Origin of the sequence: Candidatus Villigracilis proximus (genome assembly GCF_016717045.1) — a bacterium.
GTDB classification, from domain to species: domain Bacteria; phylum Chloroflexota; class Anaerolineae; order Anaerolineales; family Villigracilaceae; genus Villigracilis; species Villigracilis proximus.
In genome coordinates this window covers 57,672-115,342 of the sequence record NZ_JADJUO010000009.1, presented here as the reverse complement: position 1 = coordinate 115,342, position 57,671 = coordinate 57,672, and the positions used below count along the sequence as shown (strand labels likewise).

Genomic DNA, 57,671 nt, shown 5'->3' with positions numbered 1-57,671 from the left:
TGGTGATTATGCCCAGGCGATCGCTTTGGCAACAGAAAGCCTGAGCATCTCTGAAAAAACGGAGAATGTAGATGGAGCCGCCTTCTCTCTTAATTTTTTGGGAAGCTGCACCAAAGCGCAGGGCAATTACGAGCAATCACGCAGTTATTTTGAACGATCTGTTGCCGTATATCGCTCGATCCAAAGTGAGCTCGGCGCAGCCATGGCGCTCAACAATCTCGGCAACCTGCTGCAAGCACAAGGTGACTTTCATACCGCACAGCAATATTACGTCGAAAGCAGCGGGATATTAAAAAAACAGGATCATATACATGGAGCCGCCACCACCCTCGGCAATGCAGGAAAACTCGCGGCCAAACAAGGCGAGTATGAAACAGCGCGCCAACTGCTTGGCGAAAGCCTGGAAATGAAACGCAAAATTAATGATCAACGCGGAGAAGCCGTTGCGCTGACTGGTCTGGCAGATGTTTCTCTGGCAACCGATGCACATGCTGAAGCCAGAGAGCAATTGATACAAGCGTTGAAATTGGCGTTTCAAGTCGCGGACGTTCAACTGATGCTTGATATTCTAGGGGCAGTAGCTGCCCTGACGGTTAAACAAGAGCGCCGGGAAATATCCCATCACTTGCTGTCTTTTCTTATTAATCATTCTGGGATTGCAGAAGAAACACGCCAGCGGGCGATCCTTTTGCTAAAAGAGATGGATAGCCAGCCGCTCCCTGAGCAAGACACATGGAATCAGGAATCTGTTGAGGACGTGGTCTCTGCCATATTACGCGATCTATAAGTTAATCACTGATTGAAATCATAACCATGACACGCCCCGAATTTAATTAACTCAAGTTGCCACCATACCCAAAATCCTAAAATCTTTGCCATGAATTTCGCGAATTGGCACGGATTTTTTTCTCAGATTCGCGGAAATTCGTGCAATTCGCGGCCAAAGGGCTTTCATGGAGTGGCTACAGTTCAAGGTCGCAATCTGGATTAATTAATGGGATGCGGAACAGGACAAAAAATCCACGTCACATTTTCTCTTAAAAAACGACTCACCCACGAAACCTTAATTTCGGGGTGAGTCGTTTTATATATTAGACGTTATCGAAAATAAAACTTTGACCGCGATGAATATAATTAATTCGTGTTCCTTCATGAACTTCGTGAATGGAGAATTAATTCCAATAAAAATCCATTCATTACGGCAGATTAAATGTCCTCACCAAAAAGATTGCCATTTGTGCGCGGGTGACTGAGTCATCGGGGCAGTAGTTGCCTGCGCCGCAACCGCTGGTGATGCCGTCGGTGACAAGTTGCTTGATGAACGGAGCTGCCCAATAATTGACTGCCACATCGTTGAAGCCGGTGCTGCTCCCCACAACGGGCGGACTATAACTGGAGCCGTTCTTGGCTTTCAGCAAAAACACTGCCATCTGCGCGCGGGTAACGGTGCTATCGGGACAGTAATTGCCGCCGCCGCATCCGCTGGTGATGCCTTCGGCGGCCAGTTGTTTGATCCACGCGGCGGCCCAGTAATCGGCGGCCACGTCACCGAAGCCGGTATTGCCATTCACAGCAGGCGGCGCATAGCTTGAACCGTGAATCCCTTTCAATAAGAAGATCGCCATTTGTGCGCGAGTGACGGTATTGTCAGGACAGTAGATGCCCGTACCGCAGCCACCAGTGATGCCGGCGTTGAACAGGCGTTCAATATAACCGCTGGCCCAGTAGGTTAATGGCAGATCTGCAAACGTGGCTGATCTGAGAACCGTATAGGCTTCGCCGCTCGTGAAATCAGCTGCCAACGGATTCCCGCCCCATCTTTGATGCTTGCCGTCACTAACCACATCCATGCGGGATCGTGCCATTGCTGCGCTGCCGGTGTTGATACTGACAGTGTAACTACTGCCTGAGCCGCTGACTCCGCTGACAGCGGCGCCTGATACGCCGCTTGTCCGTAAGTCAAAATCGCCGATGCTGACTCCTGTCACAACTTCAGAGAAGTTAACAGTGAAAGATACAGTTGCCACATTGGTTGGATTCGGATTGACGCGCATAATGGATAAAACAGTAGGCGGGACGTTCCCATTAAATTCATAAGCGCCAATATCACAGCGAACGCCGGCCCGGCCATAACCGCGCTGATCGGCAGGGAGCACAACGCCGGAAGAGTTTACGCAACCAAAAATTGAATCTGCAGTGTCGATTGCGTTGCTGCCGGCGAGGAGCGCAACGGTCTTTGTTGGGCCGCCATTATTCTGCAAAATGCCGAGCAGGTTGAGGTCATTGAGTTGTGTCCAACTGCCGTTTTTTGTGCAACTGCCGCTCGTGGTTAGTCCAAGCGCTCCAATCAGATTTTGCCCATACGAGTTAACGGTCCCATGGCAATCGTCATAGACCGGAGCGCCGCTGACACTGTTCCCCGCCAAGATCGTATTGCGCTGATTGAAGACTCCGCCGCTCATGACGTACACGCCGCCGGCCAGACCGTCTGCATCTGCATCCCCGTTCGCGCCGTTGTAAACAATGCTTGAATTGTAAACATTGGCAGTGCCATCCTGGAAATTAAAGATAGCGCCGCCGTTGTTTTCCGCATTATTGCCGCTGATCGTACTGTTGATAATGATCAGGCTGTTATTCTGGTTAAAGATGCCGCCGCCAGATCCGCCTCCTTCATTGACTTCATCTCCAATGGCAGAATTACCAGAGATCGTACTATTTGTGATCGTAAGTGTGCCGTTGTAGCTGAAGATACCTCCACCACCGGTTTCGCTTTTGTTGCCAGATATTGTGCTATTTTTTATTATGGTCTCTTGCCCACCAGGGCCGCTGAGAAAAATACCGCCGCCTTCGTAAATAGAAGAGTTGCCAGTGATAATACTGTTCGTGATCGTTAACAACGGGCCGTAGTTACGAATACCACCGCCAGAGGTGGTATAGCCTTTTGTAATGATCAGACTATTCAGTCCAACAATAACGTCAAAAGTGATGTAGATCACACCCACATTGCCGACGCCATTGCCATCTGTATCGCCGCTGAGGGTGATCTTTGAGGCCAGCGCAGAGCCGTCAATATTCACATTTTTGGAAAGAGTCAATTCAGAAGCGAGGCGAATGGTTGCGCCGGAGAGTGAGGGATCGAAGGTGATGGTACTGCCGCTGGATGCGTCTGCAATTGTCTGGCGCAAAGAACCGGCTCCGCTGTCATTAGTATTGGTCACAATAAGCGGGGCCGCGTAGACAGGTGTGACTCCAACTGTGCTGAAGGTCAATATCAACAGGGTCAGAAAGATCATGATCGATTGAAATTTGAAAATAATTTTTTTGGTAAACATGGATATCCTTTTTATGCTCATTTTTAAATAGATGTCAATCGAGTTTGGTCTTATAAATTTATTCCAAACGGCAGATTGAATATCTTCACCAGAAAGACTGCCATTTGCGCGCGTGTCACTGCGGCATCGGGGCAGTAGAGTCCCGCGCTGCAGCCGGAGGTGACGCCTTCGTAGGCTAGTCGTTCGATCCATTTATCAGCCCAGTAGCCGACGGGTACATCGTTAAAGACGCCTGTGGCATTGGGCGGGATATAAGCCACTCCATGTTTGGCTTTCAAAAGGAAGATCGCCATTTGGGCGCGGGTTACGGTGGCATCGGGGCAATAGACATTCGCGCCGCATCCGCTGGTGATGCCTTCTGCTGCGAGTTGTTTGATCCATGCGGCAGCCCAATAATTGGCGGCGACATCACTAAAGCCGGTGCTGGCTCCCACAGCGGGCGGAGCAAAACTGGAGCCGTGCATACTCTTTAATAGAAAGACTGCCATTTGTGCTCGGGTAACCGTGTTATCAGGACAGTAATTCAGCGGGACGGTTGAACAGCCGCCAGTGATGCCGGCGTTATATAAGGTTTCGATATATGTGTTTGCCCAATAATTTAATGGGACATCGCCAAAAGTCACCGTCTTGCTAATTGAGTAGGACTCATTGCCCGCGAAGCCGGCTTCCAATGGATTCCCTCCCCCATCTTTAATACTGCCGTTACTGATCATATCCATGCGGATCGTGCCATTGCCCGTGCCGGTGTTGATACTGACAGTGTAACTACTGCCCGAGCCGCTGACTCCGCTGACAGCGGTGCCTGATACGCCGCTGGTCCATAAGTCAAAATCGCCGATGTTGACTCCTGTTACAGTTTCGGAGAAGTTGACGATGAAAGATATAGTCGCCGCGTTGGTTGGGTTTGCATTGGCACGCACAATGGATGAAACGGTGGGCGGGGTATAGTCATTAAATTCATACGCACCGATGTCACAACGCACACCTGCTCGTGCTTCTCCCCGTTGATCCGTAGAGATGACAACCCCGGAGGAGTCGGTACAACCAAACACAGGGTCAGCGCCATCAAGTGCGTTACTGCCTTTCAGCAATGCAACTGTTTTTGTTGGACCGCCGTTGTCCTGCAAGATGCCAAGCAGGTTAAGATCATTGAGTTGTGTCCAGGTGCCGGTGCCGGTATAGACCGTACAACTGCCACTCGTATCGTCATAAGGAGCCCCGATCAAGTTTCGCCCATATGAACTGATTGTCCCGTTGCAATCATCATAGACTGGAGCGCCGCTGACGCTATTGCCTGCTAACAGCGTATTACGCATGTTGAAAGTGCCAATGTTATACACGCCTCCTGCCTGCCCACCGTTGATGTCTGCATCTGAGTCGGCAATATTTCCGGCGATGGTACTGTTGTAAACATTCATCTGCCCTGTGTTCTTGTTAAAGATCGCGCCGCCATTAAGGAATGCCTGATTTCCGATAAGTGTGCTGTTGATGATGATTAAGTTTTGAGAAGCATTGTAAATCCCGCCGCCGGAACCATACGCGCTATTATTGCTTATCGTACTATTGCTGATCTTTATTTCCGTCCCGCCGCTCAGAATGCCGCCGCCATTGCTGCCGGTGCTGGAATTCCCGGAGATTGTGCTGTTCTCAATACTCAGATAACTGCCGCTTTCGTCAATGCCGCCGCCGCCAAATGATGAGGTATTTAGATTAATCGTGCTGTCACTTATCCCCAACTGATTTAAATTGTATATTCCACCTCCATAGCCAGCGCAATGATTATTCGTAATTACCACATCACTCAAATTTAAAAAACCTTCGTTATAGATTCCGCAACCACTATTGATGCCTGTTAACAGGTAGCCATTCTGAATGGTTACACCCGTAATATCCACGGAACGACCTGAGTGAACATGCAGCACACGGTCATAGGAATTCGCATCGATGATAGTCGTAGCAGCGCCCGCGCCAATAATATGATAAACCGTAGGAGAGATGGTTGGGGTTGTCAGATTCAGGTCGCCGCTTTCGTCACCATCTGCTGGCGAAGCCGGAGGTGTCAGAACATAGTGGCCTGATGGCACGTTGATGGTTACACTACTAACTATAAAACCGGCTCTATTGGCCTGCATGATCGCCGCACGCAAGGTGCATGTATTAGCTGCCGTATGACAGGTGCCGGGCTGGGTCAGGTCATCCGGCAGGTCAAGCGTGCTATTAACCGTAAAGGTATAGTCGATAAAACTAAGCGGAGCAGGTAGTGCGTCGGCTTTGACAGGCGTGACGCCCGTCAGTAAAAGCATGATCATAAATAAAATAAATAATTTTTAAAATTGGTTTTTTAGAAAACATGGGCCGTCCTTTTTTTATTCAATTGATTTAACGAAAGTAAAATGGGGCTGCAATATGTGTAAGTAGGGAGCCTTAATATCTGCATGATATACTCCTGAATATTAATCTGGAATCGGCAATGCATAGTGACACAAGAGTGACACAATTTAGGCTCTTTAGGATTTGCCGTGATTTGTACACGGATTACACGGAAAAGAACGGATTTTTTCAATAAAAAATCCGTGTAAGTCTGTGAAATCCGTCAAATCCGTGTTCGAAAGGTTTTAATCACGGGAATTCCCAGAGACCCACAATTTATAGAGGAGTAGTGTGGCAGACAATTCGTTTGGCGGTTGGCTGAAGCGCCGGCGCATAACTCAGGGATGGACGCAGGAACAGGTCTCACTGCAAGTCAATTGCTCACTGAGCACCCTGCGAAAGATCGAAGCAGACGAACGCCGCCCCTCTGTGCAACTGGCGGAACTGTTCGCTGAAGTCTTCAAAATCCCTGTAAACGAAAAACCTGCTTTTCTAAAATTTGCACGCAGCGAGGGGGTATCTAATTTTGGACTGCCTGATAAAGAATCACCCTGGCGCGTCTCATCCCCACCCCGTTCAAACCTCCCCGCATCCGCCACTTCATTAATTGGAAGAGAGCAGGAAACCGCTGTTGTCTGTGAATATTTATTACAAGCGAAGATTCGCCTCGTCACGTTGATCGGCCCGCCGGGGATAGGCAAGACACGTTTAAGTCTGGAAGCCGCACGCGAAGCATCTCCTAATTTCCCTGATGGAGTTTTCTTTATTGCATTGGCTCCGCTGGAAAACGTAACTCTTGTTGCACCGGCTATCTTGCAAGCGCTTGGTTATGTAGAAGATAAAGATCATTCGGTTCAACAACAGATCATCAACGGCATAGGGGATAAAAAAATATTGCTTGTATTGGATAATTTTGAGCATCTGATGGATGGCGCTGCGCCGCTCGTTTCAAGCCTACTTTCAGCCTGCTCCCGTTTAAAGGTCATGGTCACCAGCCGTGAATCTCTGCGTGTTTCCGGCGAGTGGGTGTATTCCGTACCCACGCTTAACCTCCCCAAAGAAAATGCAACCGTCAGTATGGAAACTGCTCCTGAATTCCCCGCCCTGACTCTCTTTGCAGAGCGCGCCCGTGCTGTGCGTTCTGACTTTGTACTTACCCCTGACAACATCCAAACTGTTTCATCCATCTGCACACGACTGGATGGCCTGCCGCTCGCCATTGAGTTGATCGCGGCCCGCATCCGTTTGATGTCACCACAGGCTTTGCTCGAACGTCTGAACGATCAATTTATATTATCCGCCAATGGTATGCGCGCAGACTCTGCGCGCCAGAAAACATTGGAGAATGCCATCGGCTGGAGCTATGATTTACTCTCTCCCGATGAGCAAAAACTATTGGTCCGTCTTTCCATTTTTAGCGGCGGCTTTACTTTGGAAGCAGTTGAATCAATGTTCTCAGAGCTGTTTATAATTAAACCAATCCGCGACCTTATCGCATCATTGTTAGACAAAAGCCTCATCAGACTCACAGTGAATGATCTTGGCGAAATCCGCTATGACATGCTGGTAACGATTCAACAATTCGCATTAAATTATTTACATCGCATCGGTGGCGAATCAGAAACGCACAACCTTCATCTGGCTTATTTCCTTGCCCTCGCCAAACAAGCCGATAAAGAAGCCCACGGCCCTAATCAAATTGAATGGATGGATCGCCTTACCCTTGAATTAGGAAACTTTCGCGCGGCGCTCAACTGGTGTTTCTCCTCAGGGCAAACCAGTAGCTATTTACAACTATTCAACGCATTGGGTTGGACATGGAACGTACGCTGGTCTAAAAGCGAAGAGCAAGGTTGGTTTAATAAGATACGCGCCATCACGGAAGCGGTCGAACACCCCGCAGAATATGCACAAATGCTAAATAACGCCGGACTGCGTGAGTGGCGTTTAGGAAACTATCGTGAGGCGCGTTCTATTTTAGAAGAAAGTCTGTCTATATGGTTAAAGCTTGGTACGGGTAATGATTTTGGGAAAGCCGAGGCCCTGAACCGATTAGGCATGGCGGCACGCTGGGGGGAAGCAGATATCAACAAAGCAGAATCCTATTTCAATCAAAGCCTGGCGCTCTTTCAAAAAGAGGAGGATGACTGGGGAGTCGCCTGGAATTTTTTCCATTTGGGAGGCGTGGCAAGTGACCGCGATCAGGATCAAATAGCGCTTTCTTTCCTTGAACAAAGCCTGAGTCTCTTCACCGAGTTGGGCGATCCATGGGGAGTGGGCAGAGTATCCCAATTTTTAGGAATGCTTTACTTAAAAAAGGAGACTACAAAAAGCTCATTTTTATTTTGACCAGCACCTGAAAAATGACGAGCGTCTTCGGTTTATGGATGGCGTTTTAGTTGCATTAACCAATTTCGGAAAATTGCATAGTATTCAAGGTGATTATGATCAGGCCGAACAATATTTTTTAAACAGCCTGACGATCAGCCGCTCGTATGGGATGAAAGCCGATATAGGCATTAATTTATATAATTTGGGAGTACTGGCTTTACATCAAAATAATTTTCCACAAGCTTTGCATTATTTTCGTGACTACTTCAGATCAGCCCGGACAACCAATGAGGAAATGGCAGCTCGCAACTTTTTTATTGCATTGGCCGCCGTCGCTGGCGGAACAAATCAACCTGAACAGGCCGCCAGATTATTTGGCGCAGCACAGGAAACTGAAAATCGATTTTCACCATTTAACCGTGCTGTTTTAAACCGGCTTATTCAAATGGCACGGGATCAACTGGGAACGACGCGTTTGAAGCCCTGCAAACTCAAGGCCGCTCAATGACTCTGAAAGAGACCATTTTATTTGCTCTTGAACTTCAGCACAGCTAGATTTTCAATACTCCGCACTTTCCCCATATTAATATTTTTATACAAGAAAGAGCCGCAAGACCATCGTCTCACGGCTCTTTTGATCTTGCGGCACAACTGAATGGCATCCCAGACTATGGCAGATTAAATGTATTCACTAAAAAGACCGCCATCTGCGCGCGAGTTACATCTGAATCGGGGCAATAACCACCATTGCCGCAACCGGCAGTGATGCCCTCTGCAACCAATTGTTTGATAAAAGCTGCCGCCCAGTAATCCGCGGCGACATCGGTGAAGCCAGTGCTGCCACCCACAGCGGGCGGGGCATAACTGGAGCCATTCATGGCTTTCAGCAAAAAGATCGCCATCTGTGCGCGGGTGACAGTGCTATCGGGGCAATAACTCCCGCCGCCACATCCGCTGGTGATGCCTTCAGCCGCCAGTTGTTTGATCCACGCTGCGGCCCAGTAATCGGCGGCCACGTCACCGAAGCCGGTATTGCCATTCACAGCAGGCGGCGCATAGCTTGAACCGTGAATCCCTTTCAATAAGAAGATCGCCATCTGTGCGCGAGTGACGGTACTATCAGGACAGTATTGCAGAGGGCTGAGCACACAGCCGCCAGTAATGCTGGCTGTATATAAACGCTCAACATATTGCCAGGCCCAGTAATCAGAAGGCACATCCTCAAAAGTGGAAGGAAGAAAGGAGGACGAATTCGTTGAATTGAATGAAGCGCCTACATTTCTGCTCGGTTGACCGCTTTGTGTCCACAGGCCGCTGCCATCTATTTGCCAGCCATCTACCGTGACAGGTTTCGTGGGCAAAGTCCAGTGGACATGAGCGCCTGAACCTGATCCACAATATGTTAAAAATTGAATATAGATACAGGAAGGTGAAGAACCTTGAACACAAGCCTCAAAAGGATAAGGAGTGGAAATATCGCGATAGCCGCTGCCTTGCGTGCCATTGTAAAGAAGAGCTAATTTTTGTCCTTGAACGACTTTTTTGCCTTCTAAATTTTGAGCCATCCAGGAATTGTAGTCAACATGTCTGTAAGTCATGACGCCGTTCGGCGTTGTCAGATTAATCGCGACCTGATTTGTGTCAAAGTTAGGACCGCCACAGACCCGGGTAACGGTTCCAGCCGCTGAAGCCAGAATCCACATATCGCCTGGTGCCACATTAGACGGTGCGAAATCAACCGCCAAATTCGTATTACCATGCCAACCATATGTATATCGCCACACCTGAGATTTATCCCAGGGAAATCGAAACGTAGTTGCCGCTTGAATGCTCGCAGCATTTTGGGTTTGAGGATTGATCTCCATCTTAAGTGCCGGCGGTAAATTAGCCAGAAGACTATCAAAAGATGAAGTTCCCTGTAAAGCAACCTGCCAGATAGTCTCGGAATAAACGATAAACCAAACACTGGTTTCCCAGGCGGGGGGCTCAGTTCCGACAGCCGCCGCAAGATGCCCAATTCCCCAGGAACCTTCTGAATCATAATGCCCGACCACAAAATATGTGCCGTTATCCAAAATACCCGACGGGCGAAATTGAATAGCCCGGATCATTGAAGGCCGGGCGTCAACAGGCAGGTCTCCAAACTCATATCCAATGTTTGTCCCTTGCGCATGTGCAAAGGGTATTCCCTGAATTGAAAAAAGCGACAACATCAAAATAGCATAAAAAATGAAAGTAAATATTTTATAAAAATAAAGGTTTTTCAATTTTTCATACATGGTCGACCTCCTGAGTTAAATCGTACTATTTTTAATAAGGCCAATAATTTGACTTGTTACAAACAAGCTTGAATATTTTATTATGAATAAAGTCCGTTTTGGCTTAGACCCCCCTTACAAAATATTGCTGCCAGATGCCCCGTTTTTTCGACAAGAAATGACACTGAAAGGAAATCAATTCAGCTGCCATCATAAAACAAAACTGGACAGGTTCGCACCTGTCCAGTTTTGTTTTGAAAAAACTTATTTCATTACGGCAGATTAAAGGTCCTGACCAGGAAGACCGCCATCTGGGCGCGGGTCACGTCGGAATCGGGGCAGTAGTTACCGCCGCCGCATCCGCTGGTGATGCCGTCGGTGACCAGTTGCTTGATGAAAGGAGCTGCCCAATAGTTAGTAGCCACATCGTTGAAGCCGGTGCTGCCACTCACGGCAGGCGGGACAAAGCCTGAGCCATTCTTGGCTTTCAAAAGGAAAATTGACATCTGAGCGCGAGTTACTGTGGCATCGGGGCAGTAGTTACCATCACCACAGCCGCTGGTGATTCCTTCAGCCGCCAATTGTTTGATCCATGGGGCGGCCCAGTAATCGGTGGCGACATCTGTGAAGCCGGTATTGCCATTCACAGCGGGCGGGACATAACTTGAACCATGAACGCCTTTCAATAAGAAGACCGCCATTTGTGCGCGGGTAACCGAGCTATCAGGACAGTAATTGAGCGGCGAGGTAGTGCAACCACTGGTAATGCCGGCTGCGTAAATCGTCTCAATTTGAAGCCATGCAAAACCTGTCATTGGCACATCTGCAAAAGTAGCCGTGTCGATCACATTATTGACACTGACCGTCAAGGTCTTGGTTATGTTTAGTGTGCCGCTATCAGTTGAACGAACACAAATCGAATAACTATTCTTGACTTCAAAATCAAATACTGCAGCAGATTGCAGGTTGCCGCCATTGATCTGGAAGGAGGCATCGTCGGTTCCAGTTCCACCACAGAAGGTGTAGGTAAAAGTATCGCCAACATCAGGATCAGTTGTAGAGAAAGCGCCGATCACACTACCAACAGGTTGATTCTCATTGATTGCCGCATTGGAAATGGAAATATTCGTCGGCGGGTTGTTGGCCGCATTGACTGTCAGTGTTCCATTAATATAGCCGCTGAAAATATAATCAGTATCTGAACCGCCAGTACAGACAATCGGATAACTACCCGGAAGACTATGAGGGCCGCTGACAGAACAAGTTGGCGCTACATCAATCACTGTGCCGGGGTCGCCATTTACAAGACCATCATAACTGAAAGTAAAGATCGGATCTGACTGACCAACAATAATCGTCTGGTTATTGGCAGTCACAACCAACGGAAACGGAGGAACGAAGAAGGAACAAGCTGCATCTCCACACCAGGGGGTGTAATCTACATCAATGGATACAGAGTCCCCGCTTCCAGTTCCCACGCTTGACGGACCAGTGATATTCCCCCACCAGTTTTTCTCTCCATCCATAAGCGTGCCCGATGTATTATTAATACCTTTGGTAGTGTTGCCAGTGATCTTGTTAAAATTGGCTTTAGCACTCGCGTCACTGCCTGAGACCAAAATACCTGTGACAGAATTGGTGATTGTGCTGTTTTGGATGTTGGCATATACAGTAGAGCCATTCGTATTACCAACGCTGTCTGAAACAAAAACGCCGGCGGTTGCCGCATTATTGATCGTTACCCCGTCAATTTTAATGGAGGTGTTATCAGCGTTGCTGTTGTACCCTTCAAAGTTATTTATCCAAACACCATAGTTACCGCCTGTCACTGTTCCGCCTGAGATGGTAAGGGCAGCAGTTGTGGGTGTATTCCAAATGTTGTATCCAGCAGAAGGATTTTGCGTAATCGTGCCAATATTAATGATGTTATTGGACAGGGTGGCATTAACAGAGCCCTGGAAGGAACTAAGCAAAATACCATTCCATTTGGCTGAGTCTGAACTGGATATTGCGTTGATGGTATTGTTGGACAATGAAATTGTAGAAGCGCTGGAATACCAAAGGTTATTGAAAATACCCAATCGCCAGGCGTTAATGGTATTGTTGCTGATGCTGCCGGTGGGGCCAATATTTGCGCGATAGTAATTTCCGGTTTGAATACCCACACGGACATTGTCAAATACATTGTCTGTAATATCAGCGTAAAAATTATTGTAGATCAATACTCCCAGTCCCCAATTATAGGTCGTTTCGCCGATGTCACTGATCAGGTTGTAGCGGAAATAATTATTCGATGTTGCCGCATCATTGGTATAGTTGTAGAAATCAAGCCCGCTATAAGTGGCATTTTTGAGAATATTATTCTCAATGACGATGCCGCCCACGCCTTCACTGCTGGCGATCAATTCACACGCATCCACATCAGCCGAACCGATTGCAATGCCGCTGGTTGGCGCTGGGTTGTCGCCATCGAATTTGAAACCTTTGATGGTCACATCGCTCACAGCCACATACGCCATGACCGTACAGGAGACATTGGGGTTTGGTAACGAAGTTGCCGGGAGCAAAATCGCTTCTCCAACGCGGGTGCCCGTATTGGGATTAACAGCACTGTTCGGGCCGAGCAATGTCAGTGACTTATCAATTAATAGATCTTCAACATAGGTTCCCGCCGGCACACTGATCGTATGACCGTCAATAGTGGCCGCATCATCAATCGCAGCCTGTATACTGCAAAAATATGCTCCAGTATTATCATTTGTAACAGTGGCAGTACCTACCACGCCCACATTACGGGAATTTACCCCATTGCCTGAATAAATATTGGTACCAGGCACATATGCACAGGCGGTCGGTGAATTTCCGCGGCCAAAATAGGTATCAACCAAATTTGCCTGATCACCATCCCCGGCAGTGTCAGCAATGTAAGGCAGATGACCGGCCTGTACCTGCACACCCACATCATTGTTTGTCAATGTGTTCCCCTCTACCTTCATTTTTGTGCCTTCGACCACTATACCGAAGCCTGTGCTGTTCGAACCCGGATTGGCCTGACGATAATCGCTAACGATATTATTGCGGACAATAACACCAGTGGGAATATCAACATATCCAAACCCAGATTGATATGCACGGCGAATAACAGAAATACCGGCAAAGTCACGCAAGTCAGCGCCGGGTGTTGAAAGAGAAATAGTATTATTCTCAATCACAATGCTACCGTCGCCGGTAGCTGCCCCGGTGCCATTCGGCATTTTGATCTCAATACCGAAACGTCCGTTATTTGTAATTGTGTTGTTTTTAATCACATTCGGACCTGAGCCTGAGGTCAACCCAAGAAAAGCCATTCCGCTATCCGAATTACTGATGACTGTATTCCCCGTAACTGTAACACCTGATGCAGTCCCGTCTTGCAGTTCAATTCCGCAGCAGTTATTACTCTTCACGTAATTGTTGGTAATCGTGATATTTTGTTTGAATCCATTCCAAATCACAATACCACGGGCTTTATTCAACTGTGAGTCTACATTATTGATTAACACAGTGGATACCGGCCCATTCATATAAATACCACCGCCGTTCACTGCATTGTTGGTGTTATTACTATATACATGAACGCTATCAATGGTGAGATTGTTATTCCCACCGACACCATAGATACCGCTGTTGCTTGAAAAATTTTGAACGCGCAGGTTTTTGATCGTAACGCCCGTTACTCCATTGTTTATGGTAATGCCTGCAGAAGTTATCACCGCTGGCGCGCCGCTATCAATAATAGTATGAATTGTGGAATTAGGCACATCATTCGCGTTCATCGCAAGCGCGCCGATAAGACTGATGTTATTCGTGTTAATAATAACGTTTTCGTTATAGGTTCCAGCAACTACATTAATCACATCCCCAGATACAGCAGCATCCACAGCTTCTTGAATGGTAGCAAAGCAAGTAGAGGTGTTGGTTGGGTCTACACACAATGGGCCTGCAGCCCTGGTAGACTGCGGTACGCCAAAGGCAGTTAAAAAAACAAAAATCGCGCTAATAAAAATTGACACGGACTTATTTACAGTATGCATTCTATCTCCTTAGTAGTCTATTTGAAAAAAAGGTTGTGGGTAAAATTAGAATTTTTATTTTGCCTCCTTAAAAACAACAATCCATAGGACATCCTTAGCATCTTTCAGAAATGCAAGGCGCTATAAAACAATAAGCTTTTCTTATGCAAAAGGCATCTGACTATTAGTACCAAAATAAGCGATAAATGTAATGTACAACTCTCTGCAGATGAAGCAATTTATATTTTGCTTTTTAAGCTTTGCGATATAAAAGGCGAAAGTATGAAATTTTCAACAAATATCCTTCGCTACCTCTCCGATTTACATGCCGGCAATCACTTATGCTCACTCGGGCCTTTTTTGAAAACTATTTGTTTCAACCGCAAATCTATTTATTACGTTTTCTGTAAGTCCTTTGTCCAAACAACAACTTGCGCTAGTCTGCACGAGTGTTCAAAAAAACGTGGTGATTAGCGTAAATTTACGGGAAAAATCATTGCAATTGCCTTGCTGCTTTTACAAGAAATGGATTCTAATGATCTCTGCTGAATATTTCGTTGCCATTCCATTACATTTTAATAAAGAGAGCTGCGAGGTTACTCTCGCAGCTCTCTTTATTAAGAAACCTGTTATCTATTATTTTCTACGGCAGATTAAAGGTTCTCACCAGGAAGACCGCCATTTGCGCGCGGGTGACTGAGTCATCGGGACAGTAGTTGCCTGCACCGCAGCCGTTGGTGATGCCGTCGGTGACCAGTTGATTGATGAAAGGAGCTGCCCAATAATCGGTAGCGACATCATTGAAGCCGGTGATGCAACCCACCGCGGGCGGAGCATACCTGGAGCCGTTTTTGGCTTTCAAAAGGAAGATTGCCATCTGGGCGCGGGTGACTTCGCTATCGGGACAGTAGATTCCAGCGCCGCATCCGCTGGTGATGCCTTCGGCGGCCAGTTGCTTGATCCACGCGGCGGCCCAGTAATCCGCAGCGACATCGCTGAAGCCGGTGTTGCCATTCACGGCAGGCGGCGTATAACTTGAACCGTGAATCCCTTTCAATAAGAAGATCGCCATTTGTGCGCGGGTGACGGTGCTGTCTGGACAGTATTGCAAGGAACTGAGCACACAGCCGCCGGTGATGCTCGCTGTATATAAACGCTCAATGTAACTATTTGCCCAATAACTATATGGAACGTCGGTGAAGATCGGTGTCTTGCGGATCGTATAGGTCTCACCTGTTATCAAGCCGGCAGAGAGTGGATTAAGACTTAAGTCTGTGATGCTGTCGTTATCCAGTACGTCTAGACGGAGGATGCCGCTGCCAACGCCGGTGTTGACACTGACAGTGTAGACACTGCCTGAGCCGCTGATTCCGCTAACGGCGGCGGAAGATACGCTGTTTGTCGTCAGGGAGAAATCACCCGGGTCTACTCCGATCACAGATTCAGAGAAGGTGACGGTGAAGTCTACGCTCAAAAGATTAGTCGGGTTTGGATTTACAAGCACGCTGGAAAGCACGTTGGGAGAAGGATCAAATTCAAATGCGCCAATATCACATTGACTCTCCTGCGGACGTGCCACCCCACGTTGGTCTTTGCCGCCCGGGCCAAAGGTTGGTGAGGCGGAAGACAAAGCACAAATTGAATTATCTCCTCCGTTATGGGCTGGAGAATCAAGACCAATTGCGAGGGTTTTTGTGGGACCGCCATTGTCAGCGGGCAAAGCCAGTTTTGGATCAGTTGTGAGACTTGGAGTTCCACATTGATTAGGGGATACAGCATTATTTTCCACCAGGTTATTCGTATTGATTCCAATTGTGCCGCTGTCGTTAAAACAATCTGTGCCGACTGGGGAATTGGCGATGATCGTATTGGCATATATCAGGTTACCCACATTGTATATGCCGCCACCGCTGGTTAATGAGGAGTTCTCTGAAATGGTGACATTCGTTAAAGCCAGGGATCCCAAATTGATAATGCCACCGCCATACTCTGTCGCAGAATTGCCAAAGAGAGTGCTGTTTGTTGCGGTCAGCGTGCCCCAATTGGAGATACCGCCGCCATTCCCAGTAGTAGAGTTCTCTGAAATGGTGCTGCTCAAAATATTAACTACACCGGTAAGAGTTATATTAAAAATACCGCTACCAGCCGGCGCAGAGTTGTTGGAAACGGTGCTATTTACCAAAGTCAATACGCCGTTATTTTCATTAAGCACGCCGCCCCCGCCAGTATTTGCAATGTTTTCGGAAATAGAAGTGTTTGTAATTGTCAGGTTTCCAGAATTAATAAGGCCGCCGCCAAGGAAAAAAGCAGAGTTGGTTGAGAGGACGCTATTGGTCACGGTTAATACACCAAGGTTAGCAATTCCCCCGCCATTAAATGAACTTGTATTTCCGGTAAAAGTGCCTTCTGTAATACTCATTTGATCTTCATTGTAAATAGCACCTCCACTACTCACTCCGCCAAAATCTGAATTTCCGGTAAAGATGCAATTCTCAATCGTCACTTGGCCTTCATAGTTATTGATCGCTCCCCCATTCCCAAAACCAAAGGCCGAGTTATTTGTAAATGAGCTGTTTGTTAAAATTGAATTGCCATTGATGCTGTTGACGATAGCCCCGCCGCCCGCGGTGGCAGAATTATCAAGGAATATACTATCATCTACAGATAATGTGCCGATATTCGCAATTCCGCCTCCATTTCCTTGCAATTGGCTAATCGATTGCGCGACATTATCAGAAAATGTACTTCCTGTAATGGTAAGTGTCTGACCATAGTCATTGAATATTCCCCCGCCATCTTCTGCCATGTTGTCTGTTATGGTGCTATTGATGAGCGTTAGATGCCCTTTATTATAAATACCGCCGCCGCCCAACCCACCAACATAAGAATTACCCGACAGGGTGGAATTTTTAATCGTTAAGGTTCCATAATTTGCAATTCCACCGCCGCCATTTACCCCGCTGGCTTTCCCCTTCACAATATCCAATCCATTTAGCTCAACTGGGAAGGGTCCACCAATTTGAAAAGCAGATACATCCCCTGTGCCATCGCCCTCTGTATCGCCGCTCATCTGGATGTGTGAAGTAAGGCTTGACCCGTCAATCGTGAGGCCTTTGTCAATTAGCAGGGATGAATCCAGACGAATGATGGCGCCTGAAAGAGACAAATCAAATGAGATTATGTCGCCCGAATTACTATCGATAATTGCCTGACGCAACGAACCGCTTCCGCTATCATTTGCATTTGTGACTGTCCAAATCGTATTCGCACGGACGATCTGATTTGGAATTCCACCCAGAATGACAATGATCAGGACAAAAATCAACATAAAATAACTTGGCTTTTTCACGAGATACCCTCCAAAATTTTAAAATTCTCAAAACGCAAGATTCAAGTATAACGCTATGTGCGTACTCTTTACAATCACCGGCTGAAGGCCTTTAAACGAGTTACTGGTGAGATTCAACGAGACATTTCTCCCCTATGCTGAGCCCGTCAAAGTGTTCGCGTATTGGTCTTTTACACAAGTAGAAAATTCTTGCTCAGCAATAAGTTTTGAACATTCTTTACACACGAACCAGAATAAAAATAGTTCTAAAAAGAGCTGCGAGAATTTTCTCTCACAGCTCTTTCGACCTACCTTGTAAATTGACACGACTTTTTCCTACGGCAGACCAAAAGCCTTAACGAGGAACACCGCCATCTGTGCGCGGGTGACTGAGTCATCGGGACAGTAGTTACTATTGCCACAGCCACTGGTGATGCCATATGCCACTAGCTGCTTGATAAAGGCTGCGGCAAAGGCATCGGTGGCGACATCATTGAAGCCAGTGCTGACTCCCACGGCGGGCGGACTGTAACTGGATCCGTTCTTGGCTTTCAGTAAGAAGACCGCCATCTGCGCGCGTGTGACTGTCGCATCGGGACAGTAGATGCCAGCACCACAACCGCTGGTGATGCCTTCGGCGGCCAGTTGTTTGATCCATGCGGCTGCCCAGTAATCCGCAGCGACATCGCTAAAGCCGGTATTGCCATTCACGGCAGGCGGCGCATAGCTTGAACCGTGAATCCCTTTCAATAAGAAGACTGCCATCTGTGCGCGGGTGACAGAATTATCTGGGCAATAAATTCCCGCGCCACAGCCGCCGGTGATACCAGCGTTGTATAGGCGTTCGATGTAGCTGCTAGCCCAGTAGGTTAATGGGACATCGCTGAATGTGGCAACTGTAGCGGCTTTGCTAATCGTGTAGGTTTCGCCGCTAGTGAAGCCGGCGGATAGGGAATTGCCGGCTGTATCTTTGATAGTGTCGTCATCCAATACATTCAGGCGGATGGTGCCGCTGCCACTGCCAGTGTTAACGTTGACTGTGTAACTACTGCCCGTGCCGCTGATTCCGCTGAGGGCGGGGGAAGATACGCCGGTTGTCGTCAAAGTAAAATCGCTGATGTCTACTCCGGTGACGGTTTCAGAGAAGCTGACGGTGAAATCTACGCTGCTTGCGTTGGTTGGATTGGCGCTGGCGCGAACAATGGATGAAACAGCGGGGGCTATATTATCCAATTCATACGCACCAATATCACAATGAACTCCCTGTGGACGGGTCAATCCATTCTGCGATTGGTTATTTACAGGCGTAGCTGTACAGGTAGTATCATCGCCCGCATCAATGGCTGGGGAACCCGTGAGCAGGGCAAAGGTTTTAGTAGGACCGCCATTATCCGCCAGCGGACCCAGAGCCGGGTCGCCGCTTTGTGTTGGGAAACATGAGCCATCTTCCACCAGGTTGTTGGTGTTGGTTCCAATCGCGCCGCCAGAGTTGATACAATCTACACCAGTCGTGGAGTTGGCGATGATCGTATTGGCAAAGTTGAGTGGGCCTTGGTTGTAGATTCCGCCGCCATTGGGTGCGGAGTTGCCGGAGAGAGTGCTGTTCGTCACCGTCAGCCGCGTACCGTAATTGCTAATTCCACCGGCGGTTTGAGTTGCGGAGTTTCCGGAGAGGGTGCTGTTCGTCACCATCAATGTGCCGTCGAAGCCGTTGGTAATCCCGCCGCCGTCGAATGCGGAGGAATTTCCAGAGAGGGTGCTGTTTGTCACCGTCAGTGTACCGCCGTTAAGTATCCCACCGCCGATTCCGCCGCCACTGGTTGCGGAGTTGCCGGAGAGGGTGCTGTTCGTCACCGTCAGCGTGCCATAGTTGCTAATCCCGCCGCCGCCTAACGTGGAGGAGTTGCCGGAAAGGGTGCTGTTTGTCACCGTTAGCGTGCCGTTGTTGAGAATCCCGCCGCCAACATTTTGGTAAAGTGCTGGGCAAGAACCATTACAACGCCCATGCCGTATCGTTAGGCTATCGAGAGTCAGATTTCCGCTGCTAACCTCAAAAACACGGTAGGTGGCAGTGTTCGCCGCGCCATTGGCTTGGATAATCGTATTCGCCGCGCCGTTGCCGGTGATGACGATGGCCGTGGTGACGGGGGGCAGTTGGCTGGAAAGCGTGATGGGGTCCGTAACCAGCGCCGCGTCAAAGGTAATGGTGTCTGTGCCGCTGATCGTGTTCGCCGCGTTGATCGCTTCGCGCAGCGTGCAGTCAGATGCGCCCGCGACGTACGCGTCACACGAGCCATTCGCATCGCCATTCGTGTTGACCACAAAAACGGGTCCTGATTGCTTATTGAATTCATACGCGCCGATATCGCAGTTCGCGCGCGTTACCCCGCGTTGATCTGTAGCCGGACAATACGCATCATTCCCTGTATTGATAGCCGATGAACCGGCTAGAAGAGGAACAGTTTGCGTAAAACCACCATTATCACCAAGTATGCCAAGCAGTGGGTTTGTGAGAATGATATTTGTACAAGTACTTCCCACAGGGCACCCGCCTTGTACAACGCTATCCTCTAATACAGATGAGCCCGCCATGAAGTTAGAAATCTGCGCCCCACTTTGGCTGGCCGTATTTCCCCAGAAAATCGTATTGCAGATCTGCGGATTGCTAAAGTAGTTGCCCATTCCGCCGCCTTGACTTGCCGAATTACCAATGAGGTAACATTTGTCAATATGATTGGATTGTTGCCGGATTCGGAGTTGCTCATCCCACCACTAAAAATTGCCACATTACCGATGAAAGTGACATTTACCAATATTGGACTGCTTAAGTTTTCGTTACTCACCCCGCCGCCTGTACTGGTAGCCAAGTTACTACTGAATGTAACGTTTGTTAATCTAGGACTGCTGGAAAAATTTTCCATCCCTCCACCGAAGTCTGCGGAGTTGCCGCTGAAGGTGGTGTTCGTCACCGTTGGATTGCTAGTGTAGTTGAGCATTCCACCACCGCTATCACTATGATTAGCATAAATACCATTGGCATTGCCTGCTGTAATAGTGAAGCCATCCAAGGTCGCACCAGTTGCACCAGTAACCACATGATAAACATTCTCAGAATTGTTGGTAAACCCTACATCATCGCCATTTGAATCACCGCTCAGGGTAGTGAGATTAATTGTCGGGTTACGCTGGCCGCGTGCGGCCTCTGTTCCGCCAAACCCACCATAGACAACAACTCCATTCTTGGTTGAAAAGTGCCTGTGCGATCCATTCCTGTAGTGGGCTTGTAAGTTCCTGCCATCACCCAAATTTCATCGCCGCCAGCGGCAACAGTCAGCGCGGATTGTAATGTACAAGAAGATGCCCAGCTTACAATCTCCTGTTCCGACTGGTGAGGCATAAAGAATTTCTGCCGCATGTGCAGTGTCAGCGAAACAAAAGCTGAAAGTTAACAATAAAATAGTAATTATTTGAAAAAGCTTTCTTTTGGGAACCATGATTCCTCCTTTAGGTTGGTTATGTTTGAGTATACATCAAAAATATAAGACTTCGGATGTCTGCTTAAAAGCAGACATCCGAAGTCTTATTACTGACTACAAATTCCTTTACGGCACAAAATACTCAACGATCAACTGCGGCGGATTGGATGCATCGTCACCGGCGAAGAAGGAGATGAGGTCGGCGAGTTTGTCGTTGTCATCATCCTTTGTAAATCTTAATGCTTACGGCTTCTCCAGCCCGTGCGCCTTCAAAAATTCTTCGTCATCCAAAATTTCCATTGTCAAACCATCGGCCACAACCCGGCCTTCGTCCATCACGATCGTGCGCGGAAATAATTCCTGCACCAGTTTCATATCATGTGTGGAGACCAGCATGGTAATGGGCAGTTCACGCAATAAATTAATTAATGTTCTGCGCGCGCGCGGATCAAGCCCGGCGGAAGGTTCATCGAGCACCAGAATACTCGGGTTCATCGAAAGCACGGTGGCGATGGCAATACGTTTCTTCTCTCCCACACTGAGATGGTGCGAGAGTCTGTCTTTATAAGAAGACATACGCACCGCTTCGAGCGCGGCATCCACACGGGCAAGCACTTCCGCTTCGGGCAGGCCCATGTGCAGCGGACCAAACGCCACATCTTCGAACACAGTTGGCGAGAAAAGTTGGTCGTCTGGATTCTGGAACACGAGTCCGACCATTGCGCGGATGGCAGGCAAATTGTCACGGGTGAGGCGCTGACCACCAATCTCCACTTCGCCGTGCCCGCCCAAAATCCCATTCAGGTGCAGCATCAAAGTTGATTTGCCCGCGCCGTTCGGCCCCACCAGCACAACCACAAACGCAGTCACAAAATAATCACTCGGCTTCATCTCATGCGCATTCAACGTATAAAGATGACCGGTATACCCGCGCGACAACATCGCATTGTAGATGCGGTCACTGCGTTCATAACTCCGCAAAAAGAGTTGACCTGCCATATTACCGGCGACATTGGCACGCCAGAAAACGCCTCCCCCCGACCGTTTGCCTGTTACGCTCGCCGAACGAGATTCTCTCGCCCTTAGCAGACGGAAGACTTCATCCGTCAGCACAAACAGGTAGCGGTATAAAAATGCAATGATGGTCGTGAGGATGGCAGGCACGCGCAAATGTTCCAAGGCATGGATCAGGTCTGGGAAGCGCGTGGCCGCCACCAACAACAACGCGATCTGCACCGACAGCCACGAGCGAATGAGAATACTCACGAAGCGCAGCAAACCCGCATCGGTGATGACAAAGTCCCACATGGCAATGCTAAAGTTTGCAACAGGCTTCCCCGGAATTGAAAACAAGACCGTGACGGCGATCAGCGCAAAAGGTAATGTGATCAATGAACGCTTAAGTGTATAAGCAATGCCCAGTCCTGAGAGCGCATTCGCCGCAAGTAAAAACAGCCACGCCAATCCAAAGGCCAGCCATGCGCCATCCGGCAAAAGCGCATTGGAGACAATAAAAACGATTGTCACCACCACCTTAACCCGCGGGTCAAGGTGGTGGATGAAACTTTCTTTTTCGTGATAACGATCAAAGGCATCGAAGTGCATAATAGTTTACATCCTGAGCGAAGTGACGAACGCACTCCGAGAAACGCAGTCGAAGGACAAAAGCATAAGTTAATGTGAAGATTACAATTCTTAACATCCACGTCCTTTGGCTCCGCTCAGGATGTGGATATTTCTTTTGTTTACGCTTTGGCTTTCATACCACGGCCAACAAGCATCATGATCGCACCAACAACAAATACACCGATTACTCCGGCCGCAATGGTGGAAAATGCGGTTTCACCGAGGAAGGGCAACGTGTAATCAGGGATGATCGAATACGGAGCAGATAAGCCCGTGTCAATGAATCCCATATTGATCGCCACGCGCTCAAGCCCATCCGGGTCACCGGAAGCGAGCGGAGAGATCAACACAACCGCGAGCGAGATCAACGCGCCAACTACTACCCAGCCGCGGCTGCCCTTTGCAGATTCTGAATCTGCGCCGAGTAAATCAGGACGGGTGCGCAAAATAAAAGCCAAAGCGGAGACAGTGATCAACGCTTCGCCCAAACCGATCAAAGCATGGACGCCCAGCATGGCAGGAATCACCATCTGTAAGTGAGAGGTGCCGCTTAACCAAAGGTCAAGCGAGGTTAACAAAGCGCCGGTCATCACTGAAAGCCAGGCAGCCACACCAGCCACGCCGAGTTTTACAGTTGTAGACTGGGTGGAAGCAGAACGGTAAAGTCCGTACCCAACCGCAGCGGTGACCAATCCCATATTCAAGATATTGGCGCCCATCACGACCAGGCCGCCATCCTGAAAAAGCAAACCCTGCACAGCAATGACCGATGTCATCACCAACATGCCGGCCCAGGGACCCAATACAATTGCGGCCATTGCGCCGCCCAACAAGTGACCAGATGTGCCGCCTGCTACAGGGAAGTTAATCATCTGTGCGGCAAAGATAAAGGCTGCCATCACACCCATTAATGGGATTTGTTTTTCGCCGAGCGATTTATTCGTCTTTGAAATGGCAAGACCGATAATGGCATGGAAGCCAGCCAACAAATGATGGATACGATCAGGCTTAGAAAGCCATCAGGGATGTGCATAAGAACTGGTGAGTAGTGCATGTTATTCTCCTTTTTGACAATCGGGACAAAGACCAAAAAATGTGATGTGGCTGTCGGTTAACCGATAGCCGCTCGCAGACTCTAATTGACGATAAAGTTTGGCAAGTAATGTGTGATCCACCTCCATCTCACTTCCACAATTACGGCATTTTATATGATGATGCTCATGCCGCGCGATCTCATAGACAAGATGACCATTCCCCATGTGCGCGGAGCGAACCAGTCCATTCTCGGCCAAAAACTCCAAAGTGCGATACACAGTGGTTTCTGTAATACCGTGTAATTCCTTCCGCGCCTGTTCATAGATATCAACCGGCGAGAGATGTTTGCCTGAATGATGAAGCACATGCAGGATTGTCATCCTTTGCGGGGTCATACGGTAGCCGCGAGCGCGGAGTTGGGGGGCATAGTCAGCAGCACAGGTCATAAGAATTCCTTATTGCAACTTTTTGCAATAGCATAGATTATAGAGTAACACATCAGGTGGTTTCTTACCTTAGAAATAAAAATTCCTCTTCCATAAATAGAAAGAGGAAAGATATTGAATTATTCACATCTTTGGCAAAAGATGAAGTTTTTTACGGCTCCCACTCGTAATGGATAAGCGCCGCGATATAAGGCCGGCCTGCCAGATTATCCATGCCAACGGCCCAGGTTTGCCAATCTAACCTGCCGTTTACTTCGGTGCCGGGGAAATGTACCGAATAGTAATTCAGATCAGCGTAGGGCCAAAGGGCCTGATAGGTTACTCCGCCAAGTTTGATCTGGTTACATTCAATGATCGCGCCGGGTATAAATACCTGTTGTAAGGCTGGCAGAATGATCTCCTGAAAAGAGCCGAGAGTAGATTCGCCGCTTCCAAAGGAAATTCCCCAAGTCGGCCTGGAAGGTGGTTTCAAAAACAAATTTTGCATGTTCCACATCGTAATTAACCACGTTGCCATCGCGATAGTAGCGCACGTCCATGCCGTAAGATGGGGAACGAGTGAAGCAAGTAATGGCCCATCTTTGGAGGCGATCACGGCGCAAAATGAAGTGAGTAACTCTCGTCCGCGCGGATCATCGCAGAACGGGAGATCTGCCACAGGCGCGAAGACTGTCGGTGTGGAGGTGGCAACTTGTGTCAACGCGGGAATGGGAGTAAATGTTGCAGGGGCGATCAATGTTGGTTGGGGTGTAGCAGGCATCAGGGCGGTGGGAGGCGGAGCCGCATCCACGGGGATCGAACAGGCGGTAAAAGTCAAAATGCTCAGGGTCAATACAAATATTTTGAGTTTCATTTTTCCTCTCAATAAAAAACTGGCGGAGGATTCCGCCAGTTGATTGTACTTGTATTCTATTCTTCAGCCATTTTTTTTGCGATGCGTTTGATGACTTCTGCCACGCCGCTGATCGGATTCTTTAAAGGTTTCAAAAGCCACTTCAACGATATCGGGCGCCATGCGTTTGATGTTGCGAAAACGCCGTGTAATAAACCCTTCATCGGGATTTGGCTCTTCGAGCGCGGTTTTGATCTCGGCGAGTTCGGCCTTTGCATCCTCTTTTTTGCCGGTTTGAAGTTTGGGATGCGCATCGATAAATTTGTAGATGGTTTCAAAGGACTGAGTGATATTGACGCTTTGATTCGAAACGTTGTTATTGTTGCCCATGACGATATTACTGCCATGCACATTGCCGCCGATCACAATGCTGCCGTTGCCTGCGTTTTGACCGGTTTTTTTATTTTCCTCTGCCATGCTTCCTCCAAATTTATATTATGAATCCTTCGGCGCGATCACCACGCGGAAGCCAAGATCATCATTGAACATTAACGGGATCGACCAGTTGCAAAACGATGAACGCGCGAACCATTGATATCCGATCCATGAACCGCCGCGCACGATGCGATATTTTTTATCTTCATCATACCAGGAGCGGGTCCACTCCCAAATATTGCCGCTCATATCCCACGCGCCATCAGGGCTGACGCCCTGCGGAAATGTGCAAACTGCGGTTGTGCCGCCCAGCCCCGAACCGGTCGAGTCACTATCCCATGTATTCGCGGCGGCTTTATCAAACCCTTCGCCCCAGGGATATTCGCGCCCATCTGTGCCGCGCGAGGCACGTTCCCATTCATCGTCGCGAGGCAGACGAATGGTGTATCCCTCAGGCACAGCCACGATCTTTTTGGAAAGCCAGTTGCAATAAGCCTCCACTTCAAACCAGTTCACGCCCACGATCGGCACGATCGGATTGCTCAACTCAATGCTATGCCAGTAATAGGGTGTGTTGCGTTTCGCAAGCGGACGATGTTCCAGCCAATCATGCACCACAGCTTCAAGTGTGCGCGAATCATACTTGCCTGTGCGCCACTCCCAGCCATCATGACTCCAGTATTCCTGTGTTTGATATCCATCTTCTTTAACAAATCGCGCAAACTGGATGTTGGTAACAGGATACTTGCCGATGAAGTACATATACGGGATTTCCTTCGTATCTTTCTTAACTCCGGCCTGATACTCGCCCGCAGGAATTTCCGCAAACCGATCAAGATCTCCCGGGCGCCACCCAAGCCTGCCCAGCAGCAAACTGGCATGACGCCGCAACTCAGGGCGGATCTCGCCATCCTGCATGGTGGTCAACAATGCTTGAATAACATATTCCTTGCTTTGCAGAGAGACGCCGCCAGGCCAGGTGTCGAGCACTGCATCACCAGCCAGTACCACCGCTTCGCCGGGAGGCCCGGGTTGATTATTAACCAGCGCTTCAACGACTTCCCCCGCGACCTTCGGCAACTGTTGACGAATGCCAAGATAGCCAATGGTCAGCAAAGTCACTTCACGCCAGGCCTGCTCCCCCACATGCGCCGATAATGTTTCAATGATCGGCGCGGCGTTGCCCTGTCCCATCAATGCAAGCGCAACGGCTGCCAGATATTCTTCAAAGGTTAAGTGAATAAATCCATACTCACCGGGACCGCGCTCAAGCAGCAGCGCGGCATGTTCACGCACATCTGTTAGAAACTGGCGCGCCGCCTGATGCGGAGAGGCCTCATTGCGCTCCATAAAAAGTTCTTCAAGTTTGCGGCGCATATCTTCACGCCCCACCAATCCTACACCCGGGCTGACTTCATGCATCCACAATGCAAGCGGGGCGAGGATGCGCACAGTTTGCAATTCATCAATATCACGGCCGGGGGCACGTCCGCTTAAACTGCGGGCGCGATTCCAGGTGGAAAGCAAAGTATTTACATATTGATCGTAAAGCTGCACCCGGCGTTCAGGAAGCGAAACGCCCTGCCGCTTCATCAAAGCCAGAATGGTCAACAGCAGGGGCGTGGATGCCAATTGCCGCACACCGGGATTCTGTTGAATCGAATCAAGCAGTTCGCGGCGGTCTGTTTCCGCATCTGCCTGCGCGATGGCAGTGTTGCCCTGCGCCTGTTTTTCCAGCGCGGTGGTCCAGTGTTTAATAAATTCTTCGATCTCATCTTCTTCAAAATCCACGATGGTACATTCGACAAGATCTTCCGCCGAAGGCCGCACCGCGCGATAGCCCACCACACGACTGGTCAACACAAATTTATTACCTTCACGGCGATGGAAGGCAAAAAAGTCAACCACACGCTCCACGACTGTATTCCGCATATTGATGTCGCGCACTTCGTCGAGACCATCAAGCAGAATCAGCGCCCGGCCAACTTTGAGAGCTTCACTTAACATTGCGCCAACAGGCAAGTCCGCGCCGATGCCCGCAAAATATTCGGCGATGAAATCATCAAGGCGAATATCTCTTGTTTGAAGTGCATTCGCAAATGCCGCCAATGGCAATAGAATGGGTAAATAATCGTTAAGACCAATCTTGACGCCTTCGCCGCGCGCAAGGCGTAATGCCAGATATTTTACAAAGGTGGTCTTGCCGGCGCCGGGGTCACCCAACACGATCACACCCGAATGCTGTTGTAAAACTTTCAAAAGCGGAACAGGCTCACCAAAATGTAAAAGCTCCTGTTCATCGTTGGTGATGTCACGGCCTGCCAGACTGATATCACGTTTCCATGTATCGCCTTCGGGTAATTCCATGCGCGCTTTAAGCGGCACATAAAGATCAAGAAGTTTTAGCTTTAACGGGACACGGTCTGAGATGCCCATGCCTTTTAAGCTAAGGTAATAATGGCGGTCGGTCAGGTAGGCGAGATATGCCGCAGTGGCCTCCCGAAGCTTTTCGGCTGGCATGGCAGGTTGCAGGTCACGCCAGAAACGATCGGCGAGGACGATGGTCTGTCCATGAATGATGGCACTGTCTGTCACAGATCCGCCAACAGCAATACTCTGGTCGCCCGTCTGAATTTCCTGATCGGGTTCGGCTTGTTTGGTTGTTTTCTTTGAAGGGGTTTTCTTTTCTGTCATACCCTGCCTCGTTGATTATTCAGGCAGTATACAGTAAATCCAAAAAACTGGTGTTAACCAAATTGCAAGGCAGCTTCTTTTCGACATGAAATCTCGCTAAAAAGCTGAAATAAGTTGTATATATGTAAAAAACGAAGCCCGCTCTTATGAGACGGGCTTCGGGATTGGGTTGTGCCAGCCGGTTTGTAGATCAGGACGGGTTTGGCTCTCCAAATACAATGACAAGAATATGTTGATTTAAGAACTTGGGTATGGAGTCAGTTGTTGGTGCGATCTGCCCCAATGTATACCCACCTGCGATGGGAATTTTTGTTCCCAAAATATCCTGCACAGCGGCGATCTCGATGCCGGGCTGGGCTTTAAGCAGCATTTGCCATGCAATGTCCACCAGGACAAGTGCGAAAGCCGGCTTTGCATCACCAAGTTGTAATAAGGCTTGCTGTGTCGCCTGACGCGCAGCACGTTCACAGGCCACACGGCTGCCCACCAAAAGATAGGCGTCAATACCATCACGGATGTTGGCATTCATGCGAAAACTGCCATCGGCTTCAACACGGCTCGGAGAACGCACGACCAGGTCTTCTCCCTGTTCCACACCAAGCGGATATAAACGCGCAAGGTAATTCAAAGGCGGGAAGGCCCAATCACGTGCAGGGTAACCAAAAAGTCCGGCATAGGTTTCGGATGCAGGACGGCCGTCCAATGTACGCAGCCAGAAGCCGCGAGAACGTGTCACACGAAACTGGCTTCCCACCGGGTCCCAACCGTGATCGTACCCAATTCCTATTTTTATATTCCCACGCAGAAAAGCAGCAACCAAACCACCCGTGCCGGTTTGAGTGCCAGCCATTTGATACGTGTTGCCTGTATGCAGGTCACCACTTGAAAGCCCGCCAGTGATATGCAAACCCGGTGTGACCGCGCTGCAAAACTGCTCGGCATCTCCATTGAATCCATCGGCAAAGAAAAGCAGGGATTGTCGTTCCACCCGCGCTGCGGCATGTTGCGCAACCTTTGTAGCGGTTTCACGTCCAGACTGGGCGTATCCGGGGAACCACATTGTTTCTGCTTGAAAATCGCCGCTTATAAGTGCAACCACAACCGAGTGCGGAGTTTGACCTTCCTGGGTAAATCCGGCGGGAGAGCTAAAGCCAAGCATGGGAATTTCACCCAACAAACTGCTTACACCGCTCAACACTTCACGCGCCTGATATTGATGCGAAGAGATTACCAGAGCAAGCCCCGGCGCATTTACACCCATGCGATTTAATGCTTGATGTGCAGCTTGTAAACCAGCCTCACGCCCGTCCAGTGCCTGTGCAGAACCTACAGATGAAAACAATGTCATAACGCCTCGCTACTCTTCTGCAACCGGAACTGTGATGTGGAAAGTGGTGCCTTTACGAAACTCGCTTTCAAACCAAATTTTACCGCCTTGCATTTCAACCAAACTCTTCGTAATGTTCAAACCCAACCCAGTGCCGGGAGACTTAAGCGCTTCTGGATCGTCAGAACGGAAGAATTTCTGGAACATCTTTTCCTGATCCTCTGGACTCATCCCCAACCCATCATCTTTGACCCAAAGGTGAATCACACGTGCTGCGCCTTCAGCATCCCATTGGTTCGCAGATTCCTCTGCGCCAATCTGCAGGGTGCCGCCTTCCGGCGTATATTTATAAGAGTTGCTGAGTAAATTAACGAGCACCTGAATAACACGCATTCGATCCGCCCACATCAGGGATAATTTTTCAGGCAATACGATTTTCAATATCTGTTTTTTATCTTCGATCTGGCGCTTGAGGGAACGAACTGTGTCATCAATCACCGGGGCTACTTCAGTTGCCTTATATTCAAGACGCAAACGTCCCGCTTCGATCTTGGAGTTATCATTAAGATCCGAAACCAGTGTAGACATACGCTCCACATTGGATTTGATCGTATGTAGAAAATTAGTCTGCATATCATTGATCGGACCTACAGCCCCGCCAGCCATTAATTCGGTATAGCCTTTAATGGAGGTCATCGGGTTTTTCAACTCGTGCGCCACAAACGAAACAAAGTCACTCTTGGCAAGATTCGCGCGCTGAACTTCTCCAAATAGCTGCGCATTGGAAATGGCAATGGCGGCATGATCGGTAAGACGGGTTAGAAATGCAATATCCACCTGCGAGTCACTTGTGCTTTCCAAATGAAGCAGACCGATGACTGCGGTTTCACGTCGGATGGGGATGATCATTTGTGTGTGCGCAGTGGGGGTCAATTTTTCCCGTGAAGCAGAAACTGACAATCGCTGAGGCTGACCGGTTTCCACAGCCAACAGCATGGCGGGCAATTCGATCTTCATGGTTTGATCAGGCAGATTTTCCATGCGTTCGTCAAATCCCTGATGTGCCATAACGCGCAGTTTATCTTCATCCAACATTCCGATCAGTCCCGCCTCAGCATCAGATTGACGTAAGGCCCAATCCAATGTGATGCGCATGGCGCGGTCCATTTCAAGGCTGGCATTCAATTCCCGGTCAATACGCTGCATAACCGAAAGTTCTTCAACGCGCGCCGCCAGCTCTTGATCTGTCAATGTATAAAGACGCGCGTTCTCAATCGCCACCGCCGCCTGACCTGCAAAGGCAGTGAGCAGGGTTTGGTCGTCCTCTACAAAAGGCAGGCCGTCTCTACGGTTGATGACTTCAATAACTCCGGTGACTCGATCTTTTACCTGCAAGGGGACAGCCATCAATGCGCGGCTGATAAAACCTGTCTGCTGATCGATTCCGCCGAAACGGGAGTTGGAGCGCTGTTCTTCATTTTCAATCATCGGCCTGCGCATTTGTACTGCGCGTCCCACAATCCCTGTCCCTGGCGGCAGGCGCTGACCGATCAAGTTTGCTGCGACAGGTCCCACAGTAACCTTAAAGACCAATTCACCTGTCTGTTCATCCACGAGGAATAAGCTACCCGCTTCACAATTCAAAATACCAACGGCATTCTCAAGAATATTTTGAAGCAAAGGTCCCAGTTCAAGCGTGGATGTGAGCTGCCGTGTAATTTCATTTAATGTGGAGAGTTGATGGGCGCGTTGTTGAGTCTCTTCAAGCAGACGCGCTTTCACGATCGCGCCCGCAGTTTGATCTGCAATCGCCTGCAATAGCTCAAGCTGTCCACGGGTGTAGGCGGTGGCTCCATCATGGCTGCCAATACTAAGCGCGCCAATGGATTTGGCACCCGCGTTAAGCGGCACACCCATCCATGCAAATACATTATCGAGGATCGGCGTCAGACTGCGCGCCTGACATTCACGAATGTAATCCTGTGTAATGATCTGGCGGCTTTTATTAATGACTTCAGGGCTGAGGCCGGTGCTGATCGAAAATGGTAAATTCTCACGCTCGGGAATACGTTCGTTATTCTCAACACAAAAGCCGTAATAGTAGTAATCATTGCCTTCGTTATAAAGTGTAATGTGAAAATGAGTGGTGGGGATGATCTGTGCGGTTTGGGCATAGATCAACTCAAGTACATCGTCAAAGGTCAATGTAACGTTCACGCCTTGCGAGACACGAGTCAACGCATTCATTTCCTGAATGCGGCGTTCCAGATGGGCCACGGTCTGCACTCGTTCAATTGCAACAGAAGCCTGGTCACAAATATTTTCAAGGAAGCGCAGATCACGCGGAGCATATGCCTGTCCCGACAAGCGCGCGCCCAAGGCCAGCCAGCCGTTTGCACGGTCTTTGCCGGGTAAAACAACGAACAAACGCGCACCGAGTAAAGCAAGCCGCGATTGTTCTGATTGCAGTGAATCGGGCAGAGAAGAAGCATTGTCTAAATACAGCGGCAGGCGTTCATTTTGAAAATATTGCGCAAATGTACTGGTGGCTGTGAACCGAATATCGCTTGTGGGGCGGTGATCCTCTGAGGGAAGGGCGGCGAAAAAGTCGTTGAGAGAATCATATGTGTAGACGTGGATCCTGCTCGGGCTTAAGGTGGATGCGATCTGTTCGCGCAGAATCAGGCCGATTGTGTTGAGGTCCAATGCAGTGGTAAGTTTGCGGGAAAAATCCTGAAGTTGCTCCGCAAAGGCGCGTTCACCACGGAAGAATACAGTATCTACCAGCGACTGCAAACGCGTGCGAAGCGGCTCAAGCACAATAACCAACACAAAGATAAAAATGCCCACCAAATAAACATTATTCGAAGGCAGGTTGGTATTCAACATAAAACTGATGCCTGTAACAAGCAGAGCATATCCGCTTATGACCGACACGGTAAGCAGAGCATACATCACCCCGCGACGCACCAGATCGTCTGTACGCAGGAACTTAAAGCGCATGATGTTGTAACCGATCACAACCGGGAAGATGATCACTGGCAGAAACAAATAGGGTGAAAAATTAAGAGCCAGCACACCGCCCAGGGCAAGCCAGATACTTAGCGGAGTAAAAGAAACCACTGTGCCAATAAGAATTGCACGCGATTGGGTTTTCACAACCGGGGACTGCGCGTAAAAGGCATAATATAAATTTGCGCCAATAAGAAACAGGACACTTAACGCGACAAATATATAAATAGTTCTCCAACTTCCAATGTAAGCTGTTGGATCGTTAAAGTTAAACAGTGTTGGAGTTGCAAAAAGCGCCAGCATCACCCCGGTAAACAATCCGACCCATCGCAGGTATGGATAGCTAACCAACAAACGCGGACTCTGCGGAAATGAAAGTCCAAGTGCCACCATAGCCCCGCCCGCAACCGCGCAGCCGAACATCCAAACGACTGTAAATTCGTGCGTTGTTGTAAGATTAAACAAAGCCCCTGTGGCAATGGCAACAGAGGATGCAAAAAGTGAAAACGCGCGTCCAGCAGGTTCGTTGCGTCGCAAGCCAAAAATCCACAGACTGACGATCAAAAAAATAAAACTAATAACAGTGGGAACAACCAGATACAGGGTGATGCTTTCTGATGGGAACAAATTTAACTTTACATTCAGATCACGCGTTTCTCCATTGACAAAATGCACTGTGATCGGAATGGTTTCCCCAGGGAAAAAGTTGCCTTTTATTACCTTGCTGACATCTGCATGACTCTGAACCGGCACATGATTCACCGCAACCAGTTGGTCGCCACTGGATACCAACGCGTTCAATTCCCAGGCGCTCCCCTTTTGAACAGGGCCGGTATCATTAAATACCAATGTGTGTTCATAAAAAGAACCAATAAATGGCTCCTTAACCCATCCAACTGCCAGATAAATGCCTGCAAAAAAAACAAACAAGGCAACAACTTGATAAACAAGCACAATACCGGCGAGAATATTGGTGAGATGCCTATTAACGGGCATCGCTTTTTGAAGCATACTGGGTTGCAATTCCTGAGCGCTCATAGTGATGAGATTTTACACTACAACCACGACAACAGTGTATGGTACTTTCATAACAAAGAAGAAAGGCTGTGAACAAAAAAAGAGACCACAACTCGTGTGATCTCTTTCAAATTCGTCTTCTTTGAAAAGCCGGCTTGCTAAATATCCAAATTCCTTACACTCTTGGCATGAGTTTGAATGAACTTTTTACGGGGGTCCACTGCATCGCCCATGAGCATGTCAAAGGTTCGGTCGGCTTCGGCAGCATCTTCCACGGTGACAAGAAGCAGGGTGCGATTGACCGGGTTCATGGTTGTTTCCCAAAGCTGCTCAGGGTTCATTTCACCGAGACCTTTATAGCGTTGGATGCCAACTTTATCACTGCCATACTCTTTAACTGACTTATCCTTCTCTTTGTCGCTATACGCATATTTAACTTGATTCTTGTAAGCGATACGATACAAAGGCGGTTGAGCGATATACATGTGGCCGCCATCGATCAATTGCGGCATATAGCGGAAGAAGAATGTGAGCAGTAACGTGCGGATATGACTGCCGTCTACATCTGCGTCGGTCATGATAATTACACGTCCGTAGCGCAGCCCTTCGAGATCAAAGTTATCACCAACGCCTGTACCCAATGCTGAAATGAGCGATCTGACTTCGTTGTTGCCAAGAATTTTATCGAGGCGGGCGCGCTCGGTGTTCAAGATCTTACCGCGCAACGGAAGGATGGCCTGGAAGTGACGGTCTCGTCCCTGTTTGGCTGAACCACCCGCGGAATCACCTTCCACGATATAAAGCTCGGTCTTGGATGAATCACGTTCGGAGCAATCTGCCAATTTGCCGGGGAGTGTCAACGACTCAAGCGCAGACTTGCGGATTACGAGATCGCGTGCCTTACGGGCCGCATCGCGCGCACGGGCCGAAGTAAGACATTTCGCGATGATCGCCTTGGCCGCCTGCGGATTCTCTTCGAGGAATGTGCTGAAGGCCTCACCAACCACCTGCGTGACATAGGTCTGCGCTTCAGGATTCATCAACTTGACTTTGGTCTGTGATTCAAACTGCGGATCAGGATGCTTGACAGAGACGATGGCAGTCAACCCTTCGCGCGTATCGTCGCCGGAGAAGTTCGGGTCGGCATCCTTGAGCAGACCATTCTTACGGGCGTAATCATTCACCACACGAGTCAGCGATGAACGCAGCCCTGTGAGATGCGTACCACCGTCAATGGTGTTGATGGTGTTGGCAAATGAATACACTGATTCAGTATAAGAATCTGTATATTGGATCGCGGCTTCAATGCCGATATTTTCAACTTCTTTTTCAACATGCACAACCGGATGAAGCCCGTCACGGTTGCGATTAAGATAGCGGACAAATGCTGTGATGCCGCCTTCGAAGTAGAAGGTCATCTCACGGTCGGCGCGTTCATCAACGAATTTGATTGTCACACCGCGAGTCACAAAGGACATTTCGCGGAAGCGTTGAACCAGCGTGTCAAAGCGGAAATCAATATCTTCCGTAAAGATTTGCTTATCAAAGCGGAAGGTCTGCTTGGTGCCGGTTTCGTCCTTCACCTTGCCGATTTGTTTAATACTTCCTTGAGGCACACCGCGCTTATATTCCTGGCGCCAGATCTTGCCATCGCGTTTGATCTCTGTCGACATCCACTCTGAAAGAGCGTTCACCGCACTGATACCCACGCCATGCAAACCGCCGGAGACCTTATAACCGCCGCCGCCAAATTTACCGCCGGCGCCGATCACGGTCATAACCACATCCACCGTTTCCATGGGTTTTCCGTTTGCATCCTTTTTTGTAGGATGCGGCCCCACCGGAATACCGCGGCCGTTGTCTTCAACTGTTAAGCTGCTATCGGCATGGATAATGATATTGATGGTATTACAGAAACCAGCCAACGCTTCATCGATGGCATTGTCAACAACTTCATAAACAAGGTGATGTAAGGCCTTAATATCCGTACCACCCACGTACATACCGGGGCGTTTACGCACATGCTCAATACCTTCGAGCGCCTGAATGGAACTTACATCATAGTTTATTTTATTTTCTTTTTCTGCCACAACAACCTCCAAAAAATTCAACCTTTGAAATTAAGCTCGTTTTACCACAGGTGTTGTTCGCAATTTCTCGATCACACTCTGCAGCCAGATGTTCATATCACGATAATAAATAAAACTACCCGCCAGTAAAGCGGTGGTAACGAAAGAATGACCAAAGATACCCAGCAAAGTCACCCACGAATCTTCAGGAGGAATACTCCAGACGAAGTTCAAACCGAATGTGAGCAGGAACACAGTCAACACGAACATGCTGCTTGTAGGAAGGGTAAAGCGTGCCATTTGCACACTGCTCAAAACAGATGTAACAAAATTCTGCTGTTTAAGGAAAATTCCGTGCGGCCAAAAGAACAATGGCACGATCACCCACATCGAAACCAGGCTGAGGAATAGCACAAACAGATTGGCAATAAAAGCATTGAATTGAAGCACCAGCGCCAAAACAATAAAAGCGGCACGCCAATCACCACTGCTAGAATACCCCATATAATTGAAGTTAGTATGGTCTGTATGATGGCGCGTGAAATTCGCAGAGGCTTTTCATTTTCAGTGACGATTGCGAGCTTTGCGATACTACGAAAGTACAACCCGCCACCAACCCAACCGATGAGTGTCAGCAAAAACATCCAACCGAGCAAACTGAGCGCATTGACTTGCATAATGGCCGGGGCGCCCAACGGGGTTTGAGAATCACCTTGTGACAGGAACAGGGTCGAGATGCCGATCGGAATCGTCCGAATGAGCCAGAACAAATTGACAGTTGGGATCGTGCCGTCGTACCAAGTCAACACACGCTGGATGTCCTCTGGAGATACACCGCCCGTTTGCCAGATGGAAACCACATCCGCCTTGATCGAATCAAACAATGCATCCATTCGCAGGCGCGGCCCCAGCCATAGGAATACATTCAATAACAACGGCAAGAGGATCGCCGTGATATGGGTGGCAATGGTATCAAAGCCCGCTTTAATTGAATTGATAACGCCGGGAGGTGGGGGTAGGTTTTCTGGTCGTAAAACTTCCATAACATTATGATTCTACCATACCCCTGCTTGCGTTCACGCGCTCCACAGGTACAATCTTTCCATGCAAGAGAACCGTTCCTACCTGCCATCGGCAGACCGCTTGGGTGTATTGATCGCATCAGTTTTGTTAACCTTTGCGCTGACAAAACTCATCCAATCGCCGCGCTTCACGCTGACCATCACCCTGCCCGGCTTCTACTTTGCCTATCCCCTCACCCTCAGCACCGTTATGACCATCCTCGCTGCAGCACTGACCGCCACCGGTATGGACTGGCTGACACGCGGACACCCCAAACTTGAGAAAAAATCAAACATCGAACATCTGATGCTGCCCACATTAACCACCTTTGTGGTCGGTGTGCCACTGACCTTGCTGCCAGACGGCACAAGTTGGTGGGTCGGGTTTGCATTTGCGGCTGTAGTGCTGGTCATTGTTTTTCTGGCTGAATACATCACCATTGACCCTTCCGCGCCGTCCTATGGATTTGCGCGAGCCGGATTAACCGCGCTCGCGTATGCATTATTCCTGATCCTCGCCACTTCGCTACGTTTTTCTGGTGTGAGCATGTTCCTGCTAATCCCGATCCTCTTTACGGTTGCGGCACTGATCAGTTTACGCATCCTTCATCTGGATGGCACAGACCACTGGGATTTCCCCTGGGCAATTGGCATCAGTATTGTCTGCGCACAGATCGGCGCAGGCTTGCATTACTGGCCACTGACTCCAATACAATTTGGGCTGGCACTTACAGGGCCGCTCTATGCATTGACCATGTTATCTGTCAGCCTTGCAGAAAATCTTCCCCTGCGCCGCGCTTCGATTGGGCCGGCAATTATTATTGGTCTGGCCTGGATTTCCGCCGTCTTTTTACGTTAATGCAATCCCTCACACTTACAAAAGAACAACTGCAAACAATGATCGCTCATGTTGACTCACTCTCACCGCTTGAGGCTTGCGGGCTTTTGGCAGGACAAGACTCAAAAGTAGAGGCTGTGCTTGCGGTGATGAATCAGGCTCAAAGTCCGACAAGATACGTGATGGATCCCATCGAGCAGTTAAATGCCTTTGAGTGGATCGACTCTCAAAACATGGAACTGCTTGGAATCTTCCACTCGCATCCAACTGGACCGGAAACTGTTTCGCCAACCGACATCGCCCAGGCCGCTTATGCAGTGGTGTATGTCATACTTGCACGCGTGGAAAATTTGTGGAGCGCCCGCGGTTTTTGGATGAAAGACGGCTCTTTTCGGGAAGTGACCTTGCAGGTGTTGTAAGCAACCTTATGTAGTCTTTTGTGTTTTATAAATACACTCAAACTGGAGGAGTTTTAATGCAAATTGCTATTGATATTGGGATCATTTTTCTGGCATACTTATTTGGCTCGATCCCCTTTGGATTGCTGATCGTTAAACTTAAAACCGGGAAGGATATCCGCCAGGTGGAAAGCGGACGCACCGGCGGAACGAACGCCATGCGTGCGGCTGGTTTTTGGGCAGGCTTTGCGACAGCCATGCTCGATATTTTAAAAGGTGCGGGCGCGGTTTGGGTAACGGCCTGGCTCACACCTGACAGTCACTGGGCGCATGTGGTGGCGCCGCTGGCGGCGATCATCGGGCACAACTATTCGATATTTTTACCGCAGCGCGATGAGAACGGGAAAATTATCGGTCTAACCGGCGGCGCTGGTGGAGCGCCCTCTGTTGGCGGTGCGATGGGACTATGGCCCGGCTCGATCTTAATTATTTTGCCGCTTGGCATGTTGACCTTCTTCACGCTCGGAATCGCATCTGTGACCACGATGGCGGTGGCATTGTTTGCGATCATTATCTTCGCTGTCCGCGCTTCGCAGGGACTTATGCCCTGGATGGATGTCTGGTATGGCGTGGGCGCAGAAATTTTACTGATGTGGGCTTTGCGGCCAAATCTTAAGAAGTTATTTGAAGGGAATGAACGCGTGGTGAAATACAGCTTGAATGGCTGGCTGCGTGCGAGAAAAGAAAAGAAATCAGACAGGTAATTTATTTCGATATAAAAAAAGAGGCTGTTATGAAGCAGCCTCTTTTTTGTTTAATAATTTATTTGATCTTTCATTGCATCGAATTTTCAAGTTAGAACAAAGGATATTTTTCCATTCGAATGTCCTGCCACATTTTTTCCTGCCAATATGTGAAGTCGTTGATTCTGCCGATTTCCACATATCCGGCTTTCTGATATAGCCGAATGGCGTTCGCGTTGAATTCGAATACGCCCAACTCGATGCGCTTTAATCCTTGAAGTTTGATCTGCTCTTCCAAATATTGTATGGCTTGATAGCCTATTCCCCTGCCGCGGCCAATCTCTTCACCAATGACGATCCCGATCCACGCAGTTCCCGTTTCTTTCTTAAAAAGATGACCCGGGTCTACTTGATAATCCACTTCGCCGATCAGCTGCCCATCCAGATAGATCAGGTGGATCAGATCATGTTCGAGGCGTTGTGTCAGGTCATCCACAGTAACAATGTGACGTTTTTCCAGATCTTCGCGGCTGAAATTGGGACGTGATAATGGAACAAGGCTTGGGTCATTTTCCCAACGAGTGAAGGCCTCTGCAATTTCAGAAGTAGGTTGAATGAGTTTTTAAACTTAATATTTGGCATTCAATTCAATTAGCGAGGCTTTGAAGCATCTCCACCACCGGTAGGGATCACCCTTGGGCGGCGGGGAAGTCCGCACCGGGAGCAGGACATGGACTTAAGGGAGATGGTGTAATCTCGTGGGCAGTCGCAGAATTTTGTCTCGACGACTGGTGCTTTGACCGGACGACTTTCAATCCACTTGCCGGCCTCATCCTGCTCCTGTTTTTTCTGACATTTTTTACACCAACGGCTTTTGCCTTCGTTGGTAAAAGCCCAGCTATGAAAACCAAATTTGCATGAATCCATAATACTTTTCCTTTGGTGGAGCATTTGCTCAATATTTTAAGTGCTGTAAAAATTCGATTTATTGAGAAAACCCTTTATATTTAAAAAAGTTACCGCATACAATATTGTATACGGCAACGCGCAGACTAACATTAAAACCTGGGAATTAAAACAGGCGTTCTCTTTTTATAAGCCTCGTAATCTTCCTGACCGCCCCATTTTGTATCTGCTTTCTTTTCAAGCATGGGAACTCCACTGACACGGGTCAACAGCAAGGTGACAAATACAGGAGAGATCAACGCCACCCACTGCCAGCCTTGCAAAACGGGTAAAGCAATAATCGCTATGCCAAGCCAGAGCATGATCTCACCAAAATAATTGGGATGGCGCGAGCGCAACCATAAACCTGTTTGAATAAACTTGCCTTTGTTTTGCGGGTCTGCGCTGAATTTTCTTTTTTGAGAATCGGCGATCACCTCAAATGCAAATCCAAAAATCCATACCAGAAAACCAATCATGGCAAACAGATCCAGATCTTTGCGAGTGGTTGTTGTAATAGCCACCAGCGCAGCGGCAACTGTAAAAGTTACCCACAATCCTTGAATGGTCCAAACATTTAAAAAGCGGATAAAGGAAGGCTTGATCTCATCAAATCGATCATCCTTCCCGGCTTTTTGGATGCGGCTATATAAAAAAGTACCGAGGCGCACAGCCCAGATCACAACCAAAGCCGATAAAAGGATTGACCTAAAATCGATATTTTTGCTCAAAACCACACCCAGCAAGATGACGGAAATATACGTGAGGCTGCCCGTTAGATCAAAGAATTTTTCAGTCTGCATCAGATAAGCCGGGATAAAAGCCAGCCATTGCACCAAAAAAGCCAGCCCAACCGTCAAAGCAAACAAGGGAAGTCCGCCTGCCAATGCACCGCCCTGACTACCCGCCAAAGCTACGAGAAAGCCAATTAATATCAGGATGGGAAAAACAATTAATGAAATACGATCTGATCTTTTCATGTTCTTTTTTCCTTTATTTATTTATAGTCAGCTCAAGTTACACAAGAAAAGTTCTAAAAAATTCACTTCCCATACCGCTTGCGAATCTCCGGTAAAAAATAATCATCGAAGAAACGATCTACATCATACTCTGGTTTCCAGCCCCATTCTGAGCGCGCCAGAGAATCATCCACATCTTCAGGCCACGAGTCGACAATTCCCTGCCGGCGCGGATTTGAGTCAAAGCTGATCTTCGCATCAGGAAAAGCCTTCAACGCCCGCTGACGAAAATCCTCGGCGGTGATGGCAAAAGCCGCGATGTTATATACATTGTTGGAAAGTTTCTCACGCGGCACATCCATCAACATTAACAAAGACTTGATCGCATCGGGCATCGCCATGAACGAAATTTTCGTATCCTCGCGCACAAAACAGGCATACGGCTTATCCTGAGCTGCAGCGTGCAGCATCTCGGGCCCGTAGTCACTCGTCCCGCCGCTCGGCAATGTAAAGGCACTGATCAAGCCTGGAAACCGGATCGCTCGAAAGTCCAGCATGACCGGCGGGTTTGAGTCCAAATGCTTTTGACCAAAATATTTTCCGTAATACATCCCCAGCTTTTCACAATACAATTTATTACAGCCGTACATGGTGTGCGGCGTATTCCAATCATCTTCCTTCACCACACCCGCTTTTATTTTTTCCTCCAAATTCGACATGCCATAAACCGCGATCGAACTCGGGAATAAAAACTTGACTGCCTTTTTATATTTTTCAGAACGATACGCAGCCAGCATCAGCAACTGCATCGTCCCTTCCACATTAATCCGATGTGCCTCCTCCGTTGCCACCTCAGCCTTTGAAGAAAGCGAAGCCGCCAAATGGAAGATGGTATCGAAATCATAATCATAAAAAGTTTTGATCTTGTAAACCAGATCTCCCTGCACATGTTCCGACGAAAGACTCTTGATCGAATCAGGCAGCGGCATAAAATCTGCAGTTACAATTTTATACCCGCCGCGCTTCGCCAGTTCCTGCACCAACGCCTGACCAATTTCACCACACGCTCCAGTCACAAGCACTTGCTTCTCGCTCATGTTCGCTCCTTATATGCTAGAATGAAGTTCACATTATTTTACGACACAATCCATGAAATCCTGTCATCAAACACGTATGATATTTCTACGCTTCTTCATTTTGATTCTCATCACGGGCATCGGAAGCTCGTGCGCCTTTGTGGATAATTTAAACGCCATCCCCAGACCCATTATTTGGACGGAAACCCCGCTTCCCACTGCGACCATTGCCTGGTTCCCCGCTTCTGTCACCCCCAGCCCTCAAGCATTCTCCACCTACGCCCCCACCCCAGAGATGCGTCCCGGGTTAAGCGCCATGCTCGTCACAGATGATTTTTCAAAAAAATCATTATGGGATATCGCAGCCTCCGACCAAGCCAGCGCCGCCATAGACAACAACCGGCTCAACCTCTCGGCCCAAAGCGGCATCTACATCATCAGCCTGCGCCACGACCTGAGCGTGGACGATTACTACGCCGAGATCACTGCCCGCCCCAGCCTATGCCGTGCCGATGATAGTTATGGAATTCTTGTGCGTGCCAACGCAGTGGCGTACTATCGATTTGGTTTATCCTGCAATGGCATGGTCAGCGCCGAACGAATCAGCGTTGGCACACGTGAATTATTACAAAAGCCCCTCCCAAGCGGTGACGTCCCCCCTGGCGCGCCGGGTGAAGTTCGCATTGGCGTCTGGGCGGTCGGCACTGAGATGCGGCTTTTCCTCAACGGACGCTACCAATTCAGCATCAACAACCCCAACTATCTAAACGGCACACTCGGCGTCTTTATCAATTCTGCGGGAGATAATCCCGTCATCGTCTCTTTTTCAGATCTAACCATACAGGAAATTGATTATGTTCCACCGCCTACCAGCACTCCGTAAATGGTGGTTTTAGGTAATAAAGTAATGAGTAAACAAGTAGGCAGGCAAACAAGTAAACAAGTAAACAACTCATATCCCTAATCCCTCATTTCTCATTTCTCATCCCTTATCCCTCATTTTTAATTTCATCCTTCATCCTTCATAATTCATACTTCCCCTCTCCCATGCTCACCTCTGCTGACATTCTCCACCTCCCCTACACACCCGACCTGACCGAAGCCGGTATTGCATACGCTTTACGCGCACTGCCAAATCTGTTTGAGTATGCCGGCAGCAAGCCCTATGACCGAATCAGGCGCATGGTGGCGAATGTAGCCGTGGAGTTGGCGTTTCGGCGTTATCTTTCACAGCAAAACATCCCATTTGACGTGAATGCCCCAATGCCTTTTACCGAGCCGGATAAATACAATGTCTCACTCGGCGGGCGGAGTTGTGATATTAAATCCTTTCTGATTTCGCATCGCGACCAGATCTTGCAAATGCGCAGTAACCCATCTGTAATGCTGGGAGCACCCGCGCTTGTACCTTCTGACCATCAATCGATCAGCGATCATTCGGATCATGATCTATATTTATTTGCATTCCTCTCAGGCTTGATCGCGGCTTCGCAGTCTGATCTCAAAAGATTATTTGAAACCACTCAACCATATTATCTGATGCACGTCCTGCCTGATGAATGGCGCAAACCTACAAAGTGGCGTCCACTGGGCGCGCTGGTTTTGAAATCTGAATCAGATGCAGAAATGCAGGTCGAAGTCAGCGGGCAGGACGAGGCGCGGGGATTTTTGACACGGGTGGTGCATCTGCCAGCGCAGAAACGTGTCACGATCCACGATGCTTTTTATTCGGTCAGCGCGCTCCACGTCAAAAATATTCCTGAAGGGCGTTTGGGAATTCATAGCCTCCTTCATAAAGAAGCGCATATCATTCCGCCGTTGGAGTGGAGCAATATCTGGGTCTATGGCATGGACATTTATCTGACGGGTTTTATTTCACGCGCTGAGTTTCGTCAACGCGCAAAGTGGATCGCGCAGAATTCCAATGTGTTTCAGTACGCCCGTACAAAAACAAAAAATCTGGCTGTGCCGGTTGCCGAATTAAAATCCATGCAGGAATTATTTACCCGTGTAAAAGAATGGGCTGCTCAATAAAAAAACTAGCGCGGACAAAAGTCCACGCTCCGCAAACCTCACACCCCTCATATACCTCACAAACCTTATACACCTCATAGATACATCAAAAACATTTTTAAGGTAATATATATGAAATAGAACATGGAATCTACAAACCAAAACCCCACCCCCCAGCCTCCGCAACCCAGATCTGCACGCAGACCAACGGCAAGATCACGCGCGATGAATCCGTTTTTTGCAACCATGGGTGTGGCAATTTTGCTCGCCACCCTTTTCACCGCATGGACTCCCAACAGTTTATTTTCGAATAATTTGCAGGAGCAATTGCGCTTGATCCTCACACCGCAAGCCGCGCCGAATACGGTCAGCACGCCCCAACCGCAATTGCGCATCGGCATCGTCGCCGGACATAACGGCAATGACTCAGGCGCAGTCTGCGTGGACGAGAACGGTGAAGTTGATCTCAAAGAAGCAGATGTAAATCTTGAGATCGCCAACCTTGTGCAAAAAAGTCTGGAGGCGCAAGGCTTTCAAGTGGACTTGCTCAATGAGTTCGACACACGCTTGAACGGCTACCGCGCAGTGGCGCTGGTTTCCATTCATAATGATTCCTGCGAATATGTAAACGATCAAGCCACAGGGTTCAAGGTGGCATCTTCGCTCGAAACACGGGATGTTAACCGTGCACAACGGCTTACAGCCTGTCTTGTTGACCGCTACAAACAGACCACCGGACTCACCTTCCACTCAGGCAGTATCACGGGCGATATGCGTGAGTATCACGCCTTCTCTGAAATCGACCCCAATACGATTACGGCTATTATCGAAACCGGATTCTTAAACCTTGACCGCGAAATTTTGACGAAAGAAACAGAGCGTGTTGCAGAAGGTGTGACATTGGGTATTTTATGTTTCATCAACAATGAAAATGTGATTCCAACTGCGATCCCTACTTTTGTGCCATGAGTAAACCTCTGCAAAGAAAAAAGTTGTATCTGGCATTAAGCGCCGTCTTGATCCTGGCGCTGACCGGCCTCACGGCGCGGACAGTTAATTCATCACCTACAGTCTCAGCCACGCCAACACAACCAGTCCGTTCTTTTTCCTACGCAGAGATCGTAAAACCAACCTACACCGCACTTCCCACACAAATCCCAACCAGTCTGCCAACAGAGACTCCCATTGTTTCATCAACGGCTGAGTCTATCGTGTATGCCGAGATCGTGGCCGAAACTGCCGCCCCGCTGGGATATTCCTCTACTACTGCGCAGGACACCCTCATCGCGCCGGGTTACGGCGGGAACAAATACATTCTGGTAGACATCTCAGAACAGCATATGTATGTCTATGAAGGCGATGTACTGGTCTATAGCTTTGTTTCCTCCACGGGCATGAACAATGCCACACGTGTGGGAAGCTTCAGTGTGCTGGAGAAAATTCCCAATGCCTACGGCGCCACCTGGGATATTTGGATGCCCAACTGGCTGGGCATTTATTGGGCAGGCAGTATGCAAAACGGAATTCACGCCCTGCCTATTTTGCCTAACGGTGCGACTTTGTGGGCCGGTTATTTAGGCGTGCCCATTTCCTATGGCTGTGTGGTGCTGGGGTCCTATGAAGCGCAGGTGTTGTATGACTGGGCCGAGGTAGGCACACCCGTGGAAATCCAATGGTAACAGTTTATAATTGATTTATTCATACTACATATTTATTTGTATATCAGCACATCTTAACGAATGGAGTAACCCATGCAAAGACCCGGTGAAACACAAAATGGTAGAAAAAGCCCGCAGAACGCGAGACAGGCTCAAAGTCCCGTGCGAAGCGAAGGCGCGAAAAAATCCCAAAAGCGGAGTCCAATTCTTCCCATCCTATTGATCGTCATGGGATGTGGGGTTTTCCTGTTTGCTGCGTGGTCTGCCTTCACTTCGCCTGCGCTGGCTTCCATCTTAAATTTTTCATCTGCGCCACAAGAGCAGGCCGCTCCAAGACAATCCTTTGCACAGGTTAATATTGCAAAACCAGCCGCGGCGCCAGTGGCGGTGAAACCTGTGCCGCAGGAAGTGACTTTGGTTGAAACAGCGCCAACAGTTACCGCAACCCAGGAATCACAACCTGCGATTATTGACGTGCCTGCCACGGCTCAACCAACACTGGAAGCAGTTGTGCTGCCAAGTTCCACTGAGATTCCGCCTGTTGAACAACCCGCCACGCAGCCAGAAGTAACAAGTCAGCCTGGCACAATCTACGCCGAGATCATTTCAGATACACCCACACCTGAATACATCGCCCCCACTGCGGTTGTTAATATTCCTGTGCAGGTGATAAGTAACGGCGGCGAACATTGGATCGATGTGAATCTTTCAGAGCAGCGTGTATATGCCTATGAAGGCGATACCCTTGTGAATTCATTTGTCGTTTCCACCGGCACATGGCAAACCCCAACTGTGACCGGCAAATTTAAAATCTGGATCAAGGTGCGTTCGCAAGCCATGACCGGTCCCGGGTATTACCTGCCAGATGTGCCCTATGTTATGTATTTTTATAAAGACTATGGTTTACACGGCACATACTGGCATAACAATTTTGGCACGCCCATGAGTCACGGTTGTGTCAATCTGACCATTCCAGATTCAGAGTGGCTGTACAACTTCGCTTCAGTCGGAACCGTGGTAAACGTACATTATTAGGAAGAACAGTAAACAAGGAAACAAGTGAAAAGTACAACGCATCACATTCATTTTTCCGCTTTCATCCTTGTATTAAATTAATGAGATCAGAAAAAATATCACGGCGTGACTTTTTGAAATTGAGCGGGTTAGGGCTGGCTGGTTTATTTGCGCCTCCGCTCAATTTTCATTTTAACGATCCCTTTGCCAATGTACAGGGACGTGTGACCACACGCACGATATGGATGTATGACCGTCCATCCAGCGAAGCCAAACCGGTTAAACTCTGTCAACGGGATATGTTATTAAACATCACCAACGCCACCATCAGCGATGATGTCACATCTCACAACCGCGTCTGGTATGAGATCGGGCGGGAAGGTTTCGTTTATTCGGGATATGTGCAGCCCGTGCAGACATTATTGAACACGCCGCAATTGAATATTCCCGGAGACGGCCTGCTCGCAGAAATCAGCGTACCCTACTCAGAAGCCTACGAAGCCGCAGAGAAAACTTCCAAAGTAGCCTATCGCATGTATTATGAAACCATCCACTGGATCAAATCAGTAAAAACCGACGCAAATGGACAGGTCTGGTATCAGATCCGCGATGACAAATTTGACAAACTCTATTACGCGCGCGCTGAACACCTGCGCGTTATGACCATCGAAGAGCTTGCTCCGCTTTCACCGGAGATTCCCAATAGCAGTAAAAAAATTCAAGTGCAATTGGATGAACAGATTGTCATCGCTTATGAAAATAATGTACCCGTATTTGTAACCCCCGCCTCCACCGGCGGCATCTTCCGCGTGGGCACATACACCACGCCCAAGGGTTCCTTCCTCACCTATTACAAACGGCCATCGCGTCACATGGCCGCCGGTGACATCGCCGCCAGCGGATTCGACCTGCCCGGCGTGCCCTGGGTGCAATACATAACCGAAAGTGGGATTTCCTTCCACGGCACCTTCTGGCATAATGATTTCGGACGTCCGCATTCACACGGCTGCATCAATCTTTCCATGCAGTCTGCAAAATGGTTATACCGCTGGACCTCTCCGCAAGTTTCCATGAACAAGGAATTTTCCTTCGGCGGCGTCGGCACAAATGTTGAAATTGTTTTGTAACTTCATCCACTCCCTTTTTGCATGAGAAAAAAATAAGAAGGGAAAGATAAACATAGCCAAGGTTATCTATCTTCCATAATGATTAACAATATTAAATTTTCCCGTCGTGACTTTTTAAAACTTTCCGCTTCAGGCGCGCTCGGGCTTGTTCTCTCCGAATTAGGCATTGGTTCCGCTTTGGCCGCTCCCCCCGCCTCGCAGGGACGCATCACCTGGAGCGGTATTCCACTGTATGATGCACCCGCCTTCAACGCCAAAAAAATATCCCTCTTCGGCATGGATCAGGTCATCAGTCTTAAGGGTGAAGTGGAAGGTGAAGAAGGCAATCCATTTAACAAAGCCTGGTTTCAAGTGGAAGGCGGTTACACCTACGCCGGCTGGCTCCAACCCGTGGAAACCAAACTGCAAAAACCGATTTATGAAATCCCGGCCGCCGGTCAACTGGGCGAGATCACCGTCCCGATCAGTGAAACCAGACTCGCCCCATACACGTATTCAAACAACGGATACCGTTTATATTATGGAACCACACACTGGGTAAAGAAAGTAGTTGTGACGCGTGACGAAAAAAGCATCTGGTATGAGATCTTCGACAATCACCTGAAGAAATCATTCTATGTCCCCTACTACAACATGCGCATCATCCCTAACGAAGAGCTGACTCTGCTTTCTCCAGACATTCCTGAATCTGAGAAATTGATCCACGTGGATCTGCCCACTCAAATGGTCACCGCATTTGAAGGAGATACAATGGTCTTCTCATCGCGCTGCTCAAGCGGCACAAAAGGAACACGCACACCAACCGGTGAATTCCTCACCTATCACAAAGGCCCATCCGTCCACATGACCAATCAGGGCGATGCAGTAAATAATATCTACGACCTGCCCGGCGTACCGTGGTGTACATTCTTCACCGGCTTTGGCAACGCCTTCCACGGCACATACTGGCACAATGACTACGGACGTCCACGCAGCCACGGCTGTATCAATCTTCCGTCAGAAGATGCAAAATGGATCTATCGCTGGAGCAGGCCAAACGTCCCGGCTGATGAGGATTATCTGCATCTGCCCGGCGAAGGAACCCGCATCCAAATCGTGTAATTTCAAACCAACATTTAAAACGAGGAGAGAAACATGAATTCAGCTTTTCAACATAATCAGTATTTACTCAAACGCCAGGTCTTCGCATTGGCCGGCAAATTTCGCGTCTTCGACCCAAGCGGACAACTCGTACTCTTCAGTGAGCAGAAAATGTTCAAACTACGCGAAGATATCCGCGTGTATTCAGATGAAAGCAAAACCCAGGAAGTGTTGACGATCAAAGCCCGCCAGATCATGGATTTCTCCGCCGCCTATGATGTGGTGGATAGCTCCACCGGTCAAAAAGTGGGCGCACTCCGCCGCAAGGGACTGGCTTCCATGTTGCGCGATGAATGGGAAATTCTTGATGTAAGCGACAACGTCGTTGGGAAATTGTTTGAAGACAGCATGGGACTCGCATTGGTTCGCCGTTTCTTAAGCGGTCTCGTCCCGCAAAATTACGACATCACCCTCGGCACCAATCGCGTGGCCGATCTCAAACAGGCTTTCAATCCGTTCTCATATCAACTGGCTGTTGATTTCAGCATGGATGTCAACAAACTGCTTGATCGCCGCCTCGGCCTCGCCGCTGGCATTCTTCTGGCCGCCGTTGAAGGACGCCAGAGTTAATTTCATCTCTTTCTTCTTTCCTCTTTCTTTAGAGAAAAAGAAGAAAGAGGAAAGAAGGTTATCACCCACCCCATGCCTAATCAACCTCTCTTTGCCGGACTTGTGATCGACGAATCAGGACACGCCGCCGAGTCTGCATTTATTGGCAGTGAACCATGCTACGTCATTGATGACGCGGGCTTCCGCCGTCATATCCCAGCCGAGCAGATAGACCGCGCTGTACTCGCGCAAATGGCTGAAATGATGAAAGGCAGTGAAGATATTTTGTCTGAGCAAACAGCCAAGATGCTTGGTCAGGATGATCCCTTCTCCAAAGCCATTATTGAGCAGCAACTGAAAAACATAGATAAACAATTTGATGCGCTCATGCAAACAGGAATTCCGGAAGACATGCGCGCCTACCTCGGCATGATGGGCTTCAAAGTAATCATCAACTATCATGGAGAGATCGTCCGCGTGGAACAGCCGGGAAGCGCAGGCGGCGGTGAAGGCGGCGACGAATAAACAACAAAAACTCGAAGGTTGAAACTACCTTCGAGTTTATATTTAACCTAGAAGAAAGCCCGCTGTCCGCGGCACAAGCGCCTAACTAAATCCTGATATAATTTTGAGCATGAATATAAAGCGCTTCTTTATCTTATTCACATTGGTGAGCCTGCTCCTGCTTGGATTATGGCTTCCTGCAAATGCGGCCCCTGATCGACAACAAATTTCCACGCCCACCGCCGGGCCGGATGGCCGCATTGTTTATGTCGTTCAGGCAGGGGATAGTTGTATTCGCGTGGCGGCGTTGAACAACATCTCAGAGCAGCAGCTTCGCACATTAAATTCAACATTGGATGAGAATTGCAGTCTGGTCGAGGGTCAGGAATTGCTGATCGGCATTATCTCTCTGGCTGGCACGCCCACTGCAGGTCCCTCCCCCACACCTGTCCCGCCAACTGCTTCACCCACTCCATTCACTGGCACAACAGAAGTTTGTATATTACTTTTTGATGATGCCAACGGCAACGCGCTGCGTGAAACCACCGAACCTGCCATTGCGGGCGGCGCAGTCAGTCTGACAGAAAATAATGGCGAATATTCCGCTGCGCAGAATACGGTCATCCCCGCTGACCCTGCTGCCTATCAAGGCGTATGTTTTTTGGATGTGCCTGAAGGAAATTACAATATTACCGTGGGCATCCCGGATAACTATAATCCAACCATGAATTTGAACTACTCCCTGGATGTAAATGCCGGTGACCGTGCATCTGTGGATTTTGGCGCTCAATCCAAAGATGTGGTTGTAGACCCGGGTGCAAATGACTCAACTGAAAACAGCGGCACTTCTCCCCTGTTTGGAATTATCGGCGCAGTTCTTTTGCTTGGCGGCGCTGTTCTCGGTTATTTTGCCTGGCGCTCAGGCAAGCCCGAAAGTAAATTATCGGGTGGAAATAATATTCTAAAAAAGTAAAAAGCCATCAACAACCACAAAAACATCCTGCATTTCTTCTTAAGAATTTGCAGGATGTTTTTTTATGCAAGCCACGTTTTTTTTAATGTGAACGTTTTTCGATGAACCGGGGAATAGCCTAAATCTGCGATTGCTCTACGGTGAACCAAAGTACCATATCCTTTATGACGCATAAACTCATAATCTGGATATTGGTTATGCAGATCACGCATAAATTCATCCCGGGCTGTCTTTGCCAGAATCGAAGCCGCTGCAATACTGAGCGAACGTTGATCGCCCTTGACCAATGCCGCTTGTGAAATATCGAGTTCGGGAAGTTCGAGCCGAAAATCAGTTAATAAAAATTGAGGGAAAAAGGAAAGCATCTCCACTGCGCGGCTCGCGGCGAGACGTGTGGCTGGAACAATGCCCATAGAGTCGATCTCTTCTGCGGCAGCGAAACCAATTCCCCATGAACGCGCAATTTCCTTGATGCGCGGCGCAAGTTGGGCGCGCTTACGGGGAGTCAACTGTTTGGAATCACGTGCCCCGCTCAAGGTTTGGGAAAGATGCGGTTCGTCATCAGGCAAAATCACTGCGCCCACACAGACCGGGCCGGCCAGCGCGCCGCGTCCGGCTTCGTCTAATCCGGCAATATATTTATGGAAGGGCCACAGGTCGCGTTCGTAGGAAAGATCAGGGGTTGAGATCATATCGGCCGCGCCAGGCGTTAATGTGAATACGAAAGATGTCGCCGATCATGCGTAGTGCGTCGCGCACTGCGTTCACTTTGCTGTCTGCGTCAAAATACCATTGCACGGGAATCTCTTTGATGCGCAAATGTTTGCGGCGCGCAAGATAGAGAAGTTCAATATCAAATGACCATCCAAGGAGTGTTTGTTGACTGAAAAGAGCTTGGGCTGTTTCGGCACGAAAACATTTAAAACCGCATTGTGTGTCGTTCAATCCCGGCAGGATCAACAACCGAATCGCAAGGTTGATGGCGCGTCCGCCCAGATGGCGATAAGAGGGTTCGTTATAGCGGACTGCGCCCGGCGCTTCGCGTGATGCGATGGCAAGATCAAAATCATTAAGCAGCGGAGGTAAAAATTTTTGCACTTCTTCAATTGGCATCGAGAGGTCGGCATCACAAATAAACCGATATTCGCCAAGCGCTTCCAATACGCCGCGCCGTACCGCATTGCCCTTACCGGGTCTTTCTTCATGTAAAACTCTTAAGGATGGATAACGCGAAATAAACTCACGCGCCAGTTCCAGTGTGCGGTCGGAGCTTCCATTTTCAACGATAATGACTTCAAATGGATAGGATTGTTTTTCAAGGAATGTAAAAATCTGCCCCAACGTGCGAGGCAGACGGCTCTCTTCATTATGAGCTGGAATAACAATGGAAAGAAAAGGCGTGGTCAATGCAGATTATTGAGAGTAGTAAATAAAAGCGCCAAAGCCGGCGAGAACACAGCACCAGAAAGAAACATGCCCGCCAGGATCATAAGCTGCGCATTGCTCAAGCCGAACATTTTTTTCTGCCTGCAACAGGTTTGGAGCGCGGTGCCTGGCGCGCCGGGTTGGATTCTCGCAGATTTTGCGGAACAGACTCATTACCATCATCAAATGCAAACCCAAGCTCATCTGAATCAAATGCCTGTCCCTGATCAGCAGTTTTATGGCGTGATGGTTCACTAAATGCGGGAGCCGTGATGACAGGCTTTGGCTCTTCAGGCGGAGCAGGGTCAAGGATGCGTTCAGCAAGAGTGTAGACAAACTCTGCACTCCAAATGGGACGCGCTTTTATGAGCGATCCCAAAAACTGCTTGATCGCGTCGCTTTTTACCACGCGTGCGACAGGCCGTTGAGAGTCGATATGCGCGCCCGGGTCCACCGCAACCAGCACGGCTTCAACCGGCATTTGCATTTCAACTTTTTGTATCTTCAAATATTTTTGAAACACATTCGCCAGTTTTGAAACACGGTCAATCAAATTAATGCTGGCGGGCTGTCGTTCACCCTTGTCATTAATCGTATTCCATTGATCGCCCTTTGCTTCAAAACGCCCCCTTAAATGCGTCACATAGATCACAAAGATACCGCCGGTACTGATCAAGACCAGCGGAATTACGATCTCGCTATTCGGCAAGGTGAAATTACGGATCAGTACAACACCCTTCTCAAGATAACGATCCATTTGCGCGATCGCGATCTTTTGAGCTTCCAATTCGGCGAACCAGTTCAAGCCGTATTTCAGGGTTCCCTGAATACGCGCAGTAAAACTAATTTCACCCTTCTCGTCCTGCAGGGGGGTCTTATCAATAATTTTCATGGGAGTTCACAATTAAAAGAACGGTGTTTCCTCAAGTTCATCACGCGTCGCGTTTTCGCGGGTGGCAAGCAACTCGTGGTCATCCTGTTTCACGATCATGACAGACTTTCCAATCTTGAACGTACTGGCATGTAGTTCTTCACGTGAACCGATCACAAATTTCTGGCCGTCTTTTAGACGCTCCAAAAGCGTCTTACGATCCAGCAAAACGCGGTCTGAATAGGTAGCACTGCGGCGTTCATAGGCACGTACCACCATGATCTGTCCATTTTTATAACGAACAGCTTCGATCACACCATCAATTTTTTTTGCCATTGGATATCCTCTTTGGTAATTTTAGCACACACAGATTTAAATCACAGAGACACGGGTCACAGAGAAATTACCTCCGTGTCTCCGTGTCTCTGTGACCTGTTTTGTCAGGGCGAGAAGATTCGCATCGTCCCCCCTGTGGGGAAACCTACGACTTCACCGTTCCAAACATTTTGTCGGGGCGAGAGGATTCGAACCTCCGACCTCTTGCTCCCAAAGCAAGCGCGCTAGCCGGACTGCGCCACGCCCCGATCAAATGAACTGGCCGAGTATAATGCGAAGGATGAGTACCCGTCAAGCTATTCTCCTAACCACTTATTTCACGCTTCTCGCTGGACTTTCAGCCTGCTCCCCAAAAACTGATATTCCCGCCACTCAAACAGCAGCCCCACCCACCGCAACTAGTACAGCCACCTTCACCCCAAGCCCCGTTCCAGCCACATTCACAGCCACCCCGTTGACCTGTCTCACCCAGCCTGGGCTTGTAAAACAGGATGTTGTTCCCACTACCAACCCTCCGCAGGAATTCATCATCTACCTGCCAGCCTGCTATGAAAATTCAACAGACACTCGCTTCCCTGTTTTATATCTACTTCATGGGCAAACTTATAACCAAGACCAATGGGTGCGACTTGGAGCGCCCTTTGTCGCAGATCAACTGATCCTTACTCATCAAGCCCTGCCTTTCATCATGGTTTTCCCAGACGACCGCTATTGGAATTCAGCCGCCGGACCGGGTTTTGGTGACCGCTTCATTAATGACCTCATCCCCTATGTAGATGCAAACTACCGCACTCAGCAAGATCGCCAATACCGCGCCCTCGGCGGACTCTCACGCGGCGGCGGTTGGACAGTGAAACTGGGATTGGCTCACCCAGAATTATTCGGCTCACTTGGATTACATTCCCCAGCCGTCTTCACAGATAATGCACCGTATGTGGAAAGAATCATAAAAGAAATGCCCGAGGAACAACGTCCACAGTTATGGATTGATATTGGCGACGCAGATACACAGCTTGGGAATGCTCTTCTGATGGAGGAGATATTGACCCGCAATGATTATTTCCACGAATTTCATCGCTATGCCGGCGATCACACTGAAAACTACTGGAGCGCGCACGTTGAAGAATATCTGCGCTGGTATACCCGGATCTGGCAAAAAACATCGGAAGAACAGTAAGATATAATTTCTTTAATCACCCATCTTACGCAGTTTTCTTCGAGAAGCCTGATTTTTTTGGATCGCAGACTTTAGTCTGCTTCTTACTGAAAACACGGACTAAAATTCGCAGTCCAATTTTTTTGCGTAAAGTGAGTTAATTACTTTCAGGAGACCCTCATGAACATATTCATTACAGGCGGCGCGGGCTATATTGGATCAGCTACCGCCGAAGCACTGCTCAAAGCCGGACATTCCGTTACCGTTTTTGATTCACTGGTCACAGGTCATCGCGCTGCCGTGCCGGAGGGCGCAAAATTTATCCATGCCAGTTTGGATGACAGCCATGCTTTGGCCGAAGCGCTCACCACGAATAAATTTGATGCCATTATGCACTTTGCCGCATTTATTGAAGCGGGCGAAAGTATGCGCGACCCCGGCAAATTCTTCCGCAACAATTTCACCAACTCGTTACAATTAATGGAAACCGCTGTGCAGGCGGGTATAAAGAAACTGGTATTCTCCTCCACGGCGGCGGTGTATCAATCCAGCGAAACCCCGTTGACCGAAGACTCACCTCTCGGCCCAACGAATGTCTACGGCCATACAAAACTTATGACCGAGCAGGCGCTTGAGTGGTATCGCAGTATTTACGGCTTACACTTTGCGGCGCTGCGTTACTTCAATGCCTGCGGAGCGTTGCCCGGCCGCGGCGAAGCGCATCAGCCTGAGTCACATCTTATTCCGCGCGTTTTACAAATTGCATTAGGGCAGGCCGAATCTGCGACCATCTTTGGCACCGACTATCCCACGCCTGACGGCACTTGTATCCGCGATTACATTCACATCGCAGATCTGGCGTCCGCGCATATTCTGGCTTTGGGTGCGCTGGATTCAAAAGACAAGATGATCTACAACATCGGCAGCGGAAGCGGCTTCTCGGTGCGGGAAGTGATCGAAACAGCGAGACAGGTGACAGGTCACGCCATACCCGTGGTGGAAGCACCGCGCCGCCCAGGTGACTCGGCCCGTCTGGTTGCGTCTCCGAATAAGATCATGAGTGAATTAAATTGGAAGCCCACTCACACCAATATGCAGGAAATTCTCTCGAGCGCATGGGAATGGCATACCACTCATCCGCATGGATATGAAAAATAATGTCCTTTCGATTTGACCGCATTCCGGTTGGCATTTGTAATTGTTATCTCCTGCGCGGCGAGCGGACCATTCTGGTGGATGCCGGCGCGTGGAGCGGCTTGCCGGCTTTTGTCAGCCGGATGAAAGAACTCAATGTTGATCCAAAACAAATTGACTTGATCCTGCTCACGCACGGTCACTGGGATCACATCACAAATCTCAGCGAGATCCGCGAGATGACCGGGGCGAAGGTGGCTGTTCATGGACAGGACCAGTTTATGGTCGAGAGCGGTGAACCGCCTTTTCCAGCGGGAGCAACTGCGTATGGACGCATGATGTCGTGGGCATCAAAAAGATTAATTCATCCGCATCTGCCAAAAATAAAAGTGGACATGGTGCTCGATGATAAAGGTCTGTCATTAGCTGAATATGGCATTCCCGGCAAAGTGGTTTACACACCCGGCCATTCCATGGGACATTCAAGCATCATCCTTGATTCAGGGTGATGCTATCGTGGGTGATATGGCAATGAATGCCTGGTTCCTGCGCCTGACGCCCGGCCTGCCCGTGCTCGCGGATGATATCAAGATGGTTGTAAAAAGCTGGAAGAAGATTTTACCGATGGGAATCAAACGTATTTATCCTGCGCACGGTATGGATTTTCCAGTGGAAGTAATGCAAAAAGAGATAGAACGTTTTAAATAACCGCAGAGGCGCTGAGTTCGCACACCTGCCCTGGCGGGCGGTGCCAGGGGAGTTTTTAATAGCTTTTTCTCTGTGTTCTCTGCGCCTCCGCGGTAATGGTTTTCGTGTTCGCAACTTGAATACAAAAATAAAATCGTCATCCACAATGATAAGGATGACGATTTTATTTTCTTAACTCACCTGTGGCGTTTCAACTTTCGGCGCGGACTTCTTTGAAGCATTGCCGATCAACATGCCGCCCGCAAAGAACACCACACCAAGACCCACAATACAGATCCCGCCAAATATCAACGGCATTAACCAGCTTGCATCTGATGCAGGCAAATTAAGCGCACCTTGAATGGCCTTGATCACGTCCACATAAAAATTATCGCGCGAAGGACGGATCCAATAGAACGGGTCATTCGGCTTGCCCACAAACGGACTTAAGCGCCAGGTCATCTGTGTGCCGACAAAGCCGTAGACCAAAACCCACAGGAACAGAATCCGCTTGCCAAGAATGTTGAGCGCATCGGTGCGTGTTGGCTCCACAAGAGTCATTCCGCGCCAGAGGAAGTACACGCCAATGCAGGCGCTGATGCCCACAAAGATCACCGCCAAAAGTTGAAAGAATTCATAGTTACCGGAAGTCAGCACAAAGAAGAGTGTGATCGGCGCCAGTCCAAGAAGAAGAAAAGCTGTGACGCTGATCCCGGAAAGTACCATGGTCAACACTTGCATCATCTTAAGCGGCGTGCCGAGCAAGGCCAGCGAAAAGAAATACAAAGCCGGCAGACAAAACAACATAGTGGAAAGAAAAAGCACAGGCACTTTAACCGATGAAGATAATGCCTGTAATGGACTCTTTGCCAGCCCCAGCATGAAGCCGTAAATCATAAAAGAAAAGAGAGCAACCAATCCCAGCGACAAGGCCTTGGACCTGACATTCTCATCCCGTTGAATGCTGTGAAAGAAAGCATCGGGGTCGCGTAAAAAATCGGGCATGATCGAAAACAGGTTTTGCATTTTATCCTCCGTGATTTTTATTTTTCCATACAATTTTCATTGATTTAAGATCAGCAAAAAATCGTATGAATCCGTGTTTATCCATTTCATCTGCGGTTGATTGCATTATTTCACCCTTTCATCTCTCAAGCGCTAACAAAGACTCTCTTGAAACATCGTAAGTTTTTGACAGCAAATAAAAAGCCTTGCTTGTGAAATACTTTACAAATAAGACAGTTTTAGGTAGAATAATAGTGAAATAAATCACAACTAAAAGACGCACACTATCACCACAACTCATCTCCCCCACATCGTGATCATCGGCGCCGGATTTGCAGGCCTTGAAACCGCCCGCAGACTTGCCAGCGTGCCCGTCCGCATTACGCTGATCGACAAAAACAACCATCATTTATTTCAGC

Annotated in this window: 47 protein-coding genes and 1 tRNA gene (2 of these 48 cut by a window edge); 21 read left to right on the top strand and 27 right to left on the bottom strand. The window is 48.8% G+C overall.

Features of this window, described 5'->3' with window-relative positions; genetic code table 11:
* Positions 1-787 carry the 3' portion of an ATP-binding protein gene (locus IPL71_RS11580; RefSeq protein WP_345321808.1) on the top strand. The gene continues 950 nt to the left of window position 1, outside the view, so 787 of the gene's 1,737 nt are visible here — the last part of the coding sequence; the start codon falls outside the window, past its left edge; the stop codon is at positions 785-787.
* A 409-nt stretch (positions 788-1,196) separates the two neighbouring features.
* On the opposite strand, the gene IPL71_RS11575 is transcribed toward IPL71_RS11580, so the two are convergent.
* Positions 1,197-3,332 (bottom strand): S-layer homology domain-containing protein, encoded by a 2,136-nt coding sequence (locus IPL71_RS11575; protein ID WP_345321715.1) that lies wholly within the window; start codon positions 3,330-3,332, stop codon positions 1,197-1,199.
* Between the two features lie 50 nt (positions 3,333-3,382).
* The gene (locus IPL71_RS11570; RefSeq protein WP_345321713.1) at positions 3,383-5,635 is read right to left on the bottom strand and encodes an S-layer homology domain-containing protein; all 2,253 of its coding nucleotides are present in this window, start codon (positions 5,633-5,635) and stop codon (positions 3,383-3,385) included.
* Positions 5,636-5,993: 358 nt separating this feature from the next.
* On the opposite strand from IPL71_RS11570, the gene IPL71_RS11565 reads away from it, so the two are divergent.
* Together IPL71_RS11565 and IPL71_RS11560 are read left to right on the top strand one after the other, a co-directional pair.
* Positions 5,994-8,051 (top strand): tetratricopeptide repeat protein, encoded by a 2,058-nt coding sequence (locus IPL71_RS11565; RefSeq protein ID WP_345321712.1) that lies wholly within the window; start codon positions 5,994-5,996, stop codon positions 8,049-8,051.
* 34 nt (positions 8,052-8,085) lie between these two features.
* Positions 8,086-8,541, top strand: a complete 456-nt coding sequence (locus IPL71_RS11560; protein WP_345321711.1) for a tetratricopeptide repeat protein — start codon at positions 8,086-8,088, stop codon at positions 8,539-8,541.
* 160 nt (positions 8,542-8,701) lie between these two features.
* Here the strand turns inward: IPL71_RS11560 and IPL71_RS11555 are convergent, their stop codons facing one another.
* The 16 genes from IPL71_RS11555 to IPL71_RS11480 form a co-directional block, all read right to left on the bottom strand.
* Positions 8,702-10,312 carry an S-layer homology domain-containing protein gene (locus IPL71_RS11555; protein WP_345321710.1) on the bottom strand — a complete coding sequence of 537 codons (1,611 nt, stop codon included), beginning with the start codon at positions 10,310-10,312 and terminating at the stop codon, positions 8,702-8,704.
* Between the two features lie 251 nt (positions 10,313-10,563).
* Positions 10,564-14,364 (bottom strand): S-layer homology domain-containing protein, encoded by a 3,801-nt coding sequence (locus tag IPL71_RS11550; RefSeq protein WP_345321708.1) that lies wholly within the window; start codon positions 14,362-14,364, stop codon positions 10,564-10,566.
* Positions 14,365-14,986: 622 nt separating this feature from the next.
* Positions 14,987-17,692 (bottom strand): S-layer homology domain-containing protein, encoded by a 2,706-nt coding sequence (locus tag IPL71_RS11545; RefSeq protein WP_345321706.1) that lies wholly within the window; start codon positions 17,690-17,692, stop codon positions 14,987-14,989.
* Between the two features lie 315 nt (positions 17,693-18,007).
* Positions 18,008-20,212, bottom strand: coding sequence for a choice-of-anchor Q domain-containing protein (locus tag IPL71_RS11540; RefSeq protein ID WP_345321704.1), 2,205 nt, complete (start codon positions 20,210-20,212; stop codon positions 18,008-18,010).
* Positions 20,213-20,241: 29 nt separating this feature from the next.
* The gene (locus IPL71_RS11535) at positions 20,242-20,976 is read right to left on the bottom strand and encodes a hypothetical protein (protein ID WP_345321702.1); all 735 of its coding nucleotides are present in this window, start codon (positions 20,974-20,976) and stop codon (positions 20,242-20,244) included.
* Between the two features lie 414 nt (positions 20,977-21,390).
* A complete protein-coding gene (cbiQ, locus tag IPL71_RS11530; RefSeq protein ID WP_345321700.1) occupies positions 21,391-22,752 on the bottom strand; it encodes a cobalt ECF transporter T component CbiQ in 1,362 nt (453 codons plus the stop codon).
* Positions 22,753-22,892: 140 nt separating this feature from the next.
* The gene (locus IPL71_RS11525; protein WP_345321698.1) at positions 22,893-23,759 is read right to left on the bottom strand and encodes an energy-coupling factor ABC transporter permease; all 867 of its coding nucleotides are present in this window, start codon (positions 23,757-23,759) and stop codon (positions 22,893-22,895) included.
* Positions 23,760-23,828: 69 nt separating this feature from the next.
* Positions 23,829-24,254 (bottom strand): Fur family transcriptional regulator, encoded by a 426-nt coding sequence (locus IPL71_RS11520; RefSeq protein ID WP_345321696.1) that lies wholly within the window; start codon positions 24,252-24,254, stop codon positions 23,829-23,831.
* A 151-nt stretch (positions 24,255-24,405) separates the two neighbouring features.
* Positions 24,406-25,107: a hypothetical protein gene (locus IPL71_RS11515; protein WP_345321695.1), complete on the bottom strand. Its 702-nt coding sequence runs from the start codon at positions 25,105-25,107 to the stop codon at positions 24,406-24,408.
* 63 nt (positions 25,108-25,170) lie between these two features.
* Positions 25,171-25,563: a hypothetical protein gene (locus IPL71_RS11510; protein ID WP_345321693.1), complete on the bottom strand. Its 393-nt coding sequence runs from the start codon at positions 25,561-25,563 to the stop codon at positions 25,171-25,173.
* An 18-nt stretch (positions 25,564-25,581) separates the two neighbouring features.
* Positions 25,582-28,215: an NACHT domain-containing protein gene (locus tag IPL71_RS11505; RefSeq protein ID WP_345321691.1), complete on the bottom strand. Its 2,634-nt coding sequence runs from the start codon at positions 28,213-28,215 to the stop codon at positions 25,582-25,584.
* 190 nt (positions 28,216-28,405) lie between these two features.
* The gene (locus IPL71_RS11500; protein ID WP_345321689.1) at positions 28,406-29,563 is read right to left on the bottom strand and encodes an FIST signal transduction protein; all 1,158 of its coding nucleotides are present in this window, start codon (positions 29,561-29,563) and stop codon (positions 28,406-28,408) included.
* 9 nt (positions 29,564-29,572) lie between these two features.
* A complete protein-coding gene (locus tag IPL71_RS11495) occupies positions 29,573-33,565 on the bottom strand; it encodes a GAF domain-containing protein (RefSeq protein WP_345321687.1) in 3,993 nt (1,330 codons plus the stop codon).
* 164 nt (positions 33,566-33,729) lie between these two features.
* A complete protein-coding gene (gene gyrB / locus IPL71_RS11490; RefSeq protein ID WP_345321685.1) occupies positions 33,730-35,661 on the bottom strand; it encodes a DNA topoisomerase (ATP-hydrolyzing) subunit B in 1,932 nt (643 codons plus the stop codon).
* A gap of 30 nt (positions 35,662-35,691) precedes the next feature.
* On the bottom strand, positions 35,692-36,054 hold the full coding sequence (locus IPL71_RS11485; protein WP_345321684.1) for a hypothetical protein: 363 nt from the start codon (positions 36,052-36,054) through the stop codon (positions 35,692-35,694).
* Entirely contained in the window at positions 36,021-36,683 is a 663-nt protein-coding gene (locus IPL71_RS11480) for a hypothetical protein (protein ID WP_345321682.1), read from the bottom strand. The genes IPL71_RS11485 and IPL71_RS11480 overlap by 34 nt, the downstream gene beginning before the upstream one ends.
* Positions 36,684-36,744: 61 nt before the next feature.
* Between IPL71_RS11480 and IPL71_RS11475 the strand changes: the two genes are divergently transcribed.
* From IPL71_RS11475 to IPL71_RS11465, 3 genes are read left to right on the top strand one after another with little or no spacing between them, the layout of a single operon-like run.
* On the top strand, positions 36,745-37,560 hold the full coding sequence (locus tag IPL71_RS11475) for a DUF5656 family protein (RefSeq protein ID WP_345321680.1): 816 nt from the start codon (positions 36,745-36,747) through the stop codon (positions 37,558-37,560).
* On the top strand, positions 37,560-37,958 hold the full coding sequence (locus IPL71_RS11470) for a M67 family metallopeptidase (RefSeq protein ID WP_345321679.1): 399 nt from the start codon (positions 37,560-37,562) through the stop codon (positions 37,956-37,958). Before IPL71_RS11475 ends, IPL71_RS11470 begins: the two co-directional genes overlap by 1 nt.
* 56 nt (positions 37,959-38,014) lie before the next feature.
* Complete coding sequence (locus IPL71_RS11465; RefSeq protein ID WP_345321677.1) at positions 38,015-38,701, top strand: glycerol-3-phosphate acyltransferase; 687 nt, start codon at positions 38,015-38,017, stop codon at positions 38,699-38,701.
* A 91-nt stretch (positions 38,702-38,792) separates the two neighbouring features.
* On the opposite strand, the gene IPL71_RS11460 is transcribed toward IPL71_RS11465, so the two are convergent.
* The 3 genes from IPL71_RS11460 to IPL71_RS11450 form a co-directional block, all read right to left on the bottom strand.
* The gene (locus IPL71_RS11460) at positions 38,793-39,200 is read right to left on the bottom strand and encodes a GNAT family N-acetyltransferase (protein ID WP_345321806.1); all 408 of its coding nucleotides are present in this window, start codon (positions 39,198-39,200) and stop codon (positions 38,793-38,795) included.
* Between the two features lie 538 nt (positions 39,201-39,738).
* Positions 39,739-40,605, bottom strand: a complete 867-nt coding sequence (locus IPL71_RS11455; protein WP_345321675.1) for a DUF1295 domain-containing protein — start codon at positions 40,603-40,605, stop codon at positions 39,739-39,741.
* Positions 40,606-40,667: 62 nt separating this feature from the next.
* Complete coding sequence (locus IPL71_RS11450) at positions 40,668-41,681, bottom strand: NAD-dependent epimerase/dehydratase family protein (RefSeq protein WP_345321673.1); 1,014 nt, start codon at positions 41,679-41,681, stop codon at positions 40,668-40,670.
* 52 nt (positions 41,682-41,733) lie between these two features.
* Here IPL71_RS11450 and IPL71_RS11445 point away from each other — a divergent pair, with 52 nt between their 5' ends.
* The 10 genes from IPL71_RS11445 to IPL71_RS11400 all read left to right on the top strand — a co-directional run bounded on the left by IPL71_RS11445 (position 41,734) and on the right by IPL71_RS11400 (position 50,638).
* A complete protein-coding gene (locus IPL71_RS11445; RefSeq protein WP_345321672.1) occupies positions 41,734-42,543 on the top strand; it encodes a hypothetical protein in 810 nt (269 codons plus the stop codon).
* A 164-nt stretch (positions 42,544-42,707) separates the two neighbouring features.
* Positions 42,708-43,694: a hypothetical protein gene (locus tag IPL71_RS11440; RefSeq protein WP_345321670.1), complete on the top strand. Its 987-nt coding sequence runs from the start codon at positions 42,708-42,710 to the stop codon at positions 43,692-43,694.
* Positions 43,695-43,817: 123 nt separating this feature from the next.
* Complete coding sequence (locus tag IPL71_RS11435) at positions 43,818-44,642, top strand: N-acetylmuramoyl-L-alanine amidase (protein WP_345321668.1); 825 nt, start codon at positions 43,818-43,820, stop codon at positions 44,640-44,642.
* Positions 44,639-45,352 (top strand): L,D-transpeptidase, encoded by a 714-nt coding sequence (locus IPL71_RS11430; RefSeq protein WP_345321666.1) that lies wholly within the window; start codon positions 44,639-44,641, stop codon positions 45,350-45,352. Before IPL71_RS11435 ends, IPL71_RS11430 begins: the two co-directional genes overlap by 4 nt.
* 72 nt (positions 45,353-45,424) lie before the next feature.
* Complete coding sequence (locus IPL71_RS11425; RefSeq protein ID WP_345321664.1) at positions 45,425-46,366, top strand: L,D-transpeptidase; 942 nt, start codon at positions 45,425-45,427, stop codon at positions 46,364-46,366.
* Between the two features lie 113 nt (positions 46,367-46,479).
* Positions 46,480-47,472, top strand: a complete 993-nt coding sequence (locus tag IPL71_RS11420) for a L,D-transpeptidase (protein ID WP_345321662.1) — start codon at positions 46,480-46,482, stop codon at positions 47,470-47,472.
* Between the two features lie 78 nt (positions 47,473-47,550).
* Positions 47,551-48,573: a L,D-transpeptidase family protein gene (locus IPL71_RS11415; protein WP_345321661.1), complete on the top strand. Its 1,023-nt coding sequence runs from the start codon at positions 47,551-47,553 to the stop codon at positions 48,571-48,573.
* A 33-nt stretch (positions 48,574-48,606) separates the two neighbouring features.
* A complete protein-coding gene (locus IPL71_RS11410; protein ID WP_345321659.1) occupies positions 48,607-49,182 on the top strand; it encodes an LURP-one-related family protein in 576 nt (191 codons plus the stop codon).
* 72 nt (positions 49,183-49,254) lie between these two features.
* Entirely contained in the window at positions 49,255-49,686 is a 432-nt protein-coding gene (locus IPL71_RS11405) for a hypothetical protein (protein ID WP_345321657.1), read from the top strand.
* Positions 49,687-49,795: 109 nt separating this feature from the next.
* Entirely contained in the window at positions 49,796-50,638 is an 843-nt protein-coding gene (locus IPL71_RS11400; RefSeq protein ID WP_345321655.1) for an SdrD B-like domain and LysM peptidoglycan-binding domain-containing protein, read from the top strand.
* Positions 50,639-50,700: 62 nt separating this feature from the next.
* On the opposite strand, the gene rnhB is transcribed toward IPL71_RS11400, so the two are convergent.
* The 5 genes from rnhB to IPL71_RS11375 form a co-directional block, all read right to left on the bottom strand.
* Complete coding sequence (gene rnhB / locus IPL71_RS11395) at positions 50,701-51,330, bottom strand: ribonuclease HII (RefSeq protein ID WP_345321653.1); 630 nt, start codon at positions 51,328-51,330, stop codon at positions 50,701-50,703.
* A complete protein-coding gene (locus tag IPL71_RS11390) occupies positions 51,314-52,045 on the bottom strand; it encodes a dolichyl-phosphate beta-glucosyltransferase (protein WP_345321651.1) in 732 nt (243 codons plus the stop codon). The genes rnhB and IPL71_RS11390 overlap by 17 nt, the downstream gene beginning before the upstream one ends.
* A gap of 97 nt (positions 52,046-52,142) precedes the next feature.
* Complete coding sequence (locus tag IPL71_RS11385) at positions 52,143-52,955, bottom strand: nuclease-related domain-containing protein (protein WP_345321649.1); 813 nt, start codon at positions 52,953-52,955, stop codon at positions 52,143-52,145.
* Positions 52,956-52,967: 12 nt separating this feature from the next.
* Entirely contained in the window at positions 52,968-53,270 is a 303-nt protein-coding gene (locus IPL71_RS11380; RefSeq protein WP_345321647.1) for a hypothetical protein, read from the bottom strand.
* A gap of 173 nt (positions 53,271-53,443) precedes the next feature.
* Positions 53,444-53,518 (bottom strand) — tRNA-Pro (locus IPL71_RS11375).
* Positions 53,519-53,550: 32 nt separating this feature from the next.
* Here IPL71_RS11375 and IPL71_RS11370 point away from each other — a divergent pair.
* The 4 genes from IPL71_RS11370 to IPL71_RS11355 all read left to right on the top strand — a co-directional run bounded on the left by IPL71_RS11370 (position 53,551) and on the right by IPL71_RS11355 (position 56,268).
* On the top strand, positions 53,551-54,447 hold the full coding sequence (locus IPL71_RS11370) for an alpha/beta hydrolase (protein ID WP_345321646.1): 897 nt from the start codon (positions 53,551-53,553) through the stop codon (positions 54,445-54,447).
* Positions 54,448-54,606: 159 nt separating this feature from the next.
* Entirely contained in the window at positions 54,607-55,584 is a 978-nt protein-coding gene (gene galE / locus IPL71_RS11365) for a UDP-glucose 4-epimerase GalE (protein ID WP_345321644.1), read from the top strand.
* Positions 55,584-56,069 carry an MBL fold metallo-hydrolase gene (locus IPL71_RS11360; protein ID WP_345321642.1) on the top strand — a complete coding sequence of 162 codons (486 nt, stop codon included), beginning with the start codon at positions 55,584-55,586 and terminating at the stop codon, positions 56,067-56,069. The genes galE and IPL71_RS11360 overlap by 1 nt, the downstream gene beginning before the upstream one ends.
* Before the next feature lie 7 nt (positions 56,070-56,076).
* On the top strand, positions 56,077-56,268 hold the full coding sequence (locus IPL71_RS11355) for an MBL fold metallo-hydrolase (protein ID WP_345321640.1): 192 nt from the start codon (positions 56,077-56,079) through the stop codon (positions 56,266-56,268).
* A 171-nt stretch (positions 56,269-56,439) separates the two neighbouring features.
* Here the strand turns inward: IPL71_RS11355 and IPL71_RS11350 are convergent, their stop codons facing one another.
* The gene (locus tag IPL71_RS11350; RefSeq protein WP_345321638.1) at positions 56,440-57,273 is read right to left on the bottom strand and encodes an actin-binding WH2 domain-containing protein; all 834 of its coding nucleotides are present in this window, start codon (positions 57,271-57,273) and stop codon (positions 56,440-56,442) included.
* Between the two features lie 292 nt (positions 57,274-57,565).
* On the opposite strand from IPL71_RS11350, the gene IPL71_RS11345 reads away from it, so the two are divergent.
* Positions 57,566-57,671, top strand: partial view of an NAD(P)/FAD-dependent oxidoreductase gene (locus IPL71_RS11345; RefSeq protein ID WP_345321637.1) — the start only. The gene runs 1,115 nt beyond the window's last position; the window shows 106 of its 1,221 coding nt (coding positions 1-106); its start codon is at positions 57,566-57,568; the stop codon falls past the right edge of the window.

Coding starts and splice junctions, on each gene's coding strand:
- IPL71_RS11575 (WP_345321715.1), bottom strand. CDS start 3,332: ATGTTTACCAAAAAAATTATTTTCAAATTTCAATCGATCATGATCTTT.
- IPL71_RS11570 (WP_345321713.1), bottom strand. CDS start 5,635: ATGCTTTTACTGACGGGCGTCACGCCTGTCAAAGCCGACGCACTACCT.
- IPL71_RS11560 (WP_345321711.1), top strand. CDS start 8,086: ATGGATGGCGTTTTAGTTGCATTAACCAATTTCGGAAAATTGCATAGT.
- IPL71_RS11555 (WP_345321710.1), bottom strand. CDS start 10,312: ATGTATGAAAAATTGAAAAACCTTTATTTTTATAAAATATTTACTTTC.
- IPL71_RS11550 (WP_345321708.1), bottom strand. CDS start 14,364: ATGCATACTGTAAATAAGTCCGTGTCAATTTTTATTAGCGCGATTTTT.
- cbiQ (WP_345321700.1), bottom strand. CDS start 22,752: ATGCACTTCGATGCCTTTGATCGTTATCACGAAAAAGAAAGTTTCATC.
- IPL71_RS11520 (WP_345321696.1), bottom strand. CDS start 24,254: ATGACCTGTGCTGCTGACTATGCCCCCCAACTCCGCGCTCGCGGCTAC.
- IPL71_RS11515 (WP_345321695.1), bottom strand. CDS start 25,107: ATGAAACTCAAAATATTTGTATTGACCCTGAGCATTTTGACTTTTACC.
- IPL71_RS11510 (WP_345321693.1), bottom strand. CDS start 25,563: ATGGCAGAGGAAAATAAAAAAACCGGTCAAAACGCAGGCAACGGCAGC.
- IPL71_RS11505 (WP_345321691.1), bottom strand. CDS start 28,215: ATGACAGAAAAGAAAACCCCTTCAAAGAAAACAACCAAACAAGCCGAA.
- IPL71_RS11500 (WP_345321689.1), bottom strand. CDS start 29,563: ATGACATTGTTTTCATCTGTAGGTTCTGCACAGGCACTGGACGGGCGT.
- IPL71_RS11495 (WP_345321687.1), bottom strand. CDS start 33,565: ATGCTTCAAAAAGCGATGCCCGTTAATAGGCATCTCACCAATATTCTC.
- IPL71_RS11480 (WP_345321682.1), bottom strand. CDS start 36,683: ATGGAAGTTTTACGACCAGAAAACCTACCCCCACCTCCCGGCGTTATC.
- IPL71_RS11475 (WP_345321680.1), top strand. CDS start 36,745: ATGCAAGAGAACCGTTCCTACCTGCCATCGGCAGACCGCTTGGGTGTA.
- IPL71_RS11470 (WP_345321679.1), top strand. CDS start 37,560: ATGCAATCCCTCACACTTACAAAAGAACAACTGCAAACAATGATCGCT.
- IPL71_RS11465 (WP_345321677.1), top strand. CDS start 38,015: ATGCAAATTGCTATTGATATTGGGATCATTTTTCTGGCATACTTATTT.
- IPL71_RS11455 (WP_345321675.1), bottom strand. CDS start 40,605: ATGAAAAGATCAGATCGTATTTCATTAATTGTTTTTCCCATCCTGATA.
- IPL71_RS11450 (WP_345321673.1), bottom strand. CDS start 41,681: ATGAGCGAGAAGCAAGTGCTTGTGACTGGAGCGTGTGGTGAAATTGGT.
- IPL71_RS11445 (WP_345321672.1), top strand. CDS start 41,734: ATGAAATCCTGTCATCAAACACGTATGATATTTCTACGCTTCTTCATT.
- IPL71_RS11440 (WP_345321670.1), top strand. CDS start 42,708: ATGCTCACCTCTGCTGACATTCTCCACCTCCCCTACACACCCGACCTG.
- IPL71_RS11435 (WP_345321668.1), top strand. CDS start 43,818: ATGGAATCTACAAACCAAAACCCCACCCCCCAGCCTCCGCAACCCAGA.
- IPL71_RS11430 (WP_345321666.1), top strand. CDS start 44,639: ATGAGTAAACCTCTGCAAAGAAAAAAGTTGTATCTGGCATTAAGCGCC.
- IPL71_RS11425 (WP_345321664.1), top strand. CDS start 45,425: ATGCAAAGACCCGGTGAAACACAAAATGGTAGAAAAAGCCCGCAGAAC.
- IPL71_RS11415 (WP_345321661.1), top strand. CDS start 47,551: ATGATTAACAATATTAAATTTTCCCGTCGTGACTTTTTAAAACTTTCC.
- IPL71_RS11410 (WP_345321659.1), top strand. CDS start 48,607: ATGAATTCAGCTTTTCAACATAATCAGTATTTACTCAAACGCCAGGTC.
- IPL71_RS11405 (WP_345321657.1), top strand. CDS start 49,255: ATGCCTAATCAACCTCTCTTTGCCGGACTTGTGATCGACGAATCAGGA.
- IPL71_RS11400 (WP_345321655.1), top strand. CDS start 49,796: ATGAATATAAAGCGCTTCTTTATCTTATTCACATTGGTGAGCCTGCTC.
- rnhB (WP_345321653.1), bottom strand. CDS start 51,330: ATGATCTCAACCCCTGATCTTTCCTACGAACGCGACCTGTGGCCCTTC.
- IPL71_RS11385 (WP_345321649.1), bottom strand. CDS start 52,955: ATGAAAATTATTGATAAGACCCCCCTGCAGGACGAGAAGGGTGAAATT.
- IPL71_RS11380 (WP_345321647.1), bottom strand. CDS start 53,270: ATGGCAAAAAAAATTGATGGTGTGATCGAAGCTGTTCGTTATAAAAAT.
- IPL71_RS11370 (WP_345321646.1), top strand. CDS start 53,551: ATGAGTACCCGTCAAGCTATTCTCCTAACCACTTATTTCACGCTTCTC.
- galE (WP_345321644.1), top strand. CDS start 54,607: ATGAACATATTCATTACAGGCGGCGCGGGCTATATTGGATCAGCTACC.
- IPL71_RS11360 (WP_345321642.1), top strand. CDS start 55,584: ATGTCCTTTCGATTTGACCGCATTCCGGTTGGCATTTGTAATTGTTAT.
- IPL71_RS11350 (WP_345321638.1), bottom strand. CDS start 57,273: ATGCAAAACCTGTTTTCGATCATGCCCGATTTTTTACGCGACCCCGAT.